At 37.5% G+C, this 57671-nt stretch carries 53 protein-coding genes and 1 riboswitch (1 of these 54 running past the window's edge); of the genes, 49 read left to right on the forward strand and 4 right to left on the reverse strand.

Annotated features, from left to right (window positions below):
- The first annotated feature begins 306 nt into the window (after positions 1-306).
- Positions 307-411, forward strand: a riboswitch (SAM riboswitch).
- Between the two features lie 99 nt (positions 412-510).
- From ACOI1D_RS05875 to ACOI1D_RS05940, 14 genes are all read left to right on the forward strand, one after another.
- Entirely contained in the window at positions 511-1245 is a 735-nt protein-coding gene (locus ACOI1D_RS05875; protein WP_422499990.1) for a phosphoadenylyl-sulfate reductase, read from the forward strand.
- The gene (locus ACOI1D_RS05880) at positions 1245-2345 is read left to right on the forward strand and encodes an inorganic phosphate transporter (protein ID WP_422499992.1); all 1101 of its coding nucleotides are present in this window, start codon (positions 1245-1247) and stop codon (positions 2343-2345) included. The genes ACOI1D_RS05875 and ACOI1D_RS05880 overlap by 1 nt, the downstream gene beginning before the upstream one ends.
- Positions 2346-3497, forward strand: a complete 1152-nt coding sequence (sat, locus tag ACOI1D_RS05885) for a sulfate adenylyltransferase (protein ID WP_422499993.1) — start codon at positions 2346-2348, stop codon at positions 3495-3497.
- A gap of 588 nt (positions 3498-4085) precedes the next feature.
- Positions 4086-5921, forward strand: coding sequence for an assimilatory sulfite reductase (NADPH) flavoprotein subunit (locus ACOI1D_RS05890; protein WP_422499994.1), 1836 nt, complete (start codon positions 4086-4088; stop codon positions 5919-5921).
- Positions 5922-5945: 24 nt separating this feature from the next.
- Positions 5946-7691, forward strand: a complete 1746-nt coding sequence (cysI, locus tag ACOI1D_RS05895; RefSeq protein ID WP_422499995.1) for an assimilatory sulfite reductase (NADPH) hemoprotein subunit — start codon at positions 5946-5948, stop codon at positions 7689-7691.
- Positions 7692-7714: 23 nt separating this feature from the next.
- A complete protein-coding gene (gene cysC, locus ACOI1D_RS05900) occupies positions 7715-8308 on the forward strand; it encodes an adenylyl-sulfate kinase (protein WP_422499996.1) in 594 nt (197 codons plus the stop codon).
- A gap of 603 nt (positions 8309-8911) precedes the next feature.
- Complete coding sequence (gene cobA / locus ACOI1D_RS05905; RefSeq protein WP_422499998.1) at positions 8912-9688, forward strand: uroporphyrinogen-III C-methyltransferase; 777 nt, start codon at positions 8912-8914, stop codon at positions 9686-9688.
- A gap of 14 nt (positions 9689-9702) precedes the next feature.
- Positions 9703-10443, forward strand: coding sequence for a sirohydrochlorin chelatase (locus ACOI1D_RS05910; protein ID WP_422500000.1), 741 nt, complete (start codon positions 9703-9705; stop codon positions 10441-10443).
- A gap of 698 nt (positions 10444-11141) precedes the next feature.
- Positions 11142-11762 (forward strand): NAD(P)-binding protein, encoded by a 621-nt coding sequence (locus tag ACOI1D_RS05915; RefSeq protein WP_422500002.1) that lies wholly within the window; start codon positions 11142-11144, stop codon positions 11760-11762.
- Between the two features lie 5 nt (positions 11763-11767).
- Positions 11768-12565, forward strand: a complete 798-nt coding sequence (locus ACOI1D_RS05920) for a uroporphyrinogen-III synthase (RefSeq protein WP_422500003.1) — start codon at positions 11768-11770, stop codon at positions 12563-12565.
- 510 nt (positions 12566-13075) lie between these two features.
- Entirely contained in the window at positions 13076-13360 is a 285-nt protein-coding gene (locus ACOI1D_RS05925) for a hypothetical protein (RefSeq protein ID WP_422500004.1), read from the forward strand.
- Positions 13361-13574: 214 nt separating this feature from the next.
- The gene (locus ACOI1D_RS05930; RefSeq protein WP_422500005.1) at positions 13575-13811 is read left to right on the forward strand and encodes a DUF1659 domain-containing protein; all 237 of its coding nucleotides are present in this window, start codon (positions 13575-13577) and stop codon (positions 13809-13811) included.
- Positions 13812-13843: 32 nt separating this feature from the next.
- Complete coding sequence (locus ACOI1D_RS05935) at positions 13844-14062, forward strand: DUF2922 domain-containing protein (protein ID WP_422500006.1); 219 nt, start codon at positions 13844-13846, stop codon at positions 14060-14062.
- A gap of 154 nt (positions 14063-14216) precedes the next feature.
- Positions 14217-14354, forward strand: a complete 138-nt coding sequence (locus ACOI1D_RS05940; protein ID WP_422500007.1) for a YvrJ family protein — start codon at positions 14217-14219, stop codon at positions 14352-14354.
- Between the two features lie 318 nt (positions 14355-14672).
- Here the strand turns inward: ACOI1D_RS05940 and ACOI1D_RS05945 are convergent, their stop codons facing one another.
- Complete coding sequence (locus ACOI1D_RS05945) at positions 14673-14975, reverse strand: hypothetical protein (RefSeq protein WP_422500008.1); 303 nt, start codon at positions 14973-14975, stop codon at positions 14673-14675.
- Positions 14976-15023: 48 nt separating this feature from the next.
- Entirely contained in the window at positions 15024-15308 is a 285-nt protein-coding gene (locus ACOI1D_RS05950; RefSeq protein WP_422500009.1) for a hypothetical protein, read from the reverse strand.
- A 416-nt stretch (positions 15309-15724) separates the two neighbouring features.
- Here ACOI1D_RS05950 and ACOI1D_RS05955 point away from each other — a divergent pair, with 416 nt between their 5' ends.
- The 8 genes from ACOI1D_RS05955 (at position 15725) to ACOI1D_RS05990 (ending at position 24099) form a co-directional block, all read left to right on the forward strand.
- Positions 15725-16423, forward strand: coding sequence for a DUF3888 domain-containing protein (locus tag ACOI1D_RS05955; protein WP_422500011.1), 699 nt, complete (start codon positions 15725-15727; stop codon positions 16421-16423).
- A gap of 209 nt (positions 16424-16632) precedes the next feature.
- Positions 16633-17646, forward strand: coding sequence for a serine hydrolase domain-containing protein (locus ACOI1D_RS05960; protein WP_422500012.1), 1014 nt, complete (start codon positions 16633-16635; stop codon positions 17644-17646).
- Between the two features lie 150 nt (positions 17647-17796).
- Positions 17797-19254 (forward strand): amidase, encoded by a 1458-nt coding sequence (locus ACOI1D_RS05965; RefSeq protein WP_422500014.1) that lies wholly within the window; start codon positions 17797-17799, stop codon positions 19252-19254.
- 95 nt (positions 19255-19349) lie between these two features.
- Positions 19350-20015, forward strand: a complete 666-nt coding sequence (locus tag ACOI1D_RS05970) for an alpha/beta fold hydrolase (RefSeq protein ID WP_422500016.1) — start codon at positions 19350-19352, stop codon at positions 20013-20015.
- A 495-nt stretch (positions 20016-20510) separates the two neighbouring features.
- Positions 20511-20717: a hypothetical protein gene (locus tag ACOI1D_RS05975; RefSeq protein ID WP_422500017.1), complete on the forward strand. Its 207-nt coding sequence runs from the start codon at positions 20511-20513 to the stop codon at positions 20715-20717.
- Between the two features lie 818 nt (positions 20718-21535).
- Complete coding sequence (locus tag ACOI1D_RS05980) at positions 21536-21643, forward strand: putative holin-like toxin (RefSeq protein WP_422500019.1); 108 nt, start codon at positions 21536-21538, stop codon at positions 21641-21643.
- A gap of 838 nt (positions 21644-22481) precedes the next feature.
- Positions 22482-23021, forward strand: coding sequence for a GNAT family N-acetyltransferase (locus ACOI1D_RS05985; protein WP_422500077.1), 540 nt, complete (start codon positions 22482-22484; stop codon positions 23019-23021).
- A 106-nt stretch (positions 23022-23127) separates the two neighbouring features.
- Positions 23128-24099, forward strand: coding sequence for a nuclease-related domain-containing protein (locus tag ACOI1D_RS05990; RefSeq protein ID WP_422500021.1), 972 nt, complete (start codon positions 23128-23130; stop codon positions 24097-24099).
- A gap of 226 nt (positions 24100-24325) precedes the next feature.
- On the opposite strand, the gene ACOI1D_RS05995 is transcribed toward ACOI1D_RS05990, so the two are convergent.
- Both ACOI1D_RS05995 and ACOI1D_RS06000 read right to left on the reverse strand, forming a co-directional pair.
- Positions 24326-25336, reverse strand: coding sequence for a LysM peptidoglycan-binding domain-containing protein (locus ACOI1D_RS05995; RefSeq protein WP_422500023.1), 1011 nt, complete (start codon positions 25334-25336; stop codon positions 24326-24328).
- 535 nt (positions 25337-25871) lie between these two features.
- Entirely contained in the window at positions 25872-26978 is a 1107-nt protein-coding gene (locus tag ACOI1D_RS06000; protein WP_422500024.1) for a LysM peptidoglycan-binding domain-containing protein, read from the reverse strand.
- A gap of 360 nt (positions 26979-27338) precedes the next feature.
- Here ACOI1D_RS06000 and ACOI1D_RS06005 point away from each other — a divergent pair, with 360 nt between their 5' ends.
- The 27 genes from ACOI1D_RS06005 to pseG all read left to right on the forward strand — a co-directional run.
- On the forward strand, positions 27339-28100 hold the full coding sequence (locus ACOI1D_RS06005; RefSeq protein ID WP_422500025.1) for a YveK family protein: 762 nt from the start codon (positions 27339-27341) through the stop codon (positions 28098-28100).
- On the forward strand, positions 28075-28773 hold the full coding sequence (locus ACOI1D_RS06010) for a CpsD/CapB family tyrosine-protein kinase (protein ID WP_422500026.1): 699 nt from the start codon (positions 28075-28077) through the stop codon (positions 28771-28773). The genes ACOI1D_RS06005 and ACOI1D_RS06010 overlap by 26 nt, the downstream gene beginning before the upstream one ends.
- Positions 28774-29075: 302 nt before the next feature.
- The gene (locus tag ACOI1D_RS06015) at positions 29076-29846 is read left to right on the forward strand and encodes a tyrosine-protein phosphatase (RefSeq protein WP_422500027.1); all 771 of its coding nucleotides are present in this window, start codon (positions 29076-29078) and stop codon (positions 29844-29846) included.
- Between the two features lie 149 nt (positions 29847-29995).
- Positions 29996-30760 (forward strand): tyrosine-protein phosphatase, encoded by a 765-nt coding sequence (locus ACOI1D_RS06020; RefSeq protein WP_422500029.1) that lies wholly within the window; start codon positions 29996-29998, stop codon positions 30758-30760.
- A 619-nt stretch (positions 30761-31379) separates the two neighbouring features.
- A complete protein-coding gene (locus ACOI1D_RS06025; RefSeq protein WP_422500030.1) occupies positions 31380-32051 on the forward strand; it encodes a response regulator in 672 nt (223 codons plus the stop codon).
- Positions 32052-32188: 137 nt separating this feature from the next.
- Positions 32189-32887, forward strand: a complete 699-nt coding sequence (locus tag ACOI1D_RS06030) for a helix-turn-helix transcriptional regulator (RefSeq protein ID WP_422500032.1) — start codon at positions 32189-32191, stop codon at positions 32885-32887.
- Positions 32888-33177: 290 nt separating this feature from the next.
- The gene (locus ACOI1D_RS06035) at positions 33178-35004 is read left to right on the forward strand and encodes a polysaccharide biosynthesis protein (protein ID WP_422500034.1); all 1827 of its coding nucleotides are present in this window, start codon (positions 33178-33180) and stop codon (positions 35002-35004) included.
- A 148-nt stretch (positions 35005-35152) separates the two neighbouring features.
- Complete coding sequence (gene galU / locus ACOI1D_RS06040) at positions 35153-36034, forward strand: UTP--glucose-1-phosphate uridylyltransferase GalU (protein ID WP_422500035.1); 882 nt, start codon at positions 35153-35155, stop codon at positions 36032-36034.
- 441 nt (positions 36035-36475) lie between these two features.
- Complete coding sequence (locus ACOI1D_RS06045) at positions 36476-36853, forward strand: prepilin-type N-terminal cleavage/methylation domain-containing protein (RefSeq protein ID WP_422500036.1); 378 nt, start codon at positions 36476-36478, stop codon at positions 36851-36853.
- A 348-nt stretch (positions 36854-37201) separates the two neighbouring features.
- Positions 37202-38314 (forward strand): DegT/DnrJ/EryC1/StrS family aminotransferase, encoded by a 1113-nt coding sequence (locus ACOI1D_RS06050; protein WP_422500079.1) that lies wholly within the window; start codon positions 37202-37204, stop codon positions 38312-38314.
- A gap of 24 nt (positions 38315-38338) precedes the next feature.
- Entirely contained in the window at positions 38339-38959 is a 621-nt protein-coding gene (locus tag ACOI1D_RS06055) for a sugar transferase (RefSeq protein WP_422500037.1), read from the forward strand.
- Between the two features lie 27 nt (positions 38960-38986).
- A complete protein-coding gene (locus ACOI1D_RS06060; protein ID WP_422500038.1) occupies positions 38987-39892 on the forward strand; it encodes a formyltransferase family protein in 906 nt (301 codons plus the stop codon).
- Between the two features lie 15 nt (positions 39893-39907).
- Positions 39908-40573 carry a PIG-L deacetylase family protein gene (locus ACOI1D_RS06065; RefSeq protein WP_422500040.1) on the forward strand — a complete coding sequence of 222 codons (666 nt, stop codon included), beginning with the start codon at positions 39908-39910 and terminating at the stop codon, positions 40571-40573.
- On the forward strand, positions 40570-41214 hold the full coding sequence (locus ACOI1D_RS06070; RefSeq protein ID WP_422500041.1) for an acetyltransferase: 645 nt from the start codon (positions 40570-40572) through the stop codon (positions 41212-41214). Before ACOI1D_RS06065 ends, ACOI1D_RS06070 begins: the two co-directional genes overlap by 4 nt.
- 40 nt (positions 41215-41254) lie before the next feature.
- Positions 41255-42514: a glycosyltransferase family 4 protein gene (locus tag ACOI1D_RS06075; RefSeq protein WP_422500043.1), complete on the forward strand. Its 1260-nt coding sequence runs from the start codon at positions 41255-41257 to the stop codon at positions 42512-42514.
- A 22-nt stretch (positions 42515-42536) separates the two neighbouring features.
- On the forward strand, positions 42537-44396 hold the full coding sequence (locus ACOI1D_RS06080; RefSeq protein ID WP_422500045.1) for a heparinase II/III domain-containing protein: 1860 nt from the start codon (positions 42537-42539) through the stop codon (positions 44394-44396).
- A 7-nt stretch (positions 44397-44403) separates the two neighbouring features.
- On the forward strand, positions 44404-45627 hold the full coding sequence (locus ACOI1D_RS06085) for a nucleotide sugar dehydrogenase (protein WP_422500047.1): 1224 nt from the start codon (positions 44404-44406) through the stop codon (positions 45625-45627).
- Positions 45628-45668: 41 nt separating this feature from the next.
- A complete protein-coding gene (locus ACOI1D_RS06090; protein ID WP_422500049.1) occupies positions 45669-47768 on the forward strand; it encodes a bi-domain-containing oxidoreductase in 2100 nt (699 codons plus the stop codon).
- A gap of 120 nt (positions 47769-47888) precedes the next feature.
- Positions 47889-48950, forward strand: coding sequence for a hypothetical protein (locus tag ACOI1D_RS06095; protein WP_422500051.1), 1062 nt, complete (start codon positions 47889-47891; stop codon positions 48948-48950).
- Between the two features lie 293 nt (positions 48951-49243).
- Positions 49244-50458, forward strand: coding sequence for a hypothetical protein (locus ACOI1D_RS06100; RefSeq protein WP_422500052.1), 1215 nt, complete (start codon positions 49244-49246; stop codon positions 50456-50458).
- A gap of 59 nt (positions 50459-50517) precedes the next feature.
- Positions 50518-51669 carry a hypothetical protein gene (locus ACOI1D_RS06105; RefSeq protein ID WP_422500054.1) on the forward strand — a complete coding sequence of 384 codons (1152 nt, stop codon included), beginning with the start codon at positions 50518-50520 and terminating at the stop codon, positions 51667-51669.
- 1 nt (position 51670) lies between these two features.
- Entirely contained in the window at positions 51671-53113 is a 1443-nt protein-coding gene (locus ACOI1D_RS06110; protein ID WP_422500056.1) for a hypothetical protein, read from the forward strand.
- Positions 53114-53167: 54 nt separating this feature from the next.
- Positions 53168-54448 carry a flippase gene (locus tag ACOI1D_RS06115; RefSeq protein WP_422500057.1) on the forward strand — a complete coding sequence of 427 codons (1281 nt, stop codon included), beginning with the start codon at positions 53168-53170 and terminating at the stop codon, positions 54446-54448.
- Complete coding sequence (gene pseB / locus ACOI1D_RS06120) at positions 54449-55432, forward strand: UDP-N-acetylglucosamine 4,6-dehydratase (inverting) (protein WP_422500059.1); 984 nt, start codon at positions 54449-54451, stop codon at positions 55430-55432.
- A gap of 1 nt (position 55433) precedes the next feature.
- The gene (pseC, locus tag ACOI1D_RS06125; protein WP_422500060.1) at positions 55434-56603 is read left to right on the forward strand and encodes a UDP-4-amino-4,6-dideoxy-N-acetyl-beta-L-altrosamine transaminase; all 1170 of its coding nucleotides are present in this window, start codon (positions 55434-55436) and stop codon (positions 56601-56603) included.
- Positions 56573-57346 (forward strand): cytidylyltransferase domain-containing protein, encoded by a 774-nt coding sequence (locus ACOI1D_RS06130; RefSeq protein ID WP_422500062.1) that lies wholly within the window; start codon positions 56573-56575, stop codon positions 57344-57346. Before pseC ends, ACOI1D_RS06130 begins: the two co-directional genes overlap by 31 nt.
- A gap of 14 nt (positions 57347-57360) precedes the next feature.
- A protein-coding gene (gene pseG / locus ACOI1D_RS06135) for a UDP-2,4-diacetamido-2,4,6-trideoxy-beta-L-altropyranose hydrolase (protein ID WP_422500063.1) crosses the window boundary here: on the forward strand, positions 57361-57671 show its 5' end (the start). The gene runs 673 nt beyond the window's last position; the window shows 311 of its 984 coding nt (coding positions 1-311); its start codon is at positions 57361-57363; the stop codon falls past the right edge of the window.

Here is a 57671-nt window from a genome sequence, read left to right on the forward strand (position 1 = left end):
CGTGTCTACTTGACAGGAGCCTGTGCACGGCCAGAATTCGAGCACCGAACAACAGGAATCGAGCACCAAATGTTTGGTGCTCAAATTTTCAAGTCCGGTGCTCGAAAAATCAGTTTGGCACTCGATTTCGTAAGATTGGTGCTCGAAAACGCCGCCGCGGATAGCTGCCCCACACTACCCCGGCCCCGACAGCGCCCCATCCCCAAAGACCAAACCCACAAAAATACAATAATTTAAATTTTTTCAAACTATCTGTTGACTTTTCGCTCGCCACCGCATAGAATAATCAACAACATATTCATAATTTTCTTATCTAGAGAGGTGGAGGGAAAGGCCCTTTGAAACCTCGGCAACAGGTTTATTCGAACACTGTGCCAATTCCTACAGGCTGTATGGTCTGGAAGATGAGAAGAGCTGACAACTATTAATTAGTGAAGCCCTCTTCTTATTTCGTAAGAAGGGGGTTTTTTGATGTTTTTTTAATAAATTTTCCTACAGGAGGGATGATATTTGACTAATAATTTAGCCACATATAGTAATTTCGCTGGAGATCCATTTAAAGATTGGCATCCAACTGATGAAACAAAAGGTGCGTCCACGATTGTCCAGTCGGCTTACGATTCATTTGGAAGCTCGGTAGTGTATGCATGCAGTTTCGGTGCGGAAGGCATTGTGCTAATTGATTTAATTTCAAAAGTGAAAGAGGATGCAGAAATTGTCTTTCTCGATACGGGGATACATTTCCAGGAAACATATGACCTGATTGATAAGGTGAAGGAGAGGTATCCCACATTAAACATTCACTTAAAGAAACCGGAATTAACACTTGAGGAACAGGCGGAAGAGCATGGATCGGCCCTTTGGAAACGCGATCCCAATCAATGCTGTTATATTCGCAAGATCAAGCCACTTGAGGAAGCACTAAGCGGAGTGCCAGCCTGGATATCGGGTTTAAGAAGAGAACAGTCGGCAAGTCGTAAGGAAACAGATTTTATTAACAAGGATGAAAAATTTAAATCAATTAAGGTATGCCCCCTAATTCATTGGACTTGGGACGACGTTTGGAGTTATATCCGACTAAACGACTTGGATTACAATGAATTGCATGATCAAGGCTATCCTAGTATCGGATGCATACCATGTACCTTTCCTGTCAACGATTCAGATGATTCTCGAGCAGGCAGGTGGGTAGGGTTTAATAAAACGGAGTGTGGACTTCACGCCCCTGGGAAGGATTCTAACTAATGACTCTAACGATTACTGCAATTATAGTGGCCTACTTTTTTGCCTTCAATATTGGTGCAAGTGGATCATCAGCAGCTATGAGTGTTCCATATGGATCAGGGGCAATTAAACGCAGATCGATAGCGCTGCTACTATGTGCTGGAGGTATTTTGGCAGGGGCTATCCTTGGTAGTGGGGAAGTGGTTGAAACACTTAGTGAATCGCTTGTTCCCTCTGAATTCATCACTACTCAGGTTGTCGTTATTGTTTTGCTGTCTGCAGCAGGGACGCTGTTTATTACAAATCTCATGGGTATCCCATTGTCGACGAGTGAAGTAACCGTAGGCGCTATTGTGGGGGCGGGGCTATCGCTTCATGTATTGAATTTGAAAACACTAGCCGTAATCGTTGCATTTTGGTTTATCGTTCCAGTTGCTGCATTTTTAGCCAGCTACCTTTTCAGTAAAGGGGGTGGTTTTCTCAAAAAGAAGAGAAGTAAGCCACTTAGCCCTAAACTGACTAAGCTTGCTGGTCCCGTTTTAATCGCGGCAGGGTGCTTAGAGGCTTTCGCTGCAGGTGCGAACAACGTAGGAAATGCGATTGGTCCACTCGTGGGTGCAGGGATTGTTGCACCGGGCTTTGGGGTGCTGACTGGTGGAATCATTATGGCACTCGGCGTAATACTGTTAGGCGGAAATATCATTGAAACTGGCGGGAAACGCATCGCAAAACTTTCGCTCTCCAAAGGCATAACCGTGTCAGGTGTTTCCGGAATGCTGGTAATGGGCGCAACGGTATTGGGTATCCCAGTTCCAATCACCCAGGTTACGACTTCGGCAATTGTCGGCACCAGTGCAGCTGAAAAAGGTGTGCAGATATGGAAACAACCATTAATTCGTCTGATCATTAGTATTTGGGTTATCTCCCCGCTGCTTTCCATGGTCGTTGCGTATTGCCTAGTTGAGGTGTTTGTCCGCTCAAGCTACTATTCCGTCAGCATTATCACTTGTGCCATCCTTGCAACTATAGGCATTGCAAGGCTAGCAACATCCATTTCCAAAACAGGCATTTTATCAAAATCTACTAAACCAGCAGTGATAAAAAATGAGGAGGTTTTATAAATGACATTAATCGAACCACATGGAGGAAAACTTGTAAACCAAATTCTCGATAAAGAATTTTTGCCGAACCATTCTACGACTATTGAACTGGACAACATGGCGCTCAGTGATCTTGAACTAATTGCGATTGGTGGCTACAGCCCGATTGAAGGGTTTTTGAATCAGGAAGATTACGAGTCTGTTGTTGAGACAATGCGGTTAGCAGATGGTACACCGTGGAGCATTCCAATCACGTTACCAGTAAACGAGGGAAAAGCACTATCTTTACAGGCTGGTGCTGTAGCAGCTTTAGTAAAGGATGGCACTACATATGGCGTCATTGAGATAGAAGAAGTATATAAACCGGATAAGGAAAAAGAAGCAAAGAATATTTACCTGACGACTGAAACCGAACATCCAGGGGTCAACAAGCTATTCAACCGCCCGGATTATTATGTCGCTGGTGAAATCAAGTTAGCTGAGCGTCAATCCCATGAACATGATGAGAAATTCTATCTCGATCCAGCAGATTCACGAGAATTATTCCAGTCACTTGGTTGGAAAAAAGTAGTTGGATTTCAAACGCGCAACCCAGTCCACCGAGCCCATGAATATATTCAAAAATCTGCACTTGAAATAGTTGATGGACTATTTTTAAACCCACTTGTCGGAGAAACAAAAAGTGATGACATTCCGAGTGATGTGCGGATGCAAAGCTACCAGGTTTTATTAAAAAATTATTACCCAGCCAACCGGGTTGTGCTAGCAGTTTTCCCTGCCGCTATGCGTTACGCAGGTCCAAGAGAAGCAATTTTTCATGCGCTGGTTCGTAAAAACTTTGGCTGTACACATTTCATTGTCGGCCGTGATCACGCTGGTGTTGGTGATTATTATGGCACGTATGATGCACAAAAAATATTCAGCAATTATGACGAAGCTGAACTAGGTATCACTCCATTATTTTTTGAGCACAGCTTTTACTGCGTTGCATGTGAAGCAATGGCCTCAAGCAAAACATGCCCACACGACAGCGACCAACACGTCGTTTTGTCAGGGACAAAAGTACGTGAGCTGCTTCGAAATGGTGAAAAGCCACCAACAACATTTAGCCGTCCAGAAGTAGCAGAAACGCTTATTGAAGGTTTGAAAAAGAGTGAAAAGGCCGAGGTGTAGTGAGGATTGAAGATAAGTGCAATCCAAATACAGCGAGGAAATTTAGTTAAGACTGAAAGACTATAAACTACGGTGTTGTGAAATTTTTTCAACGCCGTTCCGGCAGAATACTTCGCTTTCCGCGGGCACGGCCTCAGTCTCCTCGAGAAAACCACTCTGCGGGGTCTTCGGACTCGCGCTGTTCCCGCAGGAGTCTTCGTATTCTGCCTTCACTAAGAATCCTGTGGTTTTACGGGAGTTCTACTACCTTAAATAGAAAGCCTATCTAAGCGGAGGAAAAATACGAGACTCCAGTGGGAAAGGAACAGTCTGAAGACCCCGCAGTGAGCGGTTTTTGCTCCGAGGAGGCTGAAGCGTTCCCCACGGAAAGCGAGTGTTTTTCCGTAGCGCTGGATCAACACCAATTTTGTAAAGGTTGGTAGGAAAACTACTTCTCAAGTAAAGATGAAGTAACCAACGTCATAAAAAATTTACAACCAAACATCGGTTATACGAAGTCCCTGCTACACGCGGCATCACCGTGCAACCGCAGTACACATCAATAACCAAAAAACAAAAAAATGCATTCCTTTGTGAGGTGGATATTCTTTGCAGTTACAGGTAAAAAACAGCCCGTTTAATCAAGAACAAACAGATCTACTTAATAACCTTTTGCCAACATTAACAGAAACACAAAAAGTTTGGTTAGGTGGATATCTGGCAGCATCCGGCACAGCCGAATCCCAGCTAGCAACGGCACCTACTGACCAACAACCAGGTGTTCAAGCATCTGCTCAAATTAGTCAACCCGCTTCCCGGGAAGTAACCGTCCTTTTTGGTTCAGAAACCGGAAACGGACAACAGCTTGCTGAAGGGTTGGCACAAAGGCTGAAGGAGCAGGGCTTGCAAGTTGCTCTCTCAGCGATGGATGATTTCAAGCCCAAGGAGCTAAAGAAAGTTCAGGATTTACTCATTGTGACAGCAACACATGGAGAAGGAGACCCACCAGATAACGCGCTATCGTTTAACGAATTCATTTTTGGCAGAAAAGCCCCTAAATTATCAGATGTGCGCTTTTCAGTACTTGCCCTGGGAGACCAGTCCTACGAGTTTTTCTGTCTGACAGGTCAGGAAGTTGACAAGCGACTGGAGGAATTAGGTGGCGAGCGGCTTTACCCACGTGTTGATTGTGATGTTGACTTTGACGACGATGCAGCAGAGTGGATCGAAGGTGTCTTAGGTACATTGAAAGAGACGTCAGATGCACAGTCTGCGGATGTTCAGGCAACAGAGACTGAAGCGGGACTTCAAACAAAGCAATCGGCGTATTCAAGAACAAATCCATTCAGGGCTGAAATCCTAGACAATTTTCAGCTGAATGGACGTGGATCAAACAAGGAAACCCGTCATCTTGAGCTATCACTTGAAGGATCGAATTTCGAGTTTGAACCGGGTGACAGTCTTGGGATTTTCCCTGAAAATAATCAGGAGCTGGTTAATCAGATTATCGACGTGATGAACTGGAAACATGAAGAAAGTGTACCAATTAACAAACAGGGTGAGGTACTATCCGTTCGTAATGCACTACTCTATAACTTTGAGATTACGAGATTGACAAAACCATTGCTTGAGCAAGCGGAGCAACTTTTCGGAAATGAAGCATTAAGTACATTAATTGAACAAGAGGAAGAGCGAAAAGCCTATCTCGATGGACGTGATCTGCTGGATTTAATCAAGGATTATCCGCCGCAGGAAGTATCACCTGGCGAATTCATCCAGATTCTTCGCAAGATCCCGGCTCGGCTTTACTCCATCTCGAGCAGCTATAGAGCCAATCCTGATGAGGTTCATCTCACTATCGGAACGGTAAGGTACCAGGCACACGGCCGCGATCGTACCGGTGTTTGTTCCGGACAGTGTGCAGAACGAACGGAAGCGGGTGGATTGTTACCAGTTTATGTTCACCGAAATCCGAACTTCAAATTTCCAGCTGATCAACACGCACCCATCATTATGATTGGACCAGGAACAGGCGTTGCTCCATTCAGATCGTTCCTTGAAGAGCGAGAAGAAACGGGCGTCGAAGGGAAAACATGGTTATTTTTCGGCGAGCAGCACTTTTCAACAGACTTTCTTTATCAGGTCGAATGGCAAAACTGGCTCAAAGAAGGCGTGCTAAGCAAAATGGATGTTGCGTTTTCCCGTGATACTGAAGAAAAGGTTTATATACAGCATCGCATGCTCGAACAAAGCAAAGAACTCTATCAATGGCTGCAGGAAGGTGCGAGCGTTTATGTGTGTGGGGACGAAAAACACATGGCACATGACGTGCATACAACCCTGGCAGCAATTTTGGAAAAAGAGGGCGGCATGACGCATGAAGAAGCAGAGGTTTACCTCACAGACATGCGCCAGCAAAAACGCTATCAACGCGATGTTTATTGATAAAAAAGAAAGGAGTTTAGCCTAATGGTGAAAAACAAAACAACAGATCAAACCAATCCTCCAAGCGATATGGAACGAATAAAGAAAGAAGGCGACTACCTGCGCGGAACAATCAAAGAAGGACTCGAGGACAGAATTACTGCAGCTATTTCCGATGACGATAATAAGCTGTTGAAATTCCACGGGAGCTACCAGCAGGATGACCGGGATCTACGTGATGAACGGCGACGTCAGAAGCTTGAACCGGCTTACCAATTCATGATTCGCGCACGGATGCCAGGCGGAATTGCAACGCCGGACCAATGGTTGGTTATGGATGACATTTCCGAGAAACACGGTAATGGCACCCTGAAACTGACAACTAGGCAGACGTTCCAGTTACACGGAATTTTAAAATGGAATTTAAAGGAGACAATGCAGGGAATTAATAATGCATTACTCGATACACTGGCAGCATGTGGTGATGTTAACAGGAATGTGATGTGCAATTCGAATCCGTTTCAATCGGAAATTCACACGGAGGTTCATCAAATAGCGAGTGATCTCAGTAACCACCTTACACCGAAAACGAGGGCTTACCATGAGATCTGGCTTGATGAGGAAAAAGTTGTGGACAGTCGCACGCCAGAAGAAATTGAGCCGATGTACAAGGATCTTTATTTGCCTAGAAAATTTAAAATTGGCATCGCCGTTCCTCCTTCCAATGATATTGATGTCTATTCTCAGGATCTTGGATTTATCGCAATTTTAGAAGAAGGAAAACTGCAGGGATTCAACGTGGCTGTAGGTGGAGGCATGGGAATGACGCACGGTGACACGAGCACATATCCACAAGTATCACGCGTAATTGGTTACATTCCGACAGAAAAAATTAACGAAGTTTCCGAAACGATTATTACAATTCAACGTGATTACGGCAATCGTTCGAATAGAAAAAATGCACGCTTTAAATATACTATCGATGCCAATGGTCTTGATTGGTTTAAACAGGAATTAACAACTCGTTTAGGCTGGGAGATTGAAGAAGCACGCACTTTTGAATTTGATCATAATGGGGACCGTTACGGCTGGGTTAAGGGTGACAACGGAAACTGGCACCTGACGTTATTTATTCAAAACGGTAGAGTTGCCGATTTTGAAAATTATGCACTCAAAACAGGTCTGAGAGAAATCGCGAAAGCACACACTGGAGATTTCAGGCTGACAGCGAATCAAAATTTAATCATTGCCAATGTAACAAGCAGGAAAAAGAAGGAGATCAAAGAATTAGTCGAAAAATATGGAATGACTGCAGGTGAAAATCATTCAGCATTGCGGAGAAATTCCATGGCATGTGTTGCTTTTCCAACGTGTGCGTTGGCAATGGCGGAATCCGAGCGCTATCTTCCATCATTAGTGGATAAAATCGAAGTAATCCTCGATGAAGCAGGCCTAAACGAACAGGAAATCGTGATTCGCATGTCAGGCTGTCCAAACGGATGTTCACGCCCAGCTCTCGCTGAAATTGCCTTTATTGGAAAAGCACCAGGAAAGTACAATATGTACCTCGGCGGTGGATTCACTGGAGATAGGTTGAACAGTCTTTACCGCGAAAATATTGCAGAGGAAGAAATTTTAGAAATCCTTCGTCCAATATTAATTGCTTACGGAAAAGAACGTAATGTAGGTGAGCACTTCGGCGACTATGTGGTACGTGCTGGTTACGTTGAAGAGGTTCTTTCTGGCCTTGACTTTCATGCAGCTAAAACGGATCTTTTTGTAAAAAAATAATCCAAAAGAGAGGATGACCTGAATTGGCTACAAATATTGTATGGCATGACACTTCAATTAATAAAAAAAATTACCGGACCAAAAACGGTCATCACAGTGGCGTAATCTGGTTTACCGGACTTTCAGGATCAGGCAAATCTACTATCGCAAATCTAGTAAACAAAAAACTTTTCGACGTGCAGGTCAACACATACATCCTTGATGGAGATAATGTTCGCCACGGGCTAAATGCCGGCCTCGGATTCAGTGCCGACGATCGAACAGAAAACATTAGACGAGTGGGCGAGGTGGCTAAGCTATTTGCAGATAGCGGCGCGATTGTCCTTACCGCGTTTATTTCACCTTACCAATCTGACCGGGACCGCGTTCGCGAAATACTTACAAAGGATGAATTCCTAGAGGTTCATGTAGATTGCCCACTTGCCGCATGTGAAAGGCGCGATCCAAAGGGCTTATACAAAAAAGCAAGGAATGGAGAAATCAAGGAGTTTACTGGAATTGATTCTCCATACGAAGCACCAAATTCACCCGAACTCGTTATCAAATCGGACCAATTCAATGAAGAAGAATGCGCGGACCAGATTATTAGTGTGTTAAAAGAAATGCAGTGGATATAGGTGGAAGGATATTTTCTTGAAGGCAGTTTTCTGAAAAAATGTCGTTGTTGACGTAAAGTCTATAAACTGCGAAGTAACTCTAGATTGATTTTCTATCACACTTTACTAAATTGGTGCTAAATCCAGCGCTGCGGAAAAACACTCGCTTTCCATGGGGAACGCTTCAGCCTCCTCGGAGCAAAAACCGCTCACTGCGGGGTCTTCAGACTGTTCCTTTCCCATTGGAGTCTCGCATTTTTCCTCCGCTTAGATAGGTTTCTGTTCAAGGTAGTAGAATTCCTGTAAAAACGCAGGATTATTAGTGTAGGCAGAATACGAAGACTCCTGCGGGAACAGCACGCGTCCGAAGACCCCGGAAGAAGCGCTCTTTGCTTCTGAGGAGGCTGAGGCCGTGCCCGCGGAAAGCGAAGTATTCTGCCGGAACGGCGTCAAAAGAGGTCACTACATCACAGTTTTTTTCACCAACTGCGAAGATTAAAAGCAACAAAACTTACGAAAAAGAGCATTTTAAAACCCCCAACGTCCAGGACAAACGAATTTTGTTTGTCCTGGGACCCCATGGGGCAGGAATTTTAAATGTACAACATGAAAGGGGTAGGAGCGATGAGTAGAGTATATTTGGTAGGTGCCGGTCCAGGAGATCCTGACCTAATCACGGTTAAAGGACTTAAAGCCATTCAAAAAGCAGACGTAATTTTATACGACCGGTTGATCAATGATGAATTATTAAGCCACGCCCCAAACTATGCAGAATTAGTATACTGCGGGAAAAGCCCGAATCAGCACTCGCTTACACAGGAAAAAATAAATGATTTATTGTGCTTCTATGCAAGCCAGGGGAAAGTAGTCACACGGTTAAAAGGTGGCGACCCATTCATATTTGGGAGAGGTGGCGAGGAAGCGGAAGTGCTGGCAAAAAGGGGAATTCCTTTTGAAATAGTTCCAGGTATCACTTCTGGATCGGCTGCACCTGCTTATGCTGGAATTCCACTGACCCACCGAAACTATAGCTCATCTGTTGCGTTCGTTTCGGGGGTAACTAAAACTGGTGAGGAGCTAGATAAATACTGGGAACACTTAGCCAAGGGAGTCGACACGCTGTGTGTGTATATGGGTGTCAAAAATCTGCCGGATATTTGCGAACAGCTCATCCGCCATGGTCGTAATCCTAGCACCCCGATTGCGCTTGTCCATTGGGGCACGACCGAAAGCCAGCAAACAGTTACCGGAACACTTGAAACAATTATTGAGAAAGCCAGTAAAATGAAGAATCCATCAATGATTATTATTGGAGAAGTAGTTACATTGCGGGAAAAACTTCAATGGTTCGAACAGCTGAATGTGGAACCACTTGACCAAGAACATGCAATAGTTGGATGACAGGAGGTTATATGATGCAAGGAATTTTATATGTGAGCCATGGAAGCAGGGTTCGAGAAGCGACCGCCGAAGCTGTTTCGTTTATTCGCTCAGTACAGCAGCTAGTTGACATTCCTCTCCAGGAAATTTGTTTTCTGGAACTAGCTGAACCAAATGTTGAACAAGGTATTGACAAATTAGTGGACCGTGGTGCCACTAGTATTTCTGTCGTACCTGTTCTGCTATTAAGTGCTGGTCATTATTTTAAAGACATTCCAGATGAAGTTAACCGAGCAAAGGCAAGGCATTCCCATATTTCCTTTACTTATGGCGAGCCGCTTGGCATGCAGGATCGTTTTATTGAAATTTTGACAGACCGAATAAGTGAAACGAAGGTAGTGCCTAACCTAGATGCTAAACTGTTGCTCGTCGGACGTGGTAGTCGCAACCCGGAAACAAAGAAGATAATAAAAGAAATAGGACAAAAACTGAAGGCGAAAACCAGTTTTAATTCTATTGATGTTTGTTTTTTGGCAGCTTGCGAACCATCCTTTGAACAGACCCTTCAATCCTCGTTAAAAAAAGATCACTCGCAAATTTTTATTGTACCCTATCTATGGTTTACCGGCGTGCTGATGAATTATATACTGGATAAAGTAAAAAAATCGAATCAGAATCACCCGGATATAGAAGTTGTGCTATGCCGGCAACTTGGTGAACACCCAATCATGGTTGAAGCGCTGAAAGAACGTGTCTATGAATCTATTGTGAAATAAGGATGTTTTAAATGAAAGGCTCTTTTCGTAAGTTTTGTTGCTCTTTAAACTTCGCATTTGATACAAACTGCGACGTAACTGATGTATCTATTTCCTACCATGCTTTACTAAATTGGTGCTGAACCAGCGCTTCGGAAAAACACTCGCTTTCCGTGGGGAACGCTTCAGCCTCCTCGGAGCAAAAACCGCTCACTGCGGGGTCTTCAGACTGTTCCTTTCCCACAGGAGTCTCGCATTTTTCCTCAGCTTAGTTAGCTTTCTGTTCAAGGGAGAAAATGTCCCATGAAAACACGCGATTCATGTGTATTTTTCTTTCGACAATTAGAAATTCTTGTTCCCACAGGACAAGGAAGGCTTCGGCAGCGTGACATCGCACGAAAAAAAGGGACTGTATTTTTGAGGAGTCGACTGTCCTCCGCTTTAATCAAGCGGTATAGAGTTATTTATCATGATGGCCATATGTTTACGCTATACCAGCGAAGGAAATACACGAAGACTCCTGCGGGAGGAAAGGCATAGGTGAGACCCCGCAGTGCGTAGCACGAGGAGACTCACCAGCCTCCCGCGGAAAGCGTAGTGTATTTCCGTAGCGGTAGGTTACGTAGCAGTTTATAGATTTTGTTGTCAAAAACAACAATCTTTTAGAAAACAGCCAAATGAAAAGATCCTAAATTAAAAACTGGTAAGGAGAACATAAGATGGCGATTACACCACTCATGGTTGACCTAGAAGGGAAAAAAATAATTATTATTGGTGGTGGACGTGTCGCCTACCGCAGGGCCGATACGCTAACTGACAGTGGTGCTGCGATCACAATCATCAGTCCGGAAATCGCAGAGGGAATCCGCTCACTTCTAGAAAATGAAAAGGTGACCTGGCGGCAAAAGAACTTCGAACCCGTCGACCTTGAGGAGGCCTTTCTAGTAATAGTAGCTACCAATAATCCCGAGGTTAATAGTTCAGTAGTTAAGGCTTGCCCGCCAGATTCCCTACTGAATGTAGCATCGGATTCTACACAGGGCGATGTGCAATTTCCATCCCACTTAAAACGTGGAAAACTGACAGTAAGTATTTCAACGGATGGAGCAAGTCCTCTACTTTCCTCCAAAATTAAAAAACAACTTCAAACGACTTTTGAAGAAGGCTACGGCGATTATGTCGATTTCCTGTATGAAAGTCGGCAGCTTATAAAGCGATCTCCACTCGGATTAAAAGAAAGGAGACAGTTACTGAAGGAATTATTGTCGGATGAATTTCTCAACAGTAAAAAACAGCGTATAGCGATAAATTGGTTAACAAACTTAGTTGAAAGGAGCTGATTACAATGATTGGAATGAACGGTATCAAAATTGGAATTGCTGCTACCAGAAAAGCTGATGCAATTACCGTACTTGTAGAGAAAAATGGAGGAACCCCTGTTGTTTATCCAATCCAAGGTGAACAGCAATTAAATGAAAGCATATGCAAGCAAAATATAAATGACTTTCTAAATGAGCCATATGACGTGGTGCTTCTGACTACCGGGATCGGCATTGAAACTTTGGAAAAAGCATCTCGGGATCTAGGGGTCCATACTGATTTTATCGAAAAACTTGGCAAGACAAGCCTGGCCATCCGAGGCAGTAAAACAGTAAGCTGGGTAAAGAAACAATCACTAGCCCCAACACTCATCTCTGAAGATGGAACTATGAAAAACCTGTTGAAGAGCTTAGTTAACGAAAAGCCAACCATGGGCAACCGTTTATTTTTACAAGCCTACAACCAGGACGACGTAGAGATAAAAAGTGAACTTGAAAATGCCGGATATTCTGTCTACCTATCAAAACCGTATCATTATGAAGCGCCCAACGAGGAAACTTTACATGCACTCAGAAAGGAAATTCTGGATCAAACACTCCGAGCGGTTATCTTCACCAGTAAAACCCAGGTTCAAAACCTGTTTAACGGATTTGAAAAAACTGCTGAACTCGTGGCCGCACTTAACAACGGCGTCCTGGCAGCCTCAATCGGAAAAGTAACCACACAAGAACTAGAAAATAGAGGCGTCACCAACATATTCCAACCAACAAACCCAAAAATGGGAGCCATGATTGTTGAATTAAGAGAGCATCTGGCGGGATAGCTGGTTTGTTTTGTGTGGCTGGGTCTTCATTAAATTTGGAATCGAGCATGGATCCGTCGAAATCGAGCGGCGTGCACCCGAAATCGAGCACTGATTCACAGGATCGAGCACCGGCCGACGAAAACCGAGCGCCGAAGAGTTGGTGCTCGATTCCACATGTGTGGTGCTCGAAAACTCAATTTGATGCTCGGTTTTGACAAGTTGGTGCTCGAAAACCCGGAATCGAGCATAGATCAGTCGTGTGCGCCTTACCACGTAATATCTATTAAAAGAAAATTAATCAACCCCTGTCTACAAGACCATCAATTTAGTTATTATTATAAATTCTCCATTTAAAGTTGTTAATTAATAGAGAGAGTAAATCCAAACTCACTTGAGTCAGACACTCCATCAAGGAGCTCAACATAAGCTTGGGGGTAACTAGACGAACGAAAGTAGACTCTTAAAGCCTTCCCGCAATCCTTCCTAACAGAATAGAATATAAGAAAAGTATGTTAGGAGGAGTTGAATATGGATGAGCTAGAAAAGAAAATCAGAGAATTAGAGACAAAACTACTAGACGAAATCGAGAATATGGAAAACTCAATTAAGAATTCAAAAAAGGATGAATTTCAGTTGGATAGCAATGACGTGAGAGCAATAATTGATCAACTGCTGACGGAAAAAGGATTCGTAACACAAACAGAACTCGAACAAAAAGTTGACCAAAAACATTTGCAATTAATCAAATGGATTGTCGGGACGGGGTTAAGTAGCATAGCCATAGTGTTTAGTCTTGTTAGATATATAATATAACTACTATTTGGGCTTTATAGGTACAACCACTACACGGCTACAGGTAACCCCCATGGTGACGTTTTTCACTCGAGTCCAGTCACCCCTTTTCACCACCAAGCCTTTCCTATATATTATCGTCACCAAACAAAATTTGGTGGCGTTTTTATTTTTATTCATTGTGACACTTTTCTCACCTCCCATTCGATTATATGTGTGAAAGGAGGTGAGGCACATGGCAGCTACAGCAAATATGGTGAATTCAACACTTCGTCTAGTTTTTGACGACGGGATTGACCCAATCTCAGGAACACAGTCTTTTAAAACGAAGAGCTTCAGCAATGTTAAAACGGAAGCAACTGCAGATCAGTTGTATGCAATTTCTGTATCACTTGCACCATTGCAACAGCGTTCACTTTTCAAAATTGAACGAAATGACAGCTCTCTTTTACTTCAGACTCAGGTGGTATAACACAAATTAACTAATGGAAAGGAGGTCTTTTGATGGCTAAGAAATTAGAATTGAAATTTGAAAATCAGGATGGAAAGTTCGTTACGTACACACTGGACAATCCAGTTGAACCAGTGGACGCAGTTGCTGTACAAGCAGCAATGGATGAAATCATCACCCAAAATGCATTCACTTCATCTGGTGGCAACCTTGTTGCTAAGAAAAGTGCGCGTATCGTTGAACGTAATGTTTTAGATATTGCAATAGTTTAATTAAAGGACCAGCGACATGAGTAAACTCTGGCGCTGGTCTTTTCATTTGCAGTAAAGAAAGTTTAAATCTTTCTTTCTGCATAAGTGCAACTAAGGCTTTAGCCATAAGGAATGGCGATAAGCAAAGTTTTTTAATATGAAGGGAGGAACTCAAATGGAAACCTGGATGTCATTCGTTACTGATGTTGGCTTTCCAATTGTGGTGACGTTTTACTTGCTTCACCGCATAGAAGGAAAGCTAAATGATTTAATCGAATCAATCCTCACGTTACCTGATAAAATGGGTGGATGACCAGCAGAGACTTCAGCTTCGGCTGGAGTTTTTCTATATGTTGAGTCTCGTGCTTAGAGGAAGAACACAGATTAAGGTAATGGTTGCGAAGTATTATCAACCACTTTTTTTAAAGACTATTGAATGAAAAGCAGGTTTTAAACATCAAAGTAAAATTAGGAATGAAAGTTGAGCGACCCAACAAGAAAGTCGAGTGGCTCAGCCAGGAACTTGAGCGTCATCGCAAGGAAGTTGAACGACCCAGCCGGAAAGTTGAGCGTCACCGCAAAGAAGTCGAGCGACCAAATCAGAAACCTACCTATATGATGTTAATGTTTATCAATCAAACAAATAACTTAACACAGGAGACATTACAATCAAGAATATTGAAAATAAAATTAATGTATTTGTTATCTTGGAGGGTAGTTTCTTTTTGCCTTTCCCCTTATACCAGGCACTAAACTGTAGTTTGTTTCTATATAATACGAAAAGCAATAGAAAGATTGTTATAAATCCTGTCCAACCATAGGGTTCAGCATCGAAACCGAATGACCCGTAAAGATATTCTAGGCATACACCCAGAAGACCACCAAGTAGTGCAAAAATTAATATAATCCGCAACAACTCCAGCAACACTCTCATTCTAGTAACCCCTTTACCTTTACTTTTAATTTGTATAAAGCCCTTTATTTAAGGTGTATAATCGGTGACGAAAATTGCAAGGATCCCTATAACAGCAAGCAAAATAACAGCTAGTATAAGACCAATTATGGCAAGCATGTTTTTCTCGCTCTTTCTAAACAATGCAATCAAGCTTAAAACAAATGTTAGCGGAGCACCAACATATAATGCAACTACAATAGTTGTAATCAATGGTTGTTGGTTAAAAGATAAATTCGGCATAACAAGTAATGAGCAAATCAGTACTAAAGGAATTCCCAACGATAAGTAACTAATCCACGAATATTTTTTCATTTTTGTCCTGCCCCCATTTTTAAAAAATTGAGTGTTTTATTTATTTTAGTTTACCATAAAATAACAATTTAATTTGTTGAATTTTTGCTCAAATATCATCTAGTTATAATAAGAACCTATTGTATGAAAATCCGGTTGGTTACAGACAAGAGTGCGTACCCCAATGTCGGGAAAGTTAAGCGTCAAACCACTAAAGTTGAGCCTACATGAGGGGGGGATGAGCGTAAGTCTAGCAAAGTTGATCGTTTGAAATAGGAAGTTGAGCGGGATTTGATTAATTGAGCACCTACACAAAAAAACACTATAAATAACAAATCAAAGTTTAAAATATTTCCCGGGGAATATCGACAAAAAATTCAATGTAAAAATATCATATAAAATAAAATCATTTCTTTTGTCGTATCATAAGGGTTGAGGTGATCTATGATGAAAATAAAGTTACCTGCTCTCATTTTTATAAGCTTTATAAGTTTTTTTCTCCACATATAGCGCAGGCTGCGGAAAAGCAGGAAAGTGAGATTGATAAGGGCTTTGATATTGATTTGACGGGATTTGAGTTTCATTCTTTTGGTACGTTTAATCAATTAGGTTTTGAAATAACGCCACTTGCACAGTTGTATTTCCGGATTATCCAGGAGGAACAAGAGTGGATTGGTCAACCACGTCTGTATATCAAAGATGATAAGGGTTATGTTCATCTTTGGAAAAGAGATGGTACGAATGTACTTTATATAGTTACAAAAGAGTCAAGTGAGCTATGGGAAGTTGTTGATGTTAAAAGAAAGAAAATTGATAGAATACCTGTACAAAAAAACCTCCTCAAAGAAGTATTGATAGAGCGCTGGCTTCAACCGATAAGTACAGCTGTTAAGAAGCATTATGGAGAGCCTAAACTTTGGTACCGGGGATTTGAGAAAGTGATCAAAATTGAAGAAGATGAACAGGACTATGTGTTTTATATAACTGTTCAAGTTCAAACATTTGAAGGTGCCCACAACCCACCGTATGGGGAAGAAACAATTACATTTAAAATTAGAGGCAGCCAAATCGAGATGATTGATTTTAAACACAGAGATATTTCGAAAGAAGAGTCGATTAAGTTAGAATTGCGGTGATTTAGTCTTATGGGATAACGCCCACCAATCGGACTTAACACGTAGAAGTTCCACAACAATACCCACTAATGATAAACTGTTAATTAGTTAACACCTCTCTGCGTCAAGTGCTTGTAGGAAAGAGTGAAACTAGCAGCGTAGCAGTTATACGCTTATGTAAACATTAGTCTTTAGTGGAGAATATAAAAGTATCATAGGAGGGCGAATACATGATTCAAACATATCTTCAAAATCTAGTTGATGCTAATGAGATTCCTGGTTCTGTTTTAGCAATTACAAAGGACGGCAAACTAGAAACCTTGCAATCCTATGGTTCATACAAAGACAGAAATAATACGACATCCTGTGTAAGAAAAGATACAATGTTTGATGTTGCGTCACTAACAAAAGTTCTGGCAACGCTACCCGCAATCCTATATCTGCAACAGGCAAATCAATTATCAATCGATGACAGCGTTCAAAAGCATCTACCAAAATTCAAAAAATCGGATGTTACAATCCGGCATTTGCTCCAGCATAACTCCGGGCTTCCTGCCGGTTTATCCTACAAAATCCGAACAGATTCAAGAGATGTGCTCGATGAAATCATGGAAACTGAATTGATCTCTGTTCCCGGACAACAAACGACGTACAGCGATTTAGGCATGATCCTGTTAGGGAAAATAGTGGAAGAAATCTCAGGCCATGACTTACATAAATTTAGTGAAAAGTATTTATTTGAACCGTGGAAAATGAATAACACAACATTTTTACCGGGAAAGCAATTGTTGGAAACTATAGCTTCGACTGAACTGTTTCAAGGCAACTATATCCAAGGTAAAGTCCATGATGAAAAAGCTCACCAGCTTGGAGGGGTTAGTGGGAGTGCAGGATTATTTTCCGATGCTTTAGACATAGTAGCGTATGCTAATTATTGGTTGTACCCGGAAACGCAAACGGTACTAACAAAAAAATCAATGAACCTGGCCCGGGAGGACACTCACCAATCAAGGGGACTGGGCTTTGAGGTTTGGCAAAAATCAGGCAAACCATTGTCATGTGGCGAAAACTGGTCAAAGGGCTCATTCGGCCATACCGGCTTCACAGGAACAAGTTTATGGGTCGATCCTGAACATAACTTGGCAACGGTCTTTCTGACTAACATCGTACACTATGGAAGAAATCATCGATTAAATGAGATACGGAAAACGTTGCACACAATGATTCATGATCGCTTTGTGTGATAGAATCAACGACCCCAATCAAACCTCGTAACTACCTCAAATTCCCCTCTCTCTCCTCTCATTCTGCAAAAGTCATATACAAATGATAGAATAGTTTGTATAATTATATTAATAGTTTTGCTACGATTGAATTCAGGATGGAGTGAGGGCATGTCCAATTTTAACTATGAAGCATACGACGGTATGGGTCTGGCCGAGTTAGTAAGGAATAAAGAGGTAACGCCAACTGAAATTCTTGAGGCGGCAATATCCAAAACGGAAGAGTTAAATCCAAATTTAAATGCTGTTATACATAAGATGTATGATCAGGCAATGGACCAGGTGAAAAAGAATACAAACGGTGCTTTTACCGGGGTCCCTATGCTTCTGAAAAACATAACACAGGAAATCAAGAACGAGCCAATTACATCAGGTTCCAAAGCCTTTATAAACTATAAAGCAGAGGTAGATTCTGAACTTGTGAAAAGGTTCCGATCTACAGGTGCCGTTTTTATTGGGCAGACGAATGTTCCGGAACTTGCGTTAATGGCGATTACCGAGCCGAAGCAATATGGGGCTACCAGGAATCCGTGGAATAATGCGTACACCCCAGGAGGTTCAAGTGGAGGTTCGGCCGCGGCGGTTGCATCAGGAATGGTGCCGATTGCCGGGGCAAATGATGGCGGAGGATCCATTCGCATACCTGCAGCATACTGCGGGCTCTTTGGCCTGAAGCCTTCCAGGGGACGAGCTCCGGTCGGCAGTAAATTGGGAAGACAGTGGCAGGGCGCATCAGCCGACCATGTTTTGACCAGATCCGTACGGGATAGTGCCATGATGCTGGATCTGACGAAGGGATATGAACCTGGTGCAGCTTTTCATGCACCTCCTTTTGATGCAAACTATCTAGATTGTGTAACAAAGCCTCTGGAACCAAAACGCAGGATCGCATACTCACTCCGCTCTCCAATAGGAACCGATGTGGATCCAGAATGCAAGCTGGCAGTAATAAAAACAGTCGATTTACTAAAAAGTATGGGACATATTGTAGAAGAACAGGATCCACCAGTCGATGGAGACAAAATCGCAAGCAGTTACATGACTATGTATTTCGGAGAAGTTGCTGCAACCCTTGCATCAGAAAAAGTAAAATACCGCGACGTGGAGTCCACCACATGGCTGCTTGGATTACTCGGAAAAGCAACAAGTGCAGAAGAATGGGTGCTCGCCATGAGAGAGTGGGATATCGCCGCCTATGCAATGGAAGACTTCCATACTAAATATGACTTCTATCTCACACCGACAACAGCCTACCCACCAGCAAAAATTGGAGAGCTCGATACCAAACTAACAGAAAAAATTCTTCTGAATGTAATTGGCAGATTACAAATGGGAACACTCGTCAAAAAGTCCGGATTAATAGATGAAATCATTATAAACAACCTCAAACGAACACCGTTCACACAACTAGCGAACCTAACCGGACAACCAGCAATGTCAATTCCAATCCATAAAACAGAAGAAGGCCTGCCACTCGGGGTACAATTCATGGCCGCCAGGGGCAGAGAAGACCTCCTGTATCAGCTGGCCGGAGCGCTGGAGCGGACGGAGAGTTGGCTGCGGGGGTAGGGTTTGTGTGCGGATTGTAGTAATATTCATCAAATCGAGTCATAGCATGAAGAGTATATAAACAAGGGAGAGATACTAACCATATGTAGAGATTAATGCGGATACAAAAAGACCTTCGTGGCCATGGTCAATCAACCAAGGTTGAATATGGTCATACAGTTGCCCAATATGCTAGAGACTTGAAACAATTTATTGAGAAACTGAATTTAAAAGATGTCATTCTTGTGGGATGGTCTATGGGAGCATTTGTGCTCTGGGATTATATAAATCAGTTTGGAACGGATAATGTTAAAGCGTTAACTGTAGTGGACCAATCACCGTCAGACTACATCTGGCCCGGTTGGGACTACGGGGCATTCGATTTTGAGGCAATTAAAGGCGTTATGCAGGCAATCCAAGAAGATCAAAGTGGGTTTAATAGTGAATTCATTTATGGGATGTTTAAAGAAAAGCCAGATCCAAAAGAGTACGACTGGATCCTAGCAGAAATGAATAAGCTACCAGCGTCCATTGAGAGCACCATAGTGTTTAACCAGACAGCAGTTGATTATCGTGAGACAGTATCAATTGTAGATGTACCAACGTTAATTTGTTTCGAAACAGTGGGATTCTTCCCAATCGAAGCGGGCGAGTATATACAAAAAAGGATACCAGGGTCAAAGTTGGTAGCCTTTGAGAATAGTAGTCATTTATTGTTTCTAGAAGAGACGGATAAGTTTAATCAGACACTGGACTCGTTTTTTGGTGAGTTGCAGGGATAGGCAGGAAGTTGAGCCGCATCGAATAAAAGTTGAGCGGCAATCTGCAAAAGTCGAGCAACAAACTAACAGGAAGTTGATCGTCAATGCGCCAAAGTTGAGCAACTTCGCCTAAAGTCGAGCGACATCAGGGTCAATCCATTGGTCATACATAAGCTAAGAAGAATAAAATATCAACAAAAAGAAGTAACCGCCCCCATCCATGGTCGATTACTTCTTTCAGTTAAACATATATTTGTGTGACCAACTGCTCATAATGGAGATAGTTGCTGGTTCCCGAGTAGTTAAAGCTACTTGGGAACCTAATTATAAGTATATTATATTCTTATTAATTATACAAAGTTGAACAAAATGCTAGTTGGAAAAAGAAGAGTTGAACGTAATCTTGGAGAAGTTGATCCACATTACTGAAAACTTGAGCGAGAACTTCATCAAGTTGAGCGTACTTTAGTAGTAATATAATTACTACAAAGGTAATAAGTGAAAGGAGATTAGAATATGAAGGCACCAAAGGTTAATGAATTGAACATCGACGAAATGCTAACAAAAGCAGAAACATTAGTTGGAGTTTTACGTGTTGTATATGGTTTACAGAACATCGAGGATTACACTAAAAAAGATGCAGCTGAAGAGTTAATAAAGTTTCTAGACCGTATGGGTTATTTAGAAGACCCACTTAGAACAGAAGGTGTAGATCATGCCTGAAAATTCAAATTTGAGTTCTCAAGAATATAACATACTTGTTAAGTTTGTTATATTCTAAATAAAGGGTGAAAGCAATGAAAAAGGAAGTTGATTCAATGCAACTAATAGCATAAGGTTAAGTGTCAGTGAGCAGAATTTGAGCGATATCTTATGAAAGCCGTGCGTGCGCCATTAGAGTCAAAACATGGATCATTCAAGTACAATTTGGCTTAGTCCAAATAGCTACTCTTACTTTAATTGTTACTATTGTCGTTTACCTGAACAAAAAGAAGTATCCGCCCCTGCACATGGTCGCGATTACTTCTATATACAGTACAACTAGATCGTTGACCAACCGTTCTTAATACGGTTGGTAGTTGCGTGTGCCCGATTAGTTAAAGTTACTCAGTTACCTAATTATAAGTATATTATATTTCTAATTATTTATACTGTCAATTGGTACGTATTAAGTGTTTTACCAGAGTTTTGTCTTCTTTGTAGTGGTATCACAGCAGTTGTTGGATAAAGGTTAAAAGAAAGTTGAACAAAATGCTAGTTGAAAAAAGAAGAGTTGAACGTAATCTTGGAGAAGTTGATCCACATTACTGAAAACTTGAGCGATATCTTATAAAAGTCGTGCGTGCGCCACCAGAGTCAATCCAAATATCATTCAAAAATATTGTAGGCTGAAATAAGTGAAAATTAATCGAACATACATTCCTTTTTCGCTACTAATCTATCAAAAGTTATGGTAAAATAAAATAAGCAACTACATAGGTATTGTGGGCGGTTGGCCACCTTTCTAATTTCCTGAATCCCTTAGGAAGGGAGGTGGTAGGATGACGACATTCGAAGCATTAAGTTTAATAGTACAATTTGGTTTAGTCCAAATAGCTACTCTAACTTTAATTGTTACTATTGTCGTTTACCTGAACAAAAAGAAGTAACCGCCCCCCTACATGGTCGATTACTTCTTTCAGCTAAACATACATTTGTGTGGCCAACTGCTCTTAATGCAGTTTGTAGTTGCTGGTTCCCGAGTAGTTAAAGCTACTCGGTTACCTAATTATAAGTATATTATAATTCTAATTATTTATACTGTCAATTGGTACGTATTAAGTGTTTTACCAGAGTTTTGTCTTCTTTGTAGTGGTATCTCAGCAGTTGTTGGATAAAGGTTAAAAGAAAGTTGAACAAAATGCTAGTTGGAAAAAGAAAAGTTGAGCGGTAATAGCTTAAAGTTAAGCTTCAATGCGTCGAACTTGAGCGATATCTTATAAAAGTCGTGCGCGCGCCATCAGAGTCAAAACAAATATCAATCGAAAAATCTTGTAGACTGAAATAAGTAAAAAATAATCGAACATACATTCCTTTTTGGCTACTAATCTATCAAAAGCTATGGTGAAATAAGCAACTACATAGGTATTGTGGGCGGTTGGCCACCTTTCTAATTTCCTGAATCCCTTCTATTGTCGTTTACCTAAACAAAAAGAAGTAACCGCCCCTCACCCATGGTCGCGATTACTTCTAAAGCAGTACAACTAGATCGTTGACCAACCGTTCTTAATACGGTTGTAGTTGCTAGTTCCCGAGTAGTTAAAGCTACTCGATTACCTAATTATAAGTATATTATAATTATTTATACTGTCAATTGGTACGTATTAAGAGATACTGGAATGGCAGCTAATTAGATGTTATCTACAAAAAGGCTTCACTCACACAAAAGCGGAGTCCTTTTTCATGGTAAAATAAAACATACACATGAGAAAGGCAGGGGAAACAATGATACTAAAAGGGAACCAAATATACTTAAAACCACTTGATAGCAGTCATGCTGAAGCTTTACTGGACATGGAAGTTAGGAATCGGGACTTTTTTGAGCAGTACACTATTACCAGAGAAAATGATTTCTATACGATGGAAACGCAATTGGAGAGACTGCAAGAAAAAAAGGTAGCACAGGAAGAAGACAAGGGTTATCACTTTGGAATATTTTTGAGTGAGAGCAGTGAGTTAATAGGGGAAATTGGTTTGTTTAGAATAGAAAGAGGACCTGCTGAGTGTGGTATGGTTGGTTATTCACTGGATAAAAAGCACAATGGAAATGGATATATGACAGAAGCAATTAGATTAATTGTTGACTATGCCTTTACCAGTTTAAAGCTTCATCGGATTGAGGCTGGAGCAATGCCACGTAATTCTGGGTCAATTAAAGTGCTGGAAAAGTCGGGGTTTCATAAGGAAGGCATCGCTAGAAGCAATGTAAATATAAACGGGAATTGGGAAGACCACCAAATGCTGGCGATTATAAATCCTGATAATTAACTATCGTAGCGAACTAACAAGTAGTGTGGAAACAATACATCCATACTACTTGATTCTCCGACTTATGTGGTATAATTTTAATGATTTAATAGAAAGGGAGAATGATATGATAATCAAAAAACGAAAACCCCCGATAGAAATCCATGTATTAGAAGCACTTATCCGCAGGTTGCCACCAGGGCAAAACAAGTTACAGGCGGAGTTAGCCAAAAGTAATAAAGGATTTAAAGGTGAGAAAACTGTTGATCGCTTCACTGCAACACTCCCACAAAACAACTTCACTATACTTCATGATTTGTTTCTCCACAACAAAAGTTCATCATTTCAAATCGATACGCTAATTATTAGCCCGCACTGTATTTACGTAGTTGAGATCAAAAACTTTGTAGGAACGGTGACTTTTGACCTTATAGTTAACCAATTAACCCGTGAACATAATGGACATGTATCAGGCTTCCGCAACCCCATGATTCAAGCTACAACAAATAGGCATCTATTAACAGAATGGCTCTCCGAACACAATATTGTTGATATTCCCATCCATCCAATCGTTGCAATAAGTGAACCAAGTACAATAATTCGAGTAAAACCAGCTGAAAGAGATATATCTGAATCAGTTATGCATGGGGAGTATATGCCACAGCAAATAATGAAAATGGAGCATGCACTGGAAGGGAAGCGGCATGCGTATCTTCACCAAAAGATAGGAACATTGCTTATAGCAGAAGAAGGAACATTTAATTTCGATTATCAAAAGAAATATGGAATTCAACCTGGAGAAATAATGAATGGCGTTCAGTGTCCCAGGTGTGGGTTAATAGGAATGGAGCGCAAACAAAAAAGCTGGCATTGCACCGCGTGTGGAGAAAAAGATAAAAAAGCGTATCTAACAGCTCTCTCAGATTACTTTATCCTCGTTAAGCCATGGATCACAAACTCCGAATGTATGAAATACTTACAAGTCAACTCCCGTCATATCGTCACAAGGTTATTAAAAAGCTCAGATCTAACATATGATGAACAAAACAAAAGTTGGAAACCCCAACGAACAAGACAACCGATCCAAATTTCATCTTAACCGATCCTACTAGTGAAATATCCGATCGAAGTCATCACTTAACCGATCGAAGTCAACGTCCAACCGATCATAATGTTATCCCATCCGATCGACATTATCACGCAACCGATCGTGAGCATCCCCCAACCGATCAGAGTTACCTAATACACAGCAGTTTGAGCGCCTTCGCCACTCTGCTAAAATAAAAAGGGGGTTTTTTGCGTCAGCAAAAAACCCCCTTTTCTAATTAGTAAAACCGCTTATACCCATTAAAGTGTTTACCCCAATAGTAGATGCCGTTCACGTCGTCTATTTCTACGCCGTCTGAGCCTGCATGGATAAACTGACCATTACCGATGTAGATTCCCATGTGTGAGATTCCGCTCTTGTACGTGTCCTCGAAGAATACTAGGTCACCGACTTGTGAATCCTCTACATAGTGTGATTGGTCAAAGTAGCCTGCGCTGGATGTACGCGCGATGTCCATGCCAGCTTGTTTATATGCATAGTAGATAAATCCACTGCAGTCAAATCCAGCTGGTGTTGTTCCGCCCCATGCGTAGTTAACTCCTAACATATCTTTTGCTACATTTATGAGTTGATCTACATTATAGTTTACATTTGTTGCTTTTGGTGGCGTTTCTACTTCCTCGGCCACAGGTGCTTGTTCTCCCGTTTTTAGTTTCTGCCCAACTAAGATCAGACTAGAGGTTAATCCATTCCATTCTTTCAAGGCTGAAACGGAGACATTTTTCTGTGCTGCAATTTCGTATAAAGTATCACCGGCTTGCACTGTGTAATAGTAATCACGTTCTGCATCAGTGGTTGTTTCTTGGGTGCTTGCTAGAGTGCTATCACTACTGCCTTGGGATACTACAAGTACACGGCCAGGATGAATTAAGTAAGTATCAAGATTGTTCCATTCCATTAAGTTTGATAGTAATATATTGTGTTTATCAGCGATACCGCTTAATGAATCTCCGCTCTGTACCGTATATTGATCGTCACTTGTAACACTATTAGAATTACTTGTACTCTCTTTTTCTGTCTCTATCATTTGCGATGGATAGATTATGTTACTAGATAACGAATTAATAGATTTCAACTGTGCAACACTAGTATCATACTGCTGCGCAATTCCCCATAATGTGTCACCATCCTTCACCGTATAGGATGCTGCCTCTGCTTTTGTTGCAGCAAAGGTGGATGCAATGACAGCGCTTGCTGTTACTGACATAATTAGTTTCTTATTTGCCAAAGTATATAGCTCCCCTCGCATGAAGATTCTTTCTACCAAAGTATTTCCACCGTATCAAAAAATAGACTGTGTAATAAAGGGTTGTAAAATGATTGTAACTTCACAGTGCACTTTGTTAACTAGATGAAATAAAGTCTACCTGTTCACTATTAAATAAAAGCCAGATAGAAAAAGAAGAGTTGAGCGAAAACGTGGGATAGTTGATCAAAACGGGGGAAAACTTGAGCGAAAAGGTTACCAAGTTGAGCGGCAGCTCAACAAAGTTGATCCACCCCAGCAAAAAGTTGATCGTCAACCCCACAAACTTGAGCGGGAGTAGGAGAGTAGATTTGTACCAACCTGATCTCATTAATTCTGGTTGTATATAAAAGATACTATTAAATAAAAGCCAGATAGAAAAAGAAGAGTTGAGCGTAACCGCAGGGAAGTTGATCGAAACGGGTCAAAACTTGAGCAAAAAGGTAACCAAGTTGATCGTCCCCTCCAACAAACAAAAAAGGCACTCCCTGCACACAGCAGGAAACACCTCACAACTCTAGTAAAATCGCTTATAACTATCAAAATGCTTGCCCCAATATACTCCATTCACATTGTCAATCTCGACACCGCCTGATCCTGCGTGAATAAACTTGCCATTACCAAGGTAGATTCCCATGTGTGAAATGCCGCTTTTGTATGTGTTCTCGAAAAATACTAGATCTCCAATTTGTGGTGTGTTCACATAGTATGAGCGGTCGAAGTGCCCTGCGCTTGATAGGCGTGACAGGTCCATGCCGGCTGCCTTGTATGCGTAATAGATAAATCCGCTGCAGTCAAATCCTGCTGGTGTGGTTCCGCCCCATTGATAGCCTATCCCTGTTAGACTGTTAGCTACATTAATTAGTTTCTCGGCGTTGTAGTCAACGTCTGCACTTGGTGTTTCCACGTTTCCGGTAACTGGTGACTTCTCCCCAATGTTGAGTTTTTGGCCGATTAAGATTAAGTCCGATGTTAGGCTATTCCACTTTTTAAGGGCTGCTACTGTCACATTGTAACGGTGGGAAATTCCAGATAATGTGTCACCGGAACGAACAGTGTAAACGGAAACTGCCGCAACTTGCTCGTCGTTATCGGTCTTCTTCTTTGAATCATTCTGTTTCGAATCACGATCATTTACTGGTTGTACTTTTTCTGCCTTGGTCGAATCTTCTCCTGACTTCGGAACTGTCACTTTACCACCCTTAGAAACAAGAAGCTGTTTACCTGGATGAATCAAATACGTGTCCAATCCGTTCCAGTTCATCAATTCAGATAACGAAATCTTGTGCCTTGCTGCGATTGCACTTAATGAATCTCCGCGTTTCACGATATAAGTAGATGCAGTAGCAGGTTGTTCAACTTTAACAGGAGTCTTTTCCTTATGTACACGTTCACTCCCACTACCCTCACTCGTCTCAAGTTGTTGATTTGGAAAAATAACATTACCAGAAAGGCCGTTGATAGATTTTAACGCAGCAACACTCGTATTAAACTGATTCGCAATAGCCCATAATGAGTCTCCGCTTTTGACCTTGTAAGTTGCTGCATCTGCTTCTGTTGCTGCAAAGGTTGAAGCGATAAATGCGCCTGCTGTGACGGACATAATGATCCTTTTATTCGCCAATATAATTGCCCCTTTCATCTAATAGTTACGCTCTATTAATCTTCTATTAGTATAGCAGATTTTTCCATATCAATAAGCATTGTAATCTAATTGTAATATAATGGCGACAATTGCAAAATGTCAGACAGGATTAAGCTGATATGAAAAAAATGGAATCATTACTTAAATCTCTCAAAAAAAAATTCACAAATGAGCATTCTATTACGTCAAAATATGTTATAATTTCGTTTATATTATCGATAAAGAAAAAGGTAATCTTCTATATAGTAATAGAATTTATAGAATAAGATAGTAACATGGAATTATATAAAACTTATAACATCATCCGTATTAAAAGGATTTAAATGGAGGTTACACTGAATGGAAGAGACTATATCCCTCAAAGAGATTTTTGAGGTAATTAAAAAGCGGTTATTACTAATCATTTCATTAACAGTAGGAGCTGCATTAATAGCAGCTGTCGTTAGCTATTTCTTTTTGACGCCGACCTATCAATCTAGTTCACAGTTTATTGTTACACAGGACAAACCAGACCCATCAGTCCAGTTTAATTCTAGTGATATCCGGACAAATCTTGAACTTATCAATACGTATAATGTAATTATCAAAAGTCCGCGAATCTTGGAAGATGTTGTACAGGAGTTGAATCTACCATATTCATGGGAAGCACTTAAGTCTAAGATACAAGTAGCAAGTGAAGAGAGTTCTCAGGTTGTTACAGTTACAGCGACAGACGTTGATCCTGAGCGAGCGGTGGAGATAGCAAATACTACAGTTGAAACATTCCAGGAAGAAATTCCGGATATTATGAACGTGGATAATGTTAGTATTCTGGCAGCAGCTGAGCTTACAGAAAATCCAGCCCAGGTTAGTCCTAATCCATTACTAAATATTGCGATTGCAATTGTTCTCGGCTTGATGGTTGGTGTAGGTCTTGCGTTCTTACTTGAATACTTAGATAACACGGTTACAACTGAAGATGACATTGAAAATAAATTGAACATTCCTGTTTTAGGAGTCGTTACGCATATTAATGATGAGGATGTCCGTGATAATAGAACGCCTCAGGCAAATAGGATAAAGCGAGGTGGATTAAATGAGCAGACGAAAAAAACAGTCTAATAGAAATAATAAAGCGAGGCATTTAATAACAAATCTAAATCCTCGATCACCTATATCTGAACAATATCGTACAATCAGAACGAACCTGCAATTTTCCTCAGTAGACAATGATTTGCAGAAAATCCTTGTCACATCATCAGGACCTGGAGAAGGTAAGTCCATGACAACTGCTAACCTGGCAGTTGTGTATGCCCAGCAAGGGAAAAGAGTATTGCTGATTGACACAGATATGCGTAAACCAACACTTCATTATACGTTTCGCTTAGATAATCTATCAGGGCTAAGTAACATACTGGTTGGCGACTCTACGCTTGAAAACGTAATAGTTCCGAGTGAGGTAGAAAATCTGGATTTGATATCCTGTGGACCGATACCTCCAAACCCTTCTGAATTACTAGGGTCAAAAAAGATGGAAAGAATAGTTGACGAAGCGAGTAAGCTTTACGACATTATTTTGTTTGATACACCACCAGTTCTGGCGGTTACAGATGCACAGATTATCGCGAATATTTGTGACGGAACGATCTTAGTAGTTAGAAGTAATCAGACAGAAATGGAAGCGGCACAAAAGGCGATTGAAATTTTAAAGCCAGCGAAAGCTAAATTGCTTGGAACAATATTAAACGATCGTGAAAAAAAGTCATCTAATTATTATTACTATTACGGATCCTAAACTTAATAAAAATACCAACTCCCTGTCAGTCTGGCAGGGAGTTTTTTTCCATTTATACTAGTATTCTCCACGATTCGATTTCTCATTCGACATAATAGTTGGAAAAGTTTAATCAATTTCGCAAATTAATGACTTTTAACCATCAAAAGTGACTTATTAGTGACTTTTTAACATTAAAAAAACTGTTATACTACATTTTGTAGATTAATATACCTAGACATAAACAACTATACATGCAAACGATATTTGTCGCATACCTATATATTAGAATAGATTCAAAAATAAAAGAGGTGACTATCACTATGATTGATATTAATTGCCACATTCTACCTGGGATGGGTGATGGTTCAAAAAGCTTAACGGAAACGTATAAAATGGCTGAAATCGCAGCTCAGCAGGGAATCACGCAGATAATTGCGACTCCACATCATGAGAATGGTGACGATGCTACCTCGGCAGATAACATTTTAGCTGCAGTTGACTATTTAAATAGCAAACTTATTCAAGAGGGAGTTCCGCTAACGATTTTACCAGGGCAGGTAACGAGAGTGTATGGAGAGATTCTGGATGGAATCCAATCTGGAGAGGTACTTCCCTTAAACAAAACATCGGAATATATTTTAATTGATTTACCAAAGGGGCATGTACCAAGTTATCTGACACAGCTGCAGTTTGATATGCAGATTGCTGGATACAAACCAATCATTGCTCATCCGGAGCGAAATCAGGAACTATTCGATAACCCTGATAAACTCTATCGCATGGTGAAGAATGGTGCGCTCATACAAATCACTGCTGCAAGTTTAGTAGGTAAGACAGGGAAAAAGGTTCAGAAATTTGTACATCAAATGATAGAAGCAAATCTAGTTCACTTTATCGCATCTGAAGCGCAGGCCTGGAATAAAAGGTCATTTTTTATGAAGGAAGCATCTGATATTGTCAGAAGTGAATATGGGAACGCTACACTCCATCAATTCATTGAAAATGGCCAATGTGTGATTGATAATCTTACCATAGCACAAGGCCAGCCAGAACGGATCAAGACAAAAAAAGGATTTCGGATATTTGGTTAATGCATATATACTGACGGGGGAGCTAATTCTTCATAAATTAGCTCCCTTTTCTGTGTCCTTTCTATGTTTCTAGTATATTTCTGGTCACAAGTCTGATATAATTTGTCAAAAGATAAGACAGATTGACTTACTAATTAGGAAGTGAAAACATGATTGATATTCATTGTCATATACTACCTGGAATTGATGATGGAGCACAAACTGAATCGGATAGTATTGCAATGGCATATGCTGCTGTTGAACAAGGTATCCATACGATTATAGCGACGCCGCATCACATGAACGGGAAGTATGAAAATAAAAAACAGGAAATTCTTACACATGTAAATGTGCTGAATAGTCTACTGCAATCAAAACAGATTCCCTTAACAATTCTGCCAGGGCAAGAAGTACGAATGAATGGTGAGATGATTGATGAGCTTGAAACGGAAGTAATTCTGCCTCTAAATCACACGAACTATGTGTTTGTGGAATTCCCCTCTGGACATGTTCCGCGTTATGCAAAACAAATGCTTTTTGACATTCAGGTTGCAGGTTATACACCAGTCATTGTGCACCCTGAACGTAATCGAGAAATAGTTGAGCATCCATCGAGGCTATATGAGTTTGTTCATAAAGGCGCATTGACACAGATCACCGCTGGAAGCTTGACTGGACATTTCGGTAAAAATATCCAGAAATTTTCCCATGAGCTTGTTGAGGCGAACCTAACTCATTTTATTGCATCTGATGCACATAACACGACGACTCGTGGTTTCTTAATGCAGGATGCTTACATGGAATTAAAAAATGAGCACGGAGTAGAAGCTCGTTACATGTTTATGGAGAATACGCAGTTGCTAGTCGAAGGTAGAATGGTAAACCGAGATGAGCCATCAATGATCAAGAAAAAGAAGTTCCTCGGTATCTTTTAATAAGGCAGTTTTCTAATAGATTGTTGTTTATAACGTAAAAATCTATTAGCTACGACGCTATTTACCGCTACGGAAATACACTTCGCTTTCCGCGGGAGGCTGGTGAGCCTCCTCGTGCTACGCACTGTGGGGTCTCACCTATGCCTTTCCTCCCGCAGGAGTCTTCGTGTATTTCCTTCGCTAGCGTCGTACGAAACAAACAAGCTTCGTGATAAAACAACTTTATACTGATTGATTGAAGCGTAGGGCAGTCGACTCCTGCGGGAACAGCGCGAGTCTGAAGACCCCGGAAGAAGCGCACTTTGCTTCTGAGGAGGCTGAAGCCGTGCCCGCGGAAAGCGACTGCCCGTAGCGGAAATCAGTATAGCAGTTACGTCGCGGTTTGTAACTACAACTACTAGAATTAAACAGCAACAAAACGAAAAGAACCTTTAATAAAAAATAGATGGTGCTTACGCAAGTACTCTAGCTTCTCAGAATGCAAGTCACTTTCCTTCTCGAAACAGGAAATAGTCAGGCTGTTCTCGGGTAAACTAAAGTACTTGCTGTTTCTTTACATGTTATAAATTATCTAATAAATGACAGGTTAATCAGGATGAAGAAGGGGAGGGTATACGCTATGATAGAAGTAATCTTGGTGGAGGGTCAGCGGCTGCTGCGCGAAGGAATTAAAGGTTTAATAGACCAGGAAGAAGATATGAGTGTCATTGGTATGGCTGATACAGGAGAAGAGTCCCTACGATTAATCGAAGAAAAGCAACCAGATATAGTTCTGATGGATATCCATATGCGTAATATTGATGGGATTAAGGGAACAATCTATTTGAAAGAAAAGTTTCCTGCTATCAAAGTAATCTTTATCACTTCTTTTTCTGATGAAGATCTGATTGTTTCTGGTTTAAATGCAGGGGCAGATGGGTTCTTATTTAAAGACTTAAACGCAAAGAAACTTATCCAGTTAATCAGGGATGCCTATAACGGTGAAATGGTTCTCTCAGGTGAAGTTGCCAGAATTCTAGCGAGAAAGATAAGAGATTCACAATTCAGTCAGAAACAAGTGTTGGGCAGGAAGCTTGATAATCGCTGTATTTATTTATCTGAACGGGAACTGGACATAGCTAATTTAATGATGGAAGGGAAATCCAATAAAATAATTGCCCAGCATTTGTTTTTAAGTGAAGGAACGGTAAAGAATTATATCAGTGAATTATACAACAAAATGAATATCCGAAGCAGATCAAAGGTGATTGATTATTTTCGCGGGTTAACAAGCAGTGATGAGCATTCCTGAATCAGCAGTAATCATTATAATATGACATTTAATAGCATAAGTCACTTCAAACATGACATAGATGTTTTTAAAAATTTGTCGTTAATTGTATGAGGAATAACGTGCACTTGACTCTATGGGAAGGCGTAATAATAGTTATGATTAAAATTTTTTGTTATAACAAGTCGACTTTCATCCAATCTATTATCCCAGTCATTAATTACCAGGAAGATATGATTATTACCGAACAATCCTTCCGTGATGGCCATGATTCGAACCTTCTTTTATTGGACATTGATTCTTTTGGTGTTGAAGAAATTTTGGAAAGAATAGTATACTTTCATAAAACTTTTCCTGGAGTTAGTATAATTATTGTTACAAACGATTATCTGAATTCCATTTATTTTACCTTGTTTGAGGCTGGCGTTGATCAAGTGCTGTCAAAATCAAGCGAAACATTAATCGATTCAATCAGTTACACAACTAAGCAGAACAACAATAGTGGCATGCTTAAACAAAAAGCCGAATTTCATGTCGAAGTGGAAAAGTTAAAGATGAATGCAATTAAACGGTTTTCTATTAAACTTGAACAAGCTGGTATTCATTTAAGCGATCGAGAAGCAGAAGTTGCATTTTTTATTCGGTTTGATTTAAAAAATAGACAAATCGCGGAAAAGCTTAACCTAGGTAAAGGCACGATAAACGTCCATATTAGCAATATATATAGTAGGATTGGCAACAAGAACAGAAAGAATGCAATTGATTTATTCAGAGGAATATTCCCATTAGCAGAAAGTAGCAAATCATATGCTGGCAAGAACTGGGTAAATGCTAGAATAAGTCAAGCTCTTAAGTAGCTGTGTAATTGGCTTGAAGCGGAATGATTTCTGCCTATTGTGTCAGTTAAATTACGGTTTGTAATATGATTTTAACGTGACCACGTATAAACTAAATGTGTATAATATAAGTTAAATTGTAGGTAAATGTTAGAAAAAGGGTATTAAGTGTTACATTTTTCGACAAGATATGAGAAAATAAATATACAATATATAAATGAACTAGAACACTAGAGAATGATTGGTTAGTCATCGGATTGGTAGTCATTCCCTAGTGTTTTATTTGACTATGTAAGAAAGGAGTTGACACCGTGACGTACCACACCAGATTGTCCTTATTAGTTATCATGGATTCTATCATAGTAAGTACAGCTATATTTATTGCTTCATGGATTGTTTACCCAAATATTCCAGACATGGCAATGCTTACCTTGGTAATCAGTTCACTAGCATTACTAGTATTTCATCATTTATTTGCAATATTATACCATTTATATAATAAAGTGTGGTCATATGCTAGTGTTGGAGAGTTAATGGCTATTGTAAAAGCAATTACTTTTTCTATTATAGCAGCTGGAATTGTTCAATATTTAGTAAATGACTTCGCAATCTTTAAACGAGCGTTACTTGTTACCTGGATGTTACATATCATTCTGATCGGTGGGTCGCGTTTCGTTTGGCGTGTATTCCGTGATTTGTATATGAACAACGGTGATAACAAAAAGCGGACATTGATTATTGGTGCTGGATCAGCCGGTGCAATGATCGCAAGGCAATTGAAGAATGAAAACAACTCAGAACTTTTGCCAATAGCATTTATCGATGATGATCATCACAAGCAGAAAATGCAATTATATAATTTGCCTGTTCTTGGCGGGGCGAAGGATATCGAAACAGTAGTTAAAAATCATAGTATCGAGCATATCGTTATTGCGATTCCATCCTTACAAAACGGTGCTTTAAACAAGCTTGTCGCAGAATGTAATAAAACATCGGCGAAAGTGCAGATGATTCCTAAACTTGAAGACTTAATGACTGGTAAAGTGTCTGTCAGCAATCTGAAAAGTGTCGAAGTAGAAGATTTACTTGGACGAGAGCCTGTAGAGCTTGATATTGATAGGATATCTGATTACGTGACTAACCAGACAGTGCTAGTAACCGGTGCGGGAGGATCAATTGGATCAGAATTATGTCGCCAGTTAATGCGGTTTACACCATCGAAAATTGTACTAGTTGGGCATGGTGAATTCAGTATTTATACGATTGATATGGAACTGCGTGAAAAATATGGTGCAGTAAATGTTGAGATTTTTCCGGTTATTGGTGATGTACAGGACCGCAAGCGGATGTTTGAGGTTATTGAAAAACATAAACCTACTATTATCTATCACGCTGCAGCGCATAAACATGTGCCGTTGATGGAGTATAATCCACACGAAGCGGTTAAGAACAATATCGTTGGTACGAAAAATGTTGCAGAAGCAGCTGATACATATGGTGTACATACATTTGTACTTGTCTCATCTGATAAAGCAGTTAATCCAACAAATGTCATGGGTGCTACAAAACGAGTAGCTGAGATGGTTATCCAGGACTTAAACCCACGCAGTAAGACAAACTTTGTTGCTGTACGATTTGGTAATGTATTAGGAAGTCGTGGCAGTGTTATTCCGTTGTTTAAAAAACAAATCAAAAACGGCGGTCCGATTACAATTACCGACCCGGCAATGACGCGCTACTTCATGACGATTCCAGAAGCATCACGATTAGTGATCCAAGCCGGTACACTTGCCAAAGGTGGCGAAATCTTTGTGCTTGATATGGGTGAGCCAGTTAAGATTGTTGACTTGGCTAAGAATCTAATTAAACTGTCAGGTTATACCGAGGACGAAATTCCGATTAAGTCTACAGGAATTAGACCTGGTGAAAAGATGTTTGAGGAATTGCTTGGCGAGGGTGAAGTGCTGCCTGGGGAAGTTTATGAAAAGATTTATGTTGGACGAACTGTTGAGGTTGACCCAGAATTGCTTCTTTACTTGATTGGTAGGTTTGAAGCGTACTCTTTAGTAGAGCTTAAAGATGAGTTGATGAAGATTGTTTATATGGAGAAGACGATGTTGGCGGTGAACGGTAGTTAGTTGAGCTTCCTTGGCTTTGTCTTCTTAAGGTGCCTGGCGGCACTTGACGTAGTCTCTAGTTATGGAAAAAATCAAGTGTCTGTCATCCGGAACGTGGGCTTCCCACTAGATGTACGTACCGTACATATCTACAAAGGAGTGTATTCATATGAAAACTATAAAAAAAGCAATTATACCAGCAGCTGGGTTAGGTACTAGATTCCTACCGGCTACTAAAGCAATGCCGAAAGAAATGCTGCCGATTGTCGATAAACCTACGATTCAATATATCGTTGAAGAAGCGATTGAATCAGGTATTGAAGATATTATTATTGTAACTGGTAAAGGGAAACGTGCGATTGAAGATCATTTTGACCATAACTTCGAATTAGAAGATAATCTGTTAAAAAAAGAAAAGTTTGATCTGTTAAATAAAATAAACCATCCGTCAAATGTGGATATTCATTACATACGACAAAAAGAGCCCAAAGGACTCGGTCATGCCGTGTGGTGTGCCAGAAAGTTTATTGGCAATGAGCCATTTGCCGTACTTTTGGGTGATGATATTGTTAAGGCGGAAAAGCCGTGTTTGAGACAGTTAATTGAGCAGTTTGAAGATGCTCAATGTTCGATTGTCGGTGTACAAAAGGTTCCTGATGAGGAAACACATCGTTATGGAATAGTTGATCCAAGTTCGAATGAAGGTCGCCGCTACCAAGTACAAAACTTTGTTGAAAAACCTAAACAAGGAACAGCGCCTTCTAACTTAGCTATTATGGGGCGGTATATTTTTACGCCTGAAATATTTTCGTTTTTAGATAAGCAAGAAGTAGGCGCAGGTGGAGAGATCCAGTTGACTGATGCGATTCAACAGTTAAACGAGTTACAAAATGTGTATGCTTATGATTTTGAAGGCAAGCGGTATGATGTTGGTGAGAAGCTAGGGTTTGTGAAGACTACGATTGATATGGCGTTGGATAATGATGAGATTAAAGATGAGCTTTTTGACTATATTTTGCAAAAGGCTGAGGAAGGTAAGTTGAGAGTTTAGGTGTTGGTTGGCTGGTGCCTTTCGGCACTTGGTTGGGGTGAGAGTGTTTTGTGTTTGGTAAGTGAGTGCTCTTTATGGAGCCTTGCGGCTCTATACGACGATGAACAGATACTTACATTTTCTTTTTCTACCCAAATTGTTAGTTAAAAGTGAAATATTTTTCTAATGTGGTGATGTATCCTGACCTTTATCAATGGATGTACTCGGTTGTGCTGTGGGTTTAACTAAGTTGAACCTTAGACGCTTGTCGTCAGTGGTGTGGTGTGAGGTGGGGTTAAATGCCCTGTGAATTTTTGTTTTTATGATTAGTGAGATATGTATGTGGTTAGAAGTTGAGCAGAGTTTGGAGTTTTTTAGTAAAGCACCCAGGCAGTTTACAGTTGTGGTTTTAAGTATGTTGTTGAAATAAAACATTCTGTTTTCTGGAAGGTGAGTCTAATAATGAAAAAGTCTTTGAATAGGAAATTTAAAAATCGTTTTGACCAAAAAGGTTTTACCTTGATTGAACTGCTTGCTGTGTTAGCTATTTTAGGTATTATTCTGTTAATAGCTGTACCGACTGTAGCATCTAGTATAGCTAAGGCTAATAGAGAAGTATGTAATGCTAATGTTGTAGAGTTAGAGAGGTTTTATGAAATGCATTTAGATTTGGAGAGCTTGGAACATACGGATGTATTGTTTACCAGTTTTGCAAGAGAGTTTGATGAAACGATTTGTCCTGAAGATGGTAGGATCTCTTATGTTGATGGGGATGTTCATTGTAGTATTCATTCACATGGTGAGGTTGAGGAAGATGTTGGTGGAGTCCCGTTTTTGTGAGAGGGTTGTTGTTGGCGGTTGAATGATGAGGTGGAACTGACTATCGTGGTTAGATTGAACGCTAGAAACCTTGCAGAATAAGGATTTGAGACGTTTTTAGTGAGAATTATAGATTGATTGAATGGTATATATAGTAGGAAGAAACTCGGTTCAGGGTAATAAATGCAAGAATATCTATTTCGTATTTGGTTAGTAGATTGAATAGATATTACGAGGTGCGTATGCTTTATAGATGATATTTAGAGGGTTAGTAGTTGGTTGGATAAGATTTAATATCCAATTAAGTCCTAACCACCTAAAGAATTGACTTAACAGAGGAAGGAAGTTTTAAAGATGGAGTCGACAAAAGTGAGTGAAAGAATATTCCTCTCATCACCGCACATGAGTGATGAGGGTTTTGAAATGGAATATGTAAAGGAAGCTTTTAATACGAATTGGATTGCTCCTCTCGGTGAAAACGTGAATGAATTTGAAAAAGAACTAGCGGCTAAAGTTGGTTCTAAGGCTGCTGCGGCACTTTCTTCTGGTACTGGTGCCCTCCACTTAGCATTAAGGGCAGCGGGAGTTGATGAAGGAGATGTTGTTTTCTGTCCGACACTAACTTTTTCTGCTACAGCCAACCCGATAATCTATCAAAATGCTAATCCTGTTTTTATAGATAGTGATTATGAAACTTGGAACATGTGTCCTAAAGCCTTAGAAGAAGCTTTTAAGAAATATCCTGATGTAAAGGCAGTAATTGTTGTTCACCTTTATGGTCTATCAGCGGATATGGATAAGATTATGGATATTTGTAAGAAACATAATGTAACGGTTATAGAAGACGCAGCTGAATCTTTAGGTGCTTACTATAAAGGACAACACACGGGAAGCTTTGGAGATTATGGTATCTTCTCTTTTAATGGGAACAAAATAATCACCACATCAGGTGGTGGAATGCTAGTTTCCAATAATGAAGAAAGAGTTGCTAAGGCGAGGTTTTGGGCAACACAGTCTAGGGATTCAGCCAGGCATTATCAGCATAGCGAATTAGGGTTTAATTATCGTATGAGTAATGTTGTTGCTGGTATTGGTAGAGGACAGCTTAAGGTGTTAGAACAAAGAGTTGAGAAGAAGAAGTTTATTTTTGAGTTTTACAAAAAGGAACTTGGTGGGCTTGAAGGTGTTGAGTTCATGCCTGTCAATGATTGGGATGAGCCGAATTATTGGTTAAGCTCAATGACTTTAAATAGCTTTGTTAAACCGATTGATATTTTTGAAACTCTTGAGAAAGAAAATATTGAATCCAGACCAGTTTGGAAGCCGATGCATATGCAGCCTTACTTTGAGGAGTATGATTTTGTTGGAACGGACGTGTCGGAGAAGTTGTTTGAGAATGGTGTATGTTTGCCGTCTGATACGAAGATGACGGATGAGGATTTGGAGAGAGTTGTAGAGATTATTAAAGGGTTGTGGAGATAAATGCAGACCGAGTTAAATACAAATATGAAACCAGAATTACAGCTGCGAAATAATGGCGGTCTTTATAGCAGATATTTTAAAAGAACCCTGGATTTTATACTTTCATTACTAGCGCTAATTATTTTGTCTCCCCTTTTGATAATTGTAGTTGTATTGATTAAGTTGGATTCGAAAGGTCCTATTTTATTTACTCAAGAAAGGCCTGGTAAAGGTAAAAAAATATTTAAAGTCTATAAATTTCGAACCATGGTACAGGGTGCTGTTAAACATCAAAAAGTAGGGGTTGAAGTAAAAACAAATGATAATAGAATAACTCCTTTAGGTAAGTTTCTAAGAAGGTTTAAAATAGATGAATTAGCTCAATTATTTAATATCCTAAAGGGTGATATGTCAATTGTAGGTCCTAGACCGACACTACCAGACTACGTTAAACAATATAAAAATTGGGAATTGAAACGATTTTATGTTAGACCAGGGTTAACTGGTTTAGCTCAGATCAATGGTAATATTTATTTAGAGCGCACAGAAAAAAGCACCTATGATATAAGGTATTTGGAGAAAATTAGTTTTGTTACGGATGTAAAAATAATACTTAAGACTATAGCAATCGTGGTAATCGGTGAAGATAAGTTTGTTAAAAAGTAAAAAATTAAGACAAGGTAGGTGAGCAGAATGTACAAGACAGTATTTATTGGATCTGTTATTTCTAGTAAGGTTGCTTTAGAAACACTAATAGAAAGTAATGTGAAAGTGGATTTAGTTTGCTCTCTTGATGAAGAAGTGTCAAAAAATGTTTCAGATTACTATCCACTGCATGAGATAGCTGCAGAGTATGACATTCCCTTTTTAAAGTTTAAAAAAATAAATAGTCCAGAAATTCTAAAAGAAATTGAAAAAGTTGAACCTGATTTCATCTATGTAATAGGGATTTCTCAAATACTGTCAAATGAACTTCTTGATATGGCTAACAAATATTTGATTGGCTTTCACCCCACACCACTACCAAAACATAGGGGGAGAGCTGCTATACCTTGGCAAATTATATTAGGAGAACGTGAATCAAAAGTTTCTTTATTTAAACTTGATCAGGATATGGATTCGGGAGATATTATAAATCAATATCCGTATTCAATTGAAGCAACTGACTATGCTATGGATGTTTATAATAAAATATGTAAAGCAATGAGTGAAGCTATCAAAGAAAGTGTTGAAAGTATTTATACTGATTCAATTAAACTTATAAAGCAAAATCATGAAGAGGCTACATTTTTATTAATCAGAAGACCCGAAGATGGAGAGATTAATTGGAATCTCCCAGGTAAAGATATTGAGACTCTTATTCGTGCTACAAGCACTCCTTATCCAGGCGCCTTTTCACATTATAAAAAACAAAAAGTGGTGTTCTGGAAAGCCCATTTAGAAACTAGTCAAAAATATATAGGTATACCAGGGCAAATCGCTTGGGAAAAAGATTCTGGTGAAATTGGAATTATAACAGTAGATTCGTTATTAGTCGTAACTGACTATGAAATCTATAACAATACTAGCCCTTTTATTGTAGGGCATAAATTTGTTTAATAGGGTGGTATGAATATGAATGTTTTAGTGATCGCTCCACATGCAGATGATGAGATATTAGGTGTTGGGGGAACTATAGCTAAGTATATAGATGAGGGACATGATGTGTACGTATGCGTTGTAACAAGTGGACATAAGTCTATGTTTCCCAAAATTGTACTTGAAAAGTTACGGAATGAAGCAATAGATGCCCATAAATTTCTAGGAATCAAAGATACACTTTTCTTAGAATTCCCAGCTGTTATGCTAAGCGAAATTCCTAAACATGAAATTAATGCGAAAATTAATATAGTCATAGATGAAATTAAACCTGAGGTTGTTTTTATTCCTCACTTTGGAGATATGCACCTTGATCATTATATAGTCTCTCAATCAACAATGGTTGGAGTAAGGCCAAAAAAAGAAAATAAAATTTTAGAAGTATATTCTTATGAAACGTTATCAGAGACGGAGTGGAACGTTCCACATGTGAGTAATGTATTTATACCCAATACATTTATTGATATAAGTAATTATCTAGACAAAAAGGTTGAAGCTATGGGTTACTTTACTACTCAATTAACAGATTTTCCGCATCCCCGATCAATTGAAGCTATTAGATCCTTAGCAAAATTAAGAGGTTCAACTGTTGGAGTAAGTGCAGCAGAAGCATTTTGTTTGGTTAGAGGGATTGTTAGATGAAGAGAATCGGAAACCCTCGAAAGGAAAAGCTTCTTATAATTGGCGCTAGTGGACATGGAAAAGTTGTTGCCGATATTGCACTGAAGATGAATAAATGGACGGGTATTGTTTTTTTAGATGATGACGAAAGTATCACATCATCAATAAATTTAGAGGTCATTGGTAAAACAGTTGATGCTTTTAAGTATTTAGATGAATGTGACATATTTGTAGGTATTGGTAATAATGCGACTCGTAAAAAAATTCATATGAATCTTGAGACTCAAGGTGCAACTATTGCTACCTTAATACATCCGACTGCTGTTATAGGCGAACAAGTTGAGTTGAATTATGGGACTGTAGTTATGGCAGGAGTAGTTATTAATTGTTCTACTAGAGTTGGCAAGGGGTGCATTATTAATACAGGTGCTACCTTAGACCATGATAATTTAATTGAAGATTTCGTCCATGTATCTCCAGGTGCACATTTAGCTGGAACGGTGAATGTAGGAAATGGGTCATGGTTAGGTATTGGGAGCATTATAAGTAATAATGTTAAGATTCCCAGTTGCACCAAAATCGGTGCTGGTGCAGTCGTGCTTAGAGACATAGATGAACCTGGAACCTATATAGGTGTCCCTGCGAGAAAAATGAACTTATAACTAAATATAAAATCAGTGATGTAACTGAGGTGTTGATAACTTGAAGAAAAAAATATGGTTATGGAATCATTATGCAACGGATATGTACCAAAATCAAGGAGGCCGGCACTATTGGTTTGCGGATAACATGATAAAGCAAGGTTATCAGGTGACAATATTTTGTGCTAGCACATATCACAATAAAGTAGAATATATAGACACTGGTTCGAAGAAGTACACTACAGACACAGTTGATAATATACCGTTTGTTTTTGTGAAAACGACCCCCGCTCTGGGGAATGGAATTGATAGAGTTAAGAATATGGGCTGGTTTTATTTAAATTTATTTTCAGTCGCAAAAGAATATGTAAAACAGAATGGTAAGCCAGATTTGATTCTTGCTTCAAGTGTACATCCCCTTACAATGGTGGCGGGAATACAAATAGCAAAAAAACTGGGTGTTCCATGTATTTGCGAGGTACGCGATCTATGGCCTGAAACTATCTTTAAAGGTGGTAAAATTAAAGAACATAGTGCCTTTGGTAAAACACTAACAATTGGAGAGCATTGGATTTATAAAAAGGCTAATGCTCTAGTCTTTACCAAAGAAGGGGATACTGACCACATTAAAGAAAAAAAATGGGATACCGTTCAAGGTGGGAGTATTGACTTGACAAAATGTCATTATATCAATAATGGTATAGACTTAGAAGCTTTTAAAAAAGCTGTAACAGAAAATATTTTAGATGACCCAGAGTTGAATGATAAAAAGTTTAATGTAGTATATGCTGGAGCACTTCGTCCGATAAATAATGTTGAAAATATTATTGAAACTGCAGTTATATTGAAAGATAGACCAGATATACAATTCTTAATTTATGGGGATGGGAATCAAAAGGAAATTCTAGAAAAAAAAATAATAAATGAAGGACTAACCAATGTCAAGATGAAGGGTTATGTGAATAAACGATATATTCCTTATATCTTAAGTAAATCGTCTGTGAATTTACTTAATTACTCTCATACTCAATACAATTGGGCAAGGGGCAATAGTTCCAATAAATTATTCGAATATATGGCATCAGGTAAACCTATTATATCAACTGTTAAAATGGGGTATTCAATAATTGATAAATATAAATGCGGGGTCGAGTTAAAAAAGAATACTTCCCAAGAGATGGCTAATGCAATTTTAAGTATAAAAAATATGGATGTAACAAGGTATGACGAGATGGGACAGAATTCCCGAAACGGTGCGAAGGATTTTGATTTTAAAATTTTAACCAAGAAATTAATTGGTGTTATTGATAGCGTTAATTAACCATAGAAAATGGGGTATTGTGATGATTAAATCTTTAATAACTGAATATGGGTTGCCATGGGTTTTTAACCGCTCACTCTATTCAGCAAAGCTGAAGATGATGAGAGCAATACCAAATAGCGACAAAATGTTCGATAAGAATGTTCATGTAAAGAGATTAGATATCTTCAACCTAAATGTAGAGCGTATTGAAGGTTTTTTAAATAAATTATCTACTGAAAAAAAAACTGAAATCGTATCGATTGCTAATAATGCACTCGAAGGTAAGATAATGGGTTTTTCATCAATTCAACTTGACTATCGAAACCCCATTAAATGGCATTATAGTCCTATTACAAAAGAGGAAGTAGATAGTAACTTAAAATGGTATCAGATCCCAGACTTCGATCCTAAGCGAGGAGATATTAAGGCCATCTGGGAAGTATCAAGGTTTACGCATTTTTTCTATTTTGTTAGAGCATATATGATTACAAAAGATAGAAAGTATTTTGACGCTTTTTCTAGTCAACTGAATAGGTGGTTACTGGAAAATCATTATCCTTACGGTCCCAATTATAAATGTGGCCAAGAAGCGACACTACGAATGATTAATGTATTGATGGCATATTCCACATTTAAATCGTATGGATTGATAACATCAAAAGATGAGGAAAACGTACAGCAACTTGTAGAAGGTAGTTATAAAAAAGTATTATCAAATTTTTTCTACGCACACAAGTGTATTAAGAATAATCATACTCTTTCAGAAATAACAGGACTTATAATCGGAGCTTGGTCTTGTAAAGATGAAAGAGGGTTAAAAAAAGCATATGCTTTGCTTGATAAAGAAATCCAAAAACAGTTCCTTCCAGATGGAGGATATATACAGTACTCTTTTAATTATCAAAGATTCGCCCTTCAACTTATGGAGCTGGTCATAAAAATAAGTGAAAGAACTAATATTGCTATTTCAGAACAAAGTATGAAATTAATAAAAAACAGTGCATACTTAATATATCAAATGCAAGACGAAACGGGAAATGTACCTAATTATGGTTCAAATGATGGTGCGTTGATTTTTCCGGTTACATCTTGTGGATATAGAGACTTTAGGCCAGTAGTAAATACGATATTAACATTAATTGATAGCAAGAGAGTATTTGAACCAGGAGAGTATGATGAAGAGCTAATGTGGTTTGGGAATGTGGGGTTGGATCATATTCCCATTTCATTAATTGAAAAAAAACATTCATCGTTTAGCGAATCAGGTTTTTATTCTTTGCGACATAATGCTGGCTTTTTAATGACGGTCTTACAAGATTATAAAACTCGTCCAGCTCAGATGGACCAGCATCACATTGATTTATGGCATAAGGGTATAAATGTTTTTTGTGATAGCGGTACTTACTCATATGCAAATGATATTGGCAAGAAGATGGCACTAACATCAGCCCATAACACTGTAAAGATTCAAGGAAAAGAACAGATGAAAAAGCACGGACCATTTTTGATCTATGATTGGACAAAACGTGTAAATGTAAAACATTCGGATGGTAGCTTTAAAGGCACGATGACCTCCCAAAACGGTTATCAACATACCAGAAGGATAACAAAAAATAGTAGTGGATACTTGGTCATAGATGAAGTTATTGGCGATGGAGAATACTGCGATTTCAATTTTCACACACCTTGTGAAGTGAAAAAAGTTGCAACAGGGTTTGAATTGTACTATAAGGATCAAATCATATGTAACGTAAAAACTGATGGGGAAATAACAGTCAGTAAAGTCTATAGAAGTTTGTATTACTTAAAAAAAGAGGCAATTAATTGTGTATCTATTAGAGTATATATGGCTAGAAATAAGTGCAGTATGAAGTTTAATTTAGAGCTAATAGGAAGGTAGGATTTATATGATAAATATTATTGGACTTGGATATATAGGTTTACCCACAGCTCTTATGTTTGCGAAAAGTGGAATTAAAGTAGTAGGAACTGATTACAATGCAAATCTTGTAAGTTCATTAATAGAAGGCAAACTTCCATTTGAAGAAGAGGGACTAGAAGAACTATTTCAAGAAGCTCGTTCTAATGAAATTGAATTTACAACAGAATATCAAAAGACACATACTTATATTCTTGCAGTACCAACACCCTATATAAAAGAAAGTAAGAAACTCGATCCGAAGTATGTTATTTCAGCATTAAATAGTGTGCTGGATGTTTGTGATAAAGGTGCAGTAATAATTATTGAATCAACTATTTCACCTGGCACTATCGATAAATATATTCGTCCCGCAATAGAAAGAAAAGGCTATGTTATAGGTGAAGATATACATTTGTTACATGCTCCTGAAAGGATTATTCCTGGGAATATGGTTTATGAACTTGAATATAATTCAAGAACCATTGGTACAGATAACCAAGAAATAGGTGAGAAAGTTAAAGGGCTGTATACAAATTTTTGTAAAGAAGAAATTGTTGTAACGGATATAAGATCTGCGGAAATGTCTAAGGTTGTAGAGAATACTTATAGGGATATTAATATTGCATTTGCAAACGAATTGGCTAAAATTTGTCATACAGATAATATGAATGTTTATGAGATTATTAGAATTGCCAATATGCATCCAAGAGTTAATATAATGCAACCCGGGCCAGGTGTTGGTGGTCATTGTATTTCAGTAGACCCGTGGTTTTTGGTTGGAGATTACCCAGACTTAACTAATCTTATTTTGACAGCACGAAAAATTAATGATTCTATGCCTAGACATGTACTAGGACGAATTAGAGATATTATGAGAGAACACGGTATTAAGGATATTTCAAAAGTTGGACTATATGGATTAACGTATAAAGAAAATGTGGATGATACAAGAGAGAGCCCTACACTTCAGTTGTTGGAAAGAATGGACGAACACTTAGCGTTTGGCGTTAAAGTATTTGATCCACTAGTTAAAGAAAGAATCGTAGATCATCAGTTTATGAATTTTGACGATTTTATAAATGAAATAGAAATAGTCGTTGTCATGGTAGGGCATGACCATATTAAAAATAACATGGATTCCATAAAAGACAAGCATGTTCTTGATACAAAAAACATTTGTACTATTGTTGATGATGTTTATAACTTGTAGAAAAAAAGCAGGTAGTTACATTTGGAGAAAGGGGTCAGAGAATGAAACAATTATTTTTAATGGTAAAAGATGGATCTGTTAAATTGATAGATACTCCTCCACCAACTATAAAGGATAATCACGTACTGGTTGAAACCCATTATTCAGTTATTAGTGCAGGTACAGAAAGAGGACTTAAATCTTTTGGCGGTAAAAATTTAATTCAAAAAGCATTGGATCGGCCTGATCAAGTTAAAAAGGTTACAGAAAAGATGTTCACTGATGGAATTTTGACCACAGTTGATGCAGCTTTCACCCGACTTAATGAACCTATGCCAATGGGGTATTCGGCTGTAGGGAAGGTTATAGCTTGTGGGCGCGATGTGACAGAAGTTGAAGCGGGAGATATAGTTGCTATGGCGGGTCAAGCTTATCATAGTGAAGTTAACCGAGTTAACAAGAACCTTATAGCAAAAATACCAAACGAATTTACTGAATACCGACAGGGGGCTTTATGCGCTTTGGGTGGTATAGCATTACAAGGAATTCATCAGGCGCAAATTGTTCCGGGAGAGACGGTTGCTGTAGTTGGACTTGGACTCGTAGGGCATATCACTGCTCGAATACTAGATGCATATGGCTGTGATGTAATTGGTTATGATGTTGTTGATAAGTCACTTCCTGAAACTAATCTCAAAGCATTTGTGAATTCAAATGATGAAAATGCAGAAGAAATCACAAAATCTCTTACAAAGGGTAGAGGCGTTGATAAGGTTATCATAACTGCTGCTACAAATAGTAATGCACCTATGGACTTAGCTGCTGCGATTACGCGCGATAGAGGAACTATTTGTATGATTGGTGTAACACAAATGAATATAGATAGACGACCATATTACGAAAAAGAACTAAATTTCACCATCGCACGTTCTTATGGCCCAGGGAGATATGACTCCAATTATGAAGAAAAAGGTATAGATTACCCGATAGGACATGTACGTTTCACAGAAGGACGCAATATCGAGGAGTTTATCCGATTAATTGTAGAAAATAGGATAGATTTATCAGACTTAATCACTCATGAAATAGCATTTGAAAAAGCTGATGAGGCTTATGAAATGATAACAACTAATAAAAAAAGTGAAAGATATATTGGAATTCTATTAAAGTACACTGAGAATGAATCTAAATGGAAAAAAACTGAGTATAGTCCTAAGAAAGCAATGGATAAAGAACAAATTGCTGTTGGGTTAATTGGTGCCGGTAACTTTTCCAAGAATACACTGTTACCAATAATGAAAGATACTGGTCATTATCATTTGAAAGCTTTAGCAACTACAGGAGGCGTAGGAGCAGCACAGGCTAAGCAGGTATTCCCATTCGAATATGTAACTAACGATTACTCTGAATTACTAACTGATGATGAAATTGATTTGATTGTAGTTTCCACTCAGCATAATAGTCACGCTAAGTTTATTATAGAAGCTCTTGAAGCGGGGAAGCATGTTTATTGTGAAAAACCTCTTTGTCTAACTATAGAGGAACTAGATAAGATTGAGGCTTCTTATAAAACTTCAAAAGGTGAATTATTCTGTGGTATGAATCGTAGACATGCACCTCTTATCAAACAAATAAAGAAAAATCTTTCAACTGATAAAATTCCTGCAGTTTATAATTATATTTGTAATGCTGGACATATTCCAGAAGATCACTGGACCCAGGATGAAAGAGTAGGAGGGGGAAGAATAATCGGAGAAGCGTGTCATTTTATTGATGTTATTCAATATTTAGATGCGAGTGAATTATTATCGTTAAACGTCTCTTTTGCTCAAAATGAAGCCTACTCAAAGAAAGACAATGCAATAATAACATTAAAGTTTAAATCCGGAGCCATTGGTAATATTATATATACTTCAATGGGTTCAAAAAAGTATCCAAAAGAGCAGCTTAGGGTATTTTCTAATGGTTTAGTTTGTGAAATGGATAATTATATTAGAATGAATCAATATGGAAGTAATAAGAAGATGAAAGTGAAGCTTAGGCAGGATAAAGGCATAAAAGATGAATATGAGCATATTTTTAATGTGATTAAGGGAGAAATGAAAAACACCTCAATCCAAGATGCATTTATTAACCATAGGTTGTTGATTAAAAATATATAGTTGTTCAAAAAATACTGTATAAAGAGAAAATCGTAAGCAGAAAAACCTATACAGATTCTATTTATTGTCTTTATTATTAGTCTAGCATTTTTGTGATACTAATCAAAGGTGGGATGTAGCTTGAAAGTTGCACTAATTTGTCCAGCGAATACACTTTATATGCCTTATGTTCATGCTTATGAAAAGGTTTTAAAAGAAGTTAATGTTGATTATACCATTATAAATTGGGATAGACTTCAAATTGAACAAGAGAAAAATGAATATAAATACAGTGATAAAAAAAATATCCATCAAAGAAACTTCTTAGATTACATCAATTATAAAAGATTCATAATTAAAAAATTAAAGGAAACAGAGTATGACAAGGTTGTAGTCTTTACATTACAGCTAGCTTATTTTATTAAGGGATATCTAATTTCTAAGTATAAACACAAGTATATTATAGATATAAGAGACTATAACAAAATATACAAGTTTACTAGTTTTAATCGATTGATTGAGTATTCAGATTTCACTGTAATATCTTCACCGGGCTATAAAATGTGGCTACCAGAAAGCAAGAAGTATGTAGTTAACCATAACACTCCAATTAACGATATTAAAAGTGTAGAACCATATAATTTTAAAAAACAAAACGGGAAAGTAAACATATCAACAATAGGTTTTATTAGACATTGGGATGCTAACATTAATCTTGTGAAAAATTTAAAAAACGATAAGGAATTTAACTTGATTTTTCATGGAGAAGGAACCATTAATGAGAAACTAAAATACTTTGTAAAAGAAAATAATATTTATAACGTTCAAATTAATGGTCGATATAAGAAGGAAGAAGAAAGTAGTTTGTATAAAAATGCATCATTAATAAATATGTTGTTATATAATGATATGAATAGTAAAGGTGTTTTAGCTAATAGATTATATAATGCCACAATATACGGTAAACCACTTTTATCCCTAGAAGGGACTTATTTGGCTAAGCAAATTAAAGAATATGATTTAGGGTTGGTTTTAGATTCTACAGATGAAATAGCAAGTGAAATTAAATTGTATTTACAGAGATTTAATCATGTAGAATACGAAAAAGGAAGGATTTCTTTTTTGGAAAAGGTTATAAAGGATAACGAATATTTCAACCTTAAGTTGAAGGAATTTGTTTATGATATTAATCCGGTAATATAGTTGACTCCTCAAAATTGAATGGGAACAATAGAAAATATCAACTAAAATAGAAAAGTAAAATGGGAAACAACTTTGGTATTTTTGGTCATAGAATCCCATAGCTAAAGTTAAAGTGCCAATGTTGTAACTTAAAAGGAATGTAAATTATGAGTATATTTTCCATGAAAAAAGACACGAAGATTCCGCTAATTCTTACAATGGTATTCGTTATAATAATATCTTCTATACTTACTTTTTCATTCTCAGTATTGCTTGTCCAATTTATACTCGCATTTATAACAATACCTCTGATAATGAATAAAGACTACAAACGTGCAAAACTTTACGTAATCATCTTTCTGGTTTCAATCTCTTTTGTTTTTTTAGTTTACCTAGCTAATCAGATGAATTATGGAACCCCTTATTATATTGGGGGTTCAGACGATTTGGTATATGAGCAAGAAGGGTTAGAAGTTTATAACGCAAATATATATAATCCTTCAAAAATAATAGAGTCTAAAATTCTTGGGTATTTTCATAATGCACCATTTTTTGCTATATATATGTCTGGTTTAATTGGATTCTCTAACTTATTTGATGGTTATAGTACATTTTTGCCAAGAATAGCAAATGTATATTATTTGATTTGGATATGTATTATCTTAGAAAATTTATTTAAAAAATATACTAGATTCAACCACCAAAAAATTAGTATTATTCTGGGATTATTTGGATTAGCACCAATTATACAATACATTAATTCACATGTGTTTAGAGATACATTTAATTTATTGCAGATACTGCTGATAGTTTATTTGTTTGACAAACTCGTAAGTAATAAAAATTATACTAGAAAAATTCTACTGTTAGTGTCATTAGCGTTTTTAGTATATATAACGTATTACACGAGGATTAACTCTTTAGCTTTCGCAGGAGTATTATGCTTTCTACTTTTGGGAGAAAAAATAAAAATCAAGAAAAAAAATTTGTTTTTAGTAACTATACCAATAGTGATCGTTAGTATTATGAATTTAGGAGAAATTCTAAGAATAAATAAATTTATAAATGGATATACCAATTATCTCTTAGAAGGTTCAAGTGGATTTAGTTCATTTGTATTTAGTCAGTCAATATTACCCTTTGGATTCATATTACGAATGTTTTATGCTTTTATGTCTCCTTTCCCAAATATATTTGGTTTATTTAAAGATGTACCTGGAATATTACTTGATTTCACTAATCTATTAATATACTTGGCCGTCGTTGTTCAAATTCTAGCTATACCTTTTATTTTTAAGAGAATTTTGAAATTTGATTGGGTATCTTTGGCTTTTCTAACCTTGTTTTTTGCTATCATTTTAACAACCTTTACTTTTAGACATTCCATTATATACTATCCGTTTTTAGTAGCTTTAGCAGTAGATGGATTTATGTCCTCAAGTAAAAAATTTAGGAGTGCAATATTATATTCGTCTTTCTTTATTGGAACTATACTTGGGTTAATTTATATGATTTTAAAATTGTTATAAGGATTAATAATTTATAGAGGGTGGTTTTTATCAAAGTATTATATGTAACATTGTCTTCAGTGGAAATGAACACTTCTGCTATGATTAGGAATAATGCTATAATAAAAGGTTTAATCGAAAATGATGCTATTGTAGACTTGCTTACGATTGAAGCAATTGAAAGCAATCCCGCTTATGATAAAACTTTAAATTGGGATAAGAGAATAAATATTATTAGTTTAAAAGGCAATAATTTATATAAATCATTTGTGAAATCTGAGAGAAGTGTAATTGGGAAATTGAAGAAGAGCCTTTTACCAATAATAAGACGTATGTATCACTCTTTTAATTTGTTTGATAACACGATTTATATTGCAAAAGGTGCTAATCATAATATATTACCAAGCAAATACTACGACCTAATAATATCATCTTCTGATCCTAAAAGTTCACACATAGCTGTTCATAAACTAATTAAATCGGGATTAAGATATGGTAGGTGGATTCAGTATTGGGGAGACCCTTTAACTATAGATATAACTAAAAAATCTATCTATCCTAATATACTAATAAAAAAAATAGAAAATCAAATTTTTTATAATGCTGATAGGTTAGTTTACGTTTCGCCATTTACACTAGAAAAACAAAAAAAACTTTTTCCTAATTATGCGGATAAAATGATATTCTTACCTGTGCCCTATATTAGGGAAAAAAAGTATAAAAATAATTCTCGAGAAAATAAGAAGGTAACAATTGGATATTTCGGGGACTATTACACTAAAATTAGAAATATTGAAAACTTATATTCCGTTTGCCAACAAGAAAAGTTTAACCTTATAATTGCAGGTAATTCCAATGTTGAACTTTTGAATACAAAAAATATAACTATTTTGCCGAGAATTTCTCAAAATCAAGTTGAAGAACTTGAAGCAAGATGCGATATTCTTATTTGTATACTTAATAAAACAGGTACTCAGATACCGGCTAAAATTTATCATTATGCTGCTACAAATAGACCGATACTTATACTTGTTCATAAAAACCAGGAACAAATGAGTAAATATCTTGAAAGTTTCAGTAGATTTGTAATTTGTGAGAATGAATATGAAAGTGTTAAAAAGGCTATTAAGAGTATAATGAAAAGTAAAAAAGAATATGAACCTTTACCCTTTTTAAACTCTAAAAACATTAGCAAACAGTTGTTAAACTTAGGTAACAGAGGTGGTGAATAAATTGGTAGCAGAAAAGGCTTTGATAGAACAATTTTTGGAATTTGAAAAAAAGCTAAAGTTATTTAAACATGAGGGTAATAATATAAAGTATTGGCACTTGATAAGATTTGGTATATATAGTGAAATAGAAAAACAAAAGATTGGTCTTGGAATTGGACATGATTCCTTGAAAGGTAAAAGTATACTATCTCGTATTAAAATAAAATTTAAACAGATACCTAATATTTTATTCAATAGTCCGTTCTTTCTAAAAGAAAAAGAATTTCTAATTTTGAACCATCAACGAAGAGTTATGAATGAAAATGTATATACATGTATTTATACTGATAATATATTGAGTAGTTTAAATGATTCTTATCTTGTGTTAGAAGATCCGCTGTTAGACACTCATCTTAAACCTATTCCCAAAACAAATATTAAATATACGGATTATATTCATAATTTTTACTTGCTAAAAAGAGTAGTGAAGAAATTAAAAGGTGAAAGATTATTAGCGGAATTAGAAAAGATAAAGATTCGAGAAATGATTAAATCAATAAATAATGAATTCAGCATAAAACTTAATGAAGAACAATGGGTAAAGAATGTTGGTAATGCATTATTGGAGTACAAAACAATGTATAAGCATTACGATAAAATAATAAAAAGAATTAATCCTAAAATCATTATAGAAGTCGTGTCTTACGCTCCTTCAAAGTTTGTAATTAATGAAATAGCAAAAAGAAGAAATATTCCTACCGTGGAATTACAACATGGGACAATGGGTAAATATCATGTTGCGTATAACTTTGCGGAAAAGTTTAATTTAGACACATTTCCAGACTATGTGTTTTTATTTGGCAAGTTTTGGCAAGATAACACACGGTTGCCTATTTCAGATTCAAGAATTAAAGTAGTTGGATGGCCATATTTCGAACAAAAACTAAATGAAAATAAAGAAAAACGAAAAATAAAGAAAGAAAAAGTTATACTATTTATTTCACAAGGAACAATAGGAAATCAATTAAGTAAAATAGCATTAGAATTATCAAAGAAAATAGATCATAATCAGAACAGAATTATCTATAAGTTGCACCCGGGTGAATATTTAAGATGGAAAGAAGAATACCCTTGGTTACTAGGAAGTAATATCGAAATTGTAGATAATAATCTACATGATATGCATTACTATTTTGCTCAAGCCAATGTTCAAGTAGGTGTAAGCTCAACCGCATTATTTGAGGGAATAGGTTATGGCTTAAGTACGTTAGTTTATAAGCTTCCTTCTCACAAATATTTAGAAGAACTTTATTTAAGTGATTTGGCATATTTAGTTGATGACGTAGATGAATTATTAACTTATATAAATTTAGATTATAAAAATAATTTTAATAATACAAATTATTTCTGGGAAGAAAATAGTTTAGAAAACATTAAAAAAGCCCTGAATGACATTTTAATCTAATTAATTCGTTAAATAATCATATGGAGCTAAACCTTATGCAAAAAAGGGGCTAACATGCTAAAGAAACTATTAAACTCATCATTAATTAAAACGACAGGAATTTATACAATTACGAATATTATAAACAAAGCTATACCATTTTTTTTACTTCCAATCTTAACTGTTTACTTAACTCCTAATGATTACGGAATAGTCTCGATGTTTGCTGTATTACTTGGATTCTTCACACCATTTTTAGGACTAAATGTTCATGGAGCAGTCAATCGAAAATATTTTGATAAAGAGAAAAAATATGCAGACTATATCTCTACGGCTTTATATATATTAATAGCAAGTTCATTATTTATATTAGTGGTTATTATATTATTTTCAGATTTGATATCTAAATTAACATCTTTTCCTGAAGAATATATACTTCTTGTCGTTATTGCTGGATTTGGTAGTAGTATAATTCAAATAACGTTAACTTTGTGGCAGGTTAGAGAACGGGCTATAAATTACGGGATTTTTCAAATAATCCAAACTGCTTTAAACCTAACCATAACTATTATATTAGTTGTTAATTTAGACTTTGGTTGGTTGGGAAGGGTTAGTGGACAAGTAATTGCGATCTCAATTTTTGCTTCATTAGGAATGTTTGTAATTATTAAGCGAGAGAAGCTTACATTCACATGGAACAAAGAATATGCTAAGGATATACTTAGATTTGGCGTACCACTTATTCCGCATACCCTGGGAATGTTTTTAATCACTATGACAGATCGAATTTTTATTACCAACATGGTCGGAATAAGCGATACTGGTATATATACCGTAGGGTTTCAAATTGGTATGATTATTGGTGTATTGCAGGACTCATTTAATAGGGCATGGATGCCATACTTATTTAAAAATCTAAAACAAAATAGTAATTTAGTAAAATATAAAATAGTGAAAATTACTTATGTATATTTTGTATTAATACTCTCAACAGCCCTCATATTAAGTGCTGTAGCACCTTTCATTGTAAAAGTATTCATTGGAGATGCTTTTGAAGGATCAATTGTGTATGTTTTATGGATTAGTTTAGGGTTTGCATTTAATGGTATGTATAAAATGGTAGGAGGAGTTATCTTTTATGAAAAAAGAACACAACTATTAAGTATTGTTACATTTACAACGGCCCTCTTAAATATAATATTTAACTACTTATTAATTAGGATGAATGGTTCCGTAGGAGCAGCTCAAGCCACTTCATTAGCATTTTTTGTTTCTTTTATTTTAACGTGGATACTAGCATCGAAAGTCCACTTTATGCCATGGAATATTCTGAAATATAGAAAAGAGGAAAATTAAATGAATAATTTTGATAATAAAACACTATTAGTAACAGGTGGAACAGGTTCTTTTGGAAAGAAATTTATTAGAAAAGTATTAAAAACAAATATAAGAAAAGTAATAGTATTTAGCCGAGATGAATTAAAACAATACGAAATGGAGAAAGAATTCGATGATAGTCGCATGCGTTTCTTTATTGGTGATGTTCGAGATAAAGATCGCTTATATAGAGCTTTTGATGGTGTTGACTATGTAGTACATGCTGCAGCTTTAAAACACGTCGGAGCTTGTGAATATAATCCATTTGAAGCTGTTAAAACAAATATTAATGGAGCACAAAATATTGTTGAAGCAGCAATTGATAGAGGTGTAAAGAAAGTTATAGCTTTAAGCACAGATAAAGCTGCTAATCCAATAAATCTATATGGTGCCACTAAGTTAGCGTCAGATAAACTATTTGTTGCAGCTAATTCATATGCTGGTGATAAAGACACTTCATTTGCAGTTGTTCGTTATGGAAATGTTGTTGGTAGCCGTGGTAGTGTAGTGCCATTTTTTGAAAAGATAAAAGAAACAGGAACAATTCCTATTACTGATGAGCGCATGACTCGTTTTTGGATTACCTTAGAACAAGCTGTAGAGTTTGTAATTGACAATTTTGAAAGAATGCATGGGGGAGAAATATTTATTCCTAAAATTCCAAGCATGCAAGTAACAGATTTGGCTGAAGCAATTGCTCCGAAATGTAAAATGGAGTTTATTGGTATCAGACCCGGTGAGAAACTGCACGAAGCTATGATTACGGAAGATGATGCACGCAGAACATTAGATATGGGTAATTATTATGTCATCCAGCCTGAGTTTCCATGGTGGAAAGACGAGTTTGCCCAGAGTGGAAAAGTTTTAGAAGATGGCTTTAGTTATGTAAGTAATGTAAATGATGATTGGTTATCTGTAGAGGAGTTACGTGAATTAATTAAAACAAGCAAAGGTGAGAATTAATATGGATTATTCAAAACACCAATTTATTCCATATGGACGACAATCAATAGATGAAAAAGATATTCAAGCAGTTGTTGATGTTTTAAAAAGTGATTATCTAACAACGGGACCAGCAGTAGATAACTTTGAAAAGAAAATTGCTGATTATGTTGGAACGAAATATGCTGTAGCATTTTCAAATGGTACAGCAGCATTACACGGTGCATGCTTTGCCGCAGGTATAGGTGAAGGGGATGAAGTAATCACAACACCTATGACATTTGCAGCAAGTGCAAACTGTATCTTGTACCAAGGTGGCAAGGCAGTATTTGCAGATATTGATCCAGAAACATATAACATTAATCCTGATGAAATCCGAAAAAAAATTACTGCGAAAACCAAAGCAATAATTCCGGTAGATTTTACTGGTCAGCCTGTTAACTTAGATGAAGTAATGGATATTGCCAAAGAACATAACTTACTTGTTATTGAAGATGCAGCACATGCTATAGGTGCAACATATAAAGACTCTAAAGTAGGATCCATTGCCGATATGACAATGTTTAGCTTCCATCCAGTAAAACATATTACTACTGGTGAAGGTGGTATTATTACTACGAATAACAAAGACTTATATGATAAATTACAACAGTTCCGTACTCACGGGATCACGAGAGATACTTCTTTATTAAATGAAAATCACGGCCCGTGGTATTATGAAATGCAGTTTTTAGGATATAACTATCGGATGACAGATATACAAGCTGCATTGGGTTCTAGCCAGCTGGATAAGTTAGATGGGTTTGTTGAGAGGCGTAGGAATATAATTGATCAGTATAATATCGGGTTTAGTAATTTGAACGAAGTAATTACTCCTTATCAACATTCTGATGGTAACTCTAGCTGGCACTTATATGTTATTCAAGTAAAGAAAGATTTATTATCTATTAACAGAAAACAGTTTTTTGAAGAATTAAAAAAAGCGAATATCGGAGTGAATGTTCATTATATACCAGTACATTTACAACCTTATTACCAGGAACTTGGATATAAAAAAGGGGATTATCCAGTCTCAGAAGAATTGTATGAGCAGATTATATCATTACCATTATTTCCAACGATGACAGATGATGATGTGCGGTATGTTATCAATACAGTAAAATGCTTAGTTCAAGAACACCAAATAAAGTAGGTGAGTTTATGAAGGTAGTAGCAATTATACAGGCACGTATGGGTTCAACAAGACTTTCAGGAAAAGTAATGAAAGATATTAAAGGAAAAACTGTTTTATCCCATGTAATCGAACGAGTAAAACAATCTAAATTAATAACAGACATTATTATAGCAACCACAGTCCTTGAAAGAGACAGTGTTATTGATATGGAAGCAATTAAATGTGGTGCTAAAGTCTTTAGAGGTAGTGAAGATGATGTTCTTAGCCGTTATTATTATGCTTCTAAAGAAAATAATGCTGATGTGGTTGTAAGAATTACTTCAGACTGTCCTGTAATTGATCCATTTGTAATTGATGAAATAATTACCTTCTATTTAAAAGGGAAATATGATCTTGTAACAAATGCAGGTTCAGATATTACTCAAAGAACTTATCCACGTGGGTTGGACACAGAAGTATTTTCAATAGAATCCTTAGAAGCATCTTTCATTAATGCAAAAGAAAAACATCAACGTGAGCACGTTACACCTTATATTTATGAGAATAGTAATAAAATAAACTACTTCAAAAATGACATTGATTATTCAAAGCATCGCTGGACAGTAGATACAAAAGAGGATTTTGAACTAATTACTGAGATTTATGACAAGTTATATAAAGGTAACCATGATTTTCATCTTAATGAAATCATTGAGCTCTTTAAGCAAGATCCAAATCTTTTTTCAATCAATGCACATATTGAACAAAAAAAGACTAAATAAAAGGATGAAAAAGTATGCGGGCGTTGATTTTTACAGAAGGTGGTAGTCAAATAGGTCTAGGGCATATCTCAAGGTGCAGCTCTTTATATGATGAATTAGAGGGTAGAGGCCTCGATGTTGAATTTATAATATTTGGAGACTCAGAGGATATAGGAATTATTAAAAATAAGAAATTCAAATTGATTAATTGGTTATCAATTGATTTTTTAAATAATTACATTAAAGAAAGTGACTACTGTATTGTAGACTCTTATTTAGCTAGTGAAGAATTATACAGAGTTATCTCGAATCGTGCAAAAAAGAGTTTGTTTATTGATGATAATGG

This window comes from Virgibacillus sp. DJP39 (assembly GCF_049310925.1).
In the GTDB taxonomy this organism is placed as follows: domain Bacteria; phylum Bacillota; class Bacilli; order Bacillales; family Amphibacillaceae; genus Virgibacillus_F.

What these genes read in the sequence shown, in the direction of transcription:
- ACOI1D_RS06130 (WP_422500062.1), top strand. Translation starts at nt 56,573, where the DNA reads ATGCTTAGTTCAAGAACACCAAATAAAGTAGGTGAGTTTATGAAGGTA.
- pseC (WP_422500060.1), top strand. Translation starts at nt 55,434, where the DNA reads ATGGATTATTCAAAACACCAATTTATTCCATATGGACGACAATCAATA.
- ACOI1D_RS06085 (WP_422500047.1), top strand. Translation starts at nt 44,404, where the DNA reads ATGATAAATATTATTGGACTTGGATATATAGGTTTACCCACAGCTCTT.
- ACOI1D_RS06090 (WP_422500049.1), top strand. Translation starts at nt 45,669, where the DNA reads ATGAAACAATTATTTTTAATGGTAAAAGATGGATCTGTTAAATTGATA.
- ACOI1D_RS06060 (WP_422500038.1), top strand. Translation starts at nt 38,987, where the DNA reads ATGTACAAGACAGTATTTATTGGATCTGTTATTTCTAGTAAGGTTGCT.
- ACOI1D_RS05925 (WP_422500004.1), top strand. Translation starts at nt 13,076, where the DNA reads ATGGATGAGCTAGAAAAGAAAATCAGAGAATTAGAGACAAAACTACTA.
- ACOI1D_RS05970 (WP_422500016.1), top strand. Translation starts at nt 19,350, where the DNA reads ATGCGGATACAAAAAGACCTTCGTGGCCATGGTCAATCAACCAAGGTT.
- ACOI1D_RS05920 (WP_422500003.1), top strand. Translation starts at nt 11,768, where the DNA reads ATGATTGGAATGAACGGTATCAAAATTGGAATTGCTGCTACCAGAAAA.
- cobA (WP_422499998.1), top strand. Translation starts at nt 8,912, where the DNA reads ATGAGTAGAGTATATTTGGTAGGTGCCGGTCCAGGAGATCCTGACCTA.
- ACOI1D_RS06020 (WP_422500029.1), top strand. Translation starts at nt 29,996, where the DNA reads ATGATTGATATTCATTGTCATATACTACCTGGAATTGATGATGGAGCA.
- ACOI1D_RS06030 (WP_422500032.1), top strand. Translation starts at nt 32,189, where the DNA reads ATGATTAAAATTTTTTGTTATAACAAGTCGACTTTCATCCAATCTATT.
- ACOI1D_RS06100 (WP_422500052.1), top strand. Translation starts at nt 49,244, where the DNA reads ATGAATAAAGACTACAAACGTGCAAAACTTTACGTAATCATCTTTCTG.
- ACOI1D_RS05990 (WP_422500021.1), top strand. Translation starts at nt 23,128, where the DNA reads ATGATAATCAAAAAACGAAAACCCCCGATAGAAATCCATGTATTAGAA.
- ACOI1D_RS06065 (WP_422500040.1), top strand. Translation starts at nt 39,908, where the DNA reads ATGAATGTTTTAGTGATCGCTCCACATGCAGATGATGAGATATTAGGT.
- cysI (WP_422499995.1), top strand. Translation starts at nt 5,946, where the DNA reads ATGGTGAAAAACAAAACAACAGATCAAACCAATCCTCCAAGCGATATG.
- galU (WP_422500035.1), top strand. Translation starts at nt 35,153, where the DNA reads ATGAAAACTATAAAAAAAGCAATTATACCAGCAGCTGGGTTAGGTACT.
- ACOI1D_RS06115 (WP_422500057.1), top strand. Translation starts at nt 53,168, where the DNA reads ATGCTAAAGAAACTATTAAACTCATCATTAATTAAAACGACAGGAATT.
- ACOI1D_RS05975 (WP_422500017.1), top strand. Translation starts at nt 20,511, where the DNA reads ATGAAGGCACCAAAGGTTAATGAATTGAACATCGACGAAATGCTAACA.
- ACOI1D_RS05880 (WP_422499992.1), top strand. Translation starts at nt 1,245, where the DNA reads ATGACTCTAACGATTACTGCAATTATAGTGGCCTACTTTTTTGCCTTC.
- ACOI1D_RS06025 (WP_422500030.1), top strand. Translation starts at nt 31,380, where the DNA reads ATGATAGAAGTAATCTTGGTGGAGGGTCAGCGGCTGCTGCGCGAAGGA.
- ACOI1D_RS06055 (WP_422500037.1), top strand. Translation starts at nt 38,339, where the DNA reads ATGAAACCAGAATTACAGCTGCGAAATAATGGCGGTCTTTATAGCAGA.
- ACOI1D_RS06080 (WP_422500045.1), top strand. Translation starts at nt 42,537, where the DNA reads ATGATTAAATCTTTAATAACTGAATATGGGTTGCCATGGGTTTTTAAC.
- ACOI1D_RS05960 (WP_422500012.1), top strand. Translation starts at nt 16,633, where the DNA reads ATGATTCAAACATATCTTCAAAATCTAGTTGATGCTAATGAGATTCCT.
- ACOI1D_RS05935 (WP_422500006.1), top strand. Translation starts at nt 13,844, where the DNA reads ATGGCTAAGAAATTAGAATTGAAATTTGAAAATCAGGATGGAAAGTTC.
- ACOI1D_RS05915 (WP_422500002.1), top strand. Translation starts at nt 11,142, where the DNA reads ATGGCGATTACACCACTCATGGTTGACCTAGAAGGGAAAAAAATAATT.
- ACOI1D_RS06070 (WP_422500041.1), top strand. Translation starts at nt 40,570, where the DNA reads ATGAAGAGAATCGGAAACCCTCGAAAGGAAAAGCTTCTTATAATTGGC.
- pseB (WP_422500059.1), top strand. Translation starts at nt 54,449, where the DNA reads ATGAATAATTTTGATAATAAAACACTATTAGTAACAGGTGGAACAGGT.
- ACOI1D_RS05945 (WP_422500008.1), bottom strand. Translation starts at nt 14,975, where the DNA reads ATGAGAGTGTTGCTGGAGTTGTTGCGGATTATATTAATTTTTGCACTA.
- ACOI1D_RS05910 (WP_422500000.1), top strand. Translation starts at nt 9,703, where the DNA reads ATGCAAGGAATTTTATATGTGAGCCATGGAAGCAGGGTTCGAGAAGCG.
- ACOI1D_RS05940 (WP_422500007.1), top strand. Translation starts at nt 14,217, where the DNA reads ATGGAAACCTGGATGTCATTCGTTACTGATGTTGGCTTTCCAATTGTG.
- ACOI1D_RS05930 (WP_422500005.1), top strand. Translation starts at nt 13,575, where the DNA reads ATGGCAGCTACAGCAAATATGGTGAATTCAACACTTCGTCTAGTTTTT.
- ACOI1D_RS06005 (WP_422500025.1), top strand. Translation starts at nt 27,339, where the DNA reads ATGGAAGAGACTATATCCCTCAAAGAGATTTTTGAGGTAATTAAAAAG.
- ACOI1D_RS05965 (WP_422500014.1), top strand. Translation starts at nt 17,797, where the DNA reads ATGTCCAATTTTAACTATGAAGCATACGACGGTATGGGTCTGGCCGAG.
- ACOI1D_RS05980 (WP_422500019.1), top strand. Translation starts at nt 21,536, where the DNA reads ATGACGACATTCGAAGCATTAAGTTTAATAGTACAATTTGGTTTAGTC.
- ACOI1D_RS06010 (WP_422500026.1), top strand. Translation starts at nt 28,075, where the DNA reads ATGAGCAGACGAAAAAAACAGTCTAATAGAAATAATAAAGCGAGGCAT.
- ACOI1D_RS05950 (WP_422500009.1), bottom strand. Translation starts at nt 15,308, where the DNA reads ATGAAAAAATATTCGTGGATTAGTTACTTATCGTTGGGAATTCCTTTA.
- ACOI1D_RS06015 (WP_422500027.1), top strand. Translation starts at nt 29,076, where the DNA reads ATGATTGATATTAATTGCCACATTCTACCTGGGATGGGTGATGGTTCA.
- sat (WP_422499993.1), top strand. Translation starts at nt 2,346, where the DNA reads ATGACATTAATCGAACCACATGGAGGAAAACTTGTAAACCAAATTCTC.
- ACOI1D_RS06045 (WP_422500036.1), top strand. Translation starts at nt 36,476, where the DNA reads ATGAAAAAGTCTTTGAATAGGAAATTTAAAAATCGTTTTGACCAAAAA.